Below are 57,671 nucleotides of genomic sequence, written 5' to 3'. Positions count from 1 at the left end.
TCTTCCTACCAATAGTCCAATTTTTTTATGATTTAATTTAAAAATATAATTTAAAACTATTTCAACAGAATTTCTCATATCAAACTTGATATAATCTGTGATATTATCTGTGTCATATACATCTACGCAAATAATATTTTCATTTAAACTTTTAAAAAATTTCAATTTTTCCTTACTCGTTTCTCCAATGAAAATAACGGCATCTGTCAAAGAAAAATTTGATATTTCATTATATTTTATCAATTTTTCAATTTCTTCCAGATCAAAAAATTTCACTTTTGAAACTTTTTTCTTTAGTATATTTTCCAAATTTATTTTCAAAGAGACAAAATAAGGATCTTCGTTTTCAATTTTTTCATCAAAACACTTTATTACTGAAATATTTGACTGTGATATTCTATTTTTATTTTTCTTTCTTTCATAATTTAATTGTTTTATAACTTTTAAAACTTTTTCTTTTGTAATTTTACTCACATTAAAACTGTCGTCATTGTTTAATATTCTGGAAACTGTTGTTATTGAAACTCCTGCTTTTTTTGCAACTTCTCTGATTGTAGCCATTTTATCCTCCTTTCTATTAATTTAAAAATTTTTATAATATTTTATTTTTTTATTTTATCAAGATTTTTTGAATAAAAATACACCAAAAGTAAGAACTTTTTAAAAATTATAATAGAAATAAACTTATAATGAATATATTGTATAATAAAAAAAGCAAAAAAGCATTTATTCAATCAAAAATTTTTACTGCAAATGGGGATAACCCAAACTATCCCCAGTTTTTTTATTCAACTTCTTTTGTTTCCGCTACCTTTTTATACCAATAAGCACTTTTCTTCGGATAACGTTTTTGTGTTTCAAAGTCAACATAGAATAATCCATATCTCTTTTCATATCCATTTGACCAAGAAAATACATCCATTAACGACCATAAGAAATATCCTTTTACGTTAGCTCCATCTCTTATAGCGTCTGAAATTACTTCCAGATGTTGTCTTATGTAGTCAATTCTAGCATCATCATAAACTGTATTATCTTCAAAAACATCTTTATATCCTAAACCATTTTCAGTGATATAGATTTTTTTATAGTTTGGATAATCTCTTTTAACTCTTGAAATTTGATCATAAAGTCCTTTTGGATAAATTATCCAGTCCCAGTCAGTTCTTGGGATGCTTTCATTGGCTTTTCTTTGTCCCACGCCTTTTATCTGATATTTGGAACTTCCTTTATTTCCTGTTGCGTTGTGAATAATTTCAGTTTCACCATCATATTCAGCCATCCAGTCGCTCATATAATAATTTATTCCAAGAAAATCATTCAAATCTTTTGCAGCTTTCAATTCTTCAAAGTCTTCTTCTCTTAAATCTAATTTTCCGCCATTAACTTGCAAAATATGATTTACACCTTCCATTGTATTCTTTGAATATTCACCTTTAAAAGTTGCATCTAAAATAAATTTATTATGGATAATATCGTCCAGTTCAGCGGCTCTAACATCTTTTGGATTATTTGGATCATAGGGATATTTTGTCGGCAAAGCACAAACCATTCCTATTTCTCCGTGATAGCCATTTTTCTTAAATAAATTAACTGCTTTTGCGTGTGCTAAAACCATATTATGATGTGACTGAAACAATTTTTCAAAATCATATTTTATTCCTGGAGGAAATTTTCCAACAAGATATTGACCATCTCCAATTGGTCCTATTTCATTAAATGTTGTCCAATAGTTTACTTCACTAAATTCTTCAAAACAGAATTTCGCATAATTTACAAAGTGCTCTATATTTTCACGATTTAAAAAGTCTCCATTTGAATGTAAAACTTCTGGTGTATCAAAATGGTGAAGAGTTACAAAAGGTTCTACTTTTCTTTTTTTACATTCTGCAAATAATTTATGATAAAATTCTACTCCTTTTGGATTTACTTCTCCATAGCCATTTGGAAAAATTCTTGACCATGCTATTGAAATTCTTATTCCATTTATACTGAATTCTTCGCAAAGTTTCAAATCTACTGGATATTGATGATAAAAATCACTCGCAGGTTCTGCCGTATACCAATAGTTTTCTTCTAAAAATTTATCCCATGCAACTGGTCCCTTCCCATCAATTTTGATTGCGCCTTCAGCCTGATATGCCGCTGTTGCTCCTCCAAAAATAAAATCTTCTGGTAATTTTTTCATTTTTTTCTCCTATTTTAATTTTTAACAAGAGGAATTTTTCTCCCCTTGTCATTAATAATATTTAATTTTCAAATTGTTTTTTTACAAACTCTAAACTTCCTTTTGGATCTCTTGTTAATTTAATATATTCTGCACCTTGTGTTTTTACTAATTTTATTCCTAATTTATCAGTATCTTTTTTTATATCTTCATAATTTGAAGCAACTTGAGGTGCTAAAACTATTAAATCATAATCTTTCATCATATCATAATGTGCTCCGTAAGCTCCAGCAGCTGCATCAATTGGCTCATTGTACTCTTTTGCCGCTTTTTTCAAGGCATTAGCAAGAAGTCCGCTTGTTCCACCGCCAGCACATAATACAAGTACATTTTTTTGTTCTTTTATTTTTGGTCCACCTGCTGATTCTTCAGTTTTAGTTTCTTTTTCTGGTGTTTTTAAAGCAACTTTAATTTCTTCTCTAGTTTCTACTTTATCATTTGTCATAAACTCTTTTTTACTATTTTCATTTTCTTCAGTAGCAGCTAATTTTTCTTTATCTAATATTTCTTCATCATAGACTTTAAAGAAAGGATAATAAATAGCTGTATCGACTACAATTAATAGTAACGCTAAAATTATAGCTAAAAAACTAAATCCTGTACCTAGAACTATTCCGATTGGTCCTGGTGTAGTCCACGGCAAGAAGTATGAAAAACTGTTCATATTAAGAATATCAACGAATATTTTAAATAGCCATACGTTTACAATTGGTGCTAGAATAAATGGAATAAAGAATACTGGATTCAAAACTATTGGTGCTCCAAATAAAATTGGTTCATTTACTCCAAACGCAGTAGGAATACAAGAAGCTCGACCTATTGCTTTATTTTGCTTTGATTTTGCAAGCCACATAAACATAAATGGCACTACAAGTGTTGCTCCAGTTCCTCCCATTGTTGCAACAAACATTTGTGTCCCTGGTGTTATTATGTGATTTGCATGCTGTCCAGCTTGAAATAATTTTAAATTAGCATCTAAATTTATAAATGCAACTGCTGAAATTGCTGGTTCTACAATTGATGGTCCATGTATTCCGACAAACCAGAACATTGCAATAACTCCATAAATAATTGTTATTCCAACATATCCATTTGCTGCTGAGAATAATGGTTTAAAGATTTCTATTACATTTTGTGCAAATCCATGTCCTGATACTCTTCTAACGATAATGTCGATAATATATAGAAATATAATTACCGCACTAAACGGTATTACATCTTTGAATGTTTGTGATAAGTTAGGTGGAACTTCGCTTGGCATTTTTATTGTAATATTTCTTTTTATACAAAAATTATAAATTCCAACTGTTATAAATGCTGCAAAGAATCCTGTAATTAATCCTGTTGACCCTAAATATCCCTTAGCGAATCCATCTTTTAACGGATCAGCTGCTAGAACTAAAAATCCTACTATTGATGCAAGCATTGTTGAGACATTATTTATTTGATTTGTGCTTTCTAAATTTCTATTAAATGAATCAGTCAACGCTTTTGCAGTTGTTCCTGCAACTAAAAGTCCTAAAATTCCCATCGAATAATTATATGGTTTTATAATTGCATCTTCTATTTCTTTAGGCCATTTAAATCCAAAAATATTAGGAACAAATGCAACTAATACAAATAAACTTGAAAATAAAACTACTGGCATCGCTGCAATAAATCCATCCCTTACAGCTCTTAAGTATATATTTCTTGATACTTTTTCAAAAAAAGGTTTCATTTTTTCAATTTGTTTTATTACTCCAGTCATAATATTTTACCCCTTTCTTTGGTAAAGTTCTATAAAATCTTCTATTATATCCTTTAACAAAATTGTTGTCATAAGATGGTCCTGTGCATGAACGGCAATAAATCCTATTTCAATATTTTCTCCACCTGCTTCCTGCTGTATCATTTTTGTTTGTGAATTATGTGCTTCAACAAGACATTCTTCAGCCTGTTTTACCAAAGTTCTTGCCATTTCAAATTCGTTATTTCTTGCTTTTTTTAATGCTTCCAACAATTTTGAACGTGCATCTCCTGCAAAAGCTACAATTTCAAATCCTACCATCGTTACATCGTCTTTATTCATAGAGAATCCCTTCTTTCCATATTTATTATTTTTAGTTTTTATTTTTATTTTTCTTTCCAAGATGTTGCTGTTCTTTCAACTACTTCATTTAATTCTTCAATATTTTTTCTTCCAACTGTATTTAACCAGTTTACTGTAGCTTCTTCTCCGTCTTTTGCGAATACTTCTACTCCATTTGCCCAAGTTGCTCTTCCACATAATACTCCATTAAATTTAGCTCCTGAATCACAAGCAAATTTCAATGTATCTTGGAATAATCTTGCACTAACTCCAGCGCTTAAATAAATATATGGCAAGTTTGTTGCTTTGTCTTGTTGTTTGAAATAATTTGCTGCTTCTTCTTTAGTATAAACAACTTCTCCATCAGCAAATCCTTCAACATATTTCATATTTACAGGAACTTCTACTTTCAACACATCTACATTATATCTTGGGTTCGAAAATTCCTTCATTGCTTCAATAACTTTTCTTGGTTTTAGTTTTGCAAATTCTGCTGTGCTGTTGTCAGCATCTTTGTAGTTATAGCTTAAAATTTCTAAGAAGAACGGAATATCTTCAGCTACACATTCAGCTCCGACTCTTTCCATGTATGCTTTCTTTTGATTATTAATTTCATCACTTTCATCTACATCATAGTATAACAAGAATTTTACAGCATCTGCTCCTTCTTCTTTTAATCTTTTTGCAGACCAGTCAACAAGACAATCTGGCAATCTTCCAACTGCATTTGCATCATAACCTGTTTTTTCATAAGCTAATAATAATCCCGCATTTTTATCTCTAGCTTTTGCTGCATCCAATCCATATTCAGGATCTAACAAGATTGAAGAAGAATATTTTGTTAAATGTTTTGAAACTAATACTTTAAATTCTTTTATCTGTTCAGCTGTTGCTTCAGATTCTTGATGTTTATTTAACATTTTTTTCAATGCTCCTCTTTGGTCAATCGCTAGTGCCGATATAAATCCATTTTTATCACTTAAATTTTCCAAATATTTTCTTTTTTGTGCTGATAATTTCATTATTTTTTTCCTCCATTTTTTTATACTTTTTCACAAAGAGATTTTTCTTCCTTGCTCTATAAATATTTTTGTTAATTGCTTTTTATTTTTGAAATTATATTTCCAAAATTTCTACTTCATTAAATAATTTGTCATAATTTTCCAAATTTACAAATCCTGTTAATTTTTCCATTGCATTCAACATTCCAAGAACATTCGCTTTTCTCAATAAATCTTCGTCACTCGCATTTTCATGAATTGCTGATGTTATTCCTGCAACAGTAGAATCTCCAGAACCTACAGGATTTACAACTTTTATGTTAGGAACATTCACTTTATAAAATTTATCATTGTGTTTCGCAAAAGCTCCATCTGCTCCAAGCGAAACAATTATCCATTCAATTTTTTCAAATAATTTATCTTTTAAAACTTTTTTTAATTCATCTGGATTTTTAGATACGTCTTTTCCAATTAATTGTGATAACTCTTCTGTATTAGGTTTTATTACTTTTGGTTTATATTCATTTTTTAAAACTTCTAACAATGCTTTTCCAGAACAGTCCAATACAACTGATTTTTTATACTTTTCACAGATTCCAATCATTTTTGAATAATAGTTGATTTCCAATCCATCTGGCAAGCTTCCTGAAATAGCGATAATTTTAATTTCTTTACTCTTCACTAATTTCTCAAAATGCTCCAAAAAATTATCACTTTCAGATTTTGTTATAGTCGGTCCTTTTTCTAAAATTTCAGTTTGATTTCCTTCATGCAAAATCGCAATACAATTTCTAGTTTCCCCTGAAATTTCAAAAAAATCATTTTTTATTCCTTTTTTTAATAATTTCTTTTGAATATCTGTTCCTAAAGCACCACCTATAAATCCCGTTGCAACAACTTCATCATTTAACTGTTTTAGCACTCTTGTAACATTTAACCCTTTTCCACCAGGTGTTTTGCTAACTTTAACTACTCTATTCACAGTATCTAAATTAAATTTCTCCAAGGGATATGAAATATCCACAGACGGATTCATCGTTACCGTCAAAATCATTTAACTAGCTCCTTTCTTAAAATCGAACTTAAGAAGAAAAAATATTATAAATTAACAGGGTATTTTTTAAGTCCGATTTTAAACTTCATTATACAATCAAAAAATTTTGAAAATAAACTTTAAATTTTTTTAGTCTTTATATTCCCCTCTGTCCCATTTTTCCAAAAATTCATCAAAAAAGTCATCATTTTCTTGATTAGGATTCACAGTTTCTATTGCTTTAATTTTTTCAATTAATTTTTCACTTTCTTCAGTCTTTTTATATTCTGCTTTTATAAAGGCTTCCACAATATCAAATAACAACAATTTCCCAGTTATTGCACCACCAAATCCAATTACATTTGCATTCAAATGTTCTTTTGCATAAAGTGCTGAAGTCATATCTCTTACTAGAGCTGAACGGATTCCTGAAACTTTATTTACACTATTATTAATTCCAACTCCTGTTCCACAAATACAAACACCTAAGTCAGCTTTTCCACTTACTACAGCTTCTCCAACTCTTCTACCATAAATTGGATAATGTGTTCTTGTAAAATCATAAGTTCCACAATCTAAAACTTCATAACCTTTTGATTTCAAAAAATCCGATAATGCCATTTTCACATCGGTTACTATGTGATCACATCCAATTGCAATTTTCATATTTTTTCCCATCCTTCATCATTTTTTTATTATTTTTAAACTAAATAAACTAACACATTTTATTTAACATATCCACTCTAATTTGATGTCTTCCACCGTCATAAGGAGCACTTAAAAAATCTTTTACGATATTTTTAGCAAGTCCTTTTCCAACAATTTCAGAACCTATTGTAATAATTCTAGAGTTGTTATGTCTTCTAGTCATGTATGCTGATCTTTCATCAGAAACTTCTGCTGCTATCATTCCTTTTATTTTTGTAGCAACCATAAAACTTCCTGCACCATATGCATCAAACACAATTCCTAAATTATCATCATCTGATAAAACTTCTTTCGCTACTGCACAAGTTGTATCTACAAAATCTTTATCTTCAGATTTATCAATTACATCATACCCATTTTCCAAAAGATAATTTTTGATATAATCTTTTAAATTTTTGCCGTCCGTATCAGCACCTAATATTACTTTCATCACGGTCATCTCCTTTATTTTAATATTCTTTTTACTTTTTCTGTTAAGAGTATACCTCAAAAAAACAAAAAACAATAGTTTTTGTTCGTATTTCAAACATAAAATTGTTTATTTGTTTAGTAAACAAATTTTTTTATATAATATTTTCTATATAATTTAAGTGGCTTATTTTAAAGTAAACAAAGTTTTAACTGCTATTTTAGATAATAAAATAATGTTTTTAACAAAAAGATAGCAAGAAGTCGTAGGCTTTCTACAAGTGGGAGATGAATTGCTTTTTTTGTAAAAAAATTAAAAAAAGGATACATCCATGATACAATTTTTGTATAAAATATCGAAGAGAAATCTTAATGATAAATTTCTAAAGAAATAATTAAAAATAATATTCAAAATCAAAAGGAGGTGTAATTTTATGAAATATAATTTAGCATTCAGATACAGGATTTATCCAAATAAAGAGCAGGAATTATTGATAAACAAGACTTTTGGATGTGTTCGTTTTATTTACAATACAATTTTGTACACTGCGAATAAAATTTATGAAGAGACTGGAAAAAATAAAATAATTACACCTGCCAGTTTGAAGAATGAAAATCAATTTTTGAAAGAAGTAGATAGTCTGGCACTTTCAAATGCTCAATTGAATGTAAAACAATCGTTTACGAATTTTTTTCAGAAGAGAGCGAAATTTCCGAGGTTCAAATCTAAAAAGAATAGTGTTAAAAGTTATACGACAAATTGTGTGAATAATTCGATACGAATTGAGGAGAATAAATATTTGGTCTTGCCAAAATTGAAAAGAATAAAATTAAAATATCATAGAGAAATACCAGAAGATTACAAGATAAAGTCGGTAACACTAACAAACAGTAATGGAAATTACTATGTTTCTGTTTTGACGGAATTTGAAAAAGAAATTCAAAAAATACCAAGTAATGATAAAGTAATTGGACTTGATTTTTCAATGTCTGAATTATTTGTTAGTTCTGAAAACCAAAGGGCTGATTATCCAAGATATTTTAGGATGTTGGAGAAAAAATTGAAAAAATTACAGAAATCATTGTCAAGAAAAGTGAAATTTTCTAAAAATTGGTATAAACAAAAAATGAAAATATCAAAATTACATGAGTATATCAAGAATTGTCGAAGAGATTTTTTGCATAAATTATCGAAAAAATTATCTGAAGATTATAATGCTGTGGTTGTTGAAAATTTGAATATGAAAGGGATGAGTCAGGCATTAAATTTTGGGAAAAGTGTAGGAGATAATGGATGGGGAATGTTTTTGAGGATGGTTGAGTATAAACTGATGTTTTTAGGAAAGCAATTTTTGAAGATAGATAAGTGGTTTCCATCGTCGAAAACTTGTAGTAAATGTGGAAACGTTAAAGAGGAGCTGAAATTATCAGAAAGAAGTTATAAATGTGAGTGCTGTGGAATTGAGATTGATAGAGATTATAATGCGGCACTGAATATAAGAGATGTTGGAAAAGAAATGTTGAAATATTAGGAAATAAAGAAACAGGGCAGGGACTGCCTGAAGAGCTTGGTAAATATATTTGGCTAGCAAAAGCAGATACTTCCCAAGAAGCTCCCGCTTCTAAAAGCGGGAGTAGTTCACCTTATTGATTTGAATTTAAGATTTGATATAAAAAAAGTACCTCCAAACTTTTAAGTTTTTTGGTACAGTTATATTTTTTTAATTTTTATTAAATAACTAAATTTACATATTTCTGAATTTTATTTAATATTTCTTTTTCAGTATTATTTATTACAATTCCCGTCAATTTATCCAATGTGTAAAAGTTGATAAAATCTATTTTTTCAATTTTTGAATCATCCGCAAGTAAATATTTTTCTTCTGAATTATTCAAAACTATTTCTTGTGTGTAACTTTCTTCAAATGTAGAAGTCATAATATCGTTTTCTTTTATTGCATTGCAACTAAAAAACATTTTATTAAAATTCATATTTTTTAGTGTCATATTTGCTATTTCTCCCACAAACGACTTCGTTATTTTTCTAAACTCTCCTCCAACAAGAAACACATTGAAAGTCTCACTTTTTTTTTCAGACAAAATTTCAAAGATAGGTAAACAATTTGTCAAAACTCTAAGCGATTTAAGACTGATTTCTTTTGCCATTAATTCAACCGTTGTTCCTGGACCTAAAAAAATTGTATCTCCTTCTTCTAGCAATTTTACAGCCTTTAGAGCTATTTCTCTCTTTTTCTCTATATTTAAGACATATTTATCCTCATGCGACAACTCCTTATACTGAAATGTATTTTTACTCTTAGCTCCCCCATGTGTCCTTTTTAATATTCCCAATTCCTCCAATTCAGTAAAATCACGCCTCACAGTCATATCGGAAACATTTAAGCTCGTAACTATCTCTGAAACTCTTACTGTTCCCTTTTTCTCAACTATTTTTGTTATCGCTTCCAATCGTTTATTTTTGCTTAGCATTTAAAAACACCCTCTTTTTTAATTTAATTATCACAAAAATTATCATTATTAAACATAAAGCTACATATTAATATTTTACCAAACTTCTTTTATTTTTCAAAGTATAAAATTTTCAAAAAATAAAAATAATAATTTTTAGTACAAATAAATCTACAAAAATGTTATAATAAACAAAGTTATAAACTAAGAAAGGATATAAAAAAACTTTAAATGAGTATATTATCAGATATTGCAGTACCTGTTGCAAAATTAGTAAATGTGAAAAAATATAAAGAAAAAGATTTCTTAAATCCAAAAAGAAATACTGATTTTTTAAATAAAAAATTTTTTGATAAAACTCTGAATATAAAAGAACAATTTATTGACGGGTTTCAAGTACTGACAATTTTTAAAAATAATACTAAAAATAAACACATTATATTTTTACACGGCGGAGCATATGTAATGAAAGCTGTCAAAGGGCACAAAATTATAATTGAAAAAATGGCAAAAAAGTATAATTTAAAAGTCACGTTTATTGACTATCCCTTGGCACCTGAAAATGACATTCAAAAAGCACATAAAATTTTGTCAAAAACATACAAAAAAATTACTTCAAAATATAAAAATGATGAGTTTTTCTTATTTGGAGATTCTTCTGGTGGAGGGCTGGCACTATCTTTTTTACAGCAACTAAAAAATAGAAATGATGTCCCTTTTCCCAACAAAACAGTATTGATGTCCCCTTGGGTTGACGTTTCTATGACAAATAATGAAATTAAAAATTTTGAAGAGAAAGATCCGCTTCTTCCATTAAATGGTTTAATAACTACGGGAAAACAATTTGCAGGAAATTTGGATACTCAAGACCCGTTAATTTCGCCGATATATGGAAATATGGACAATTTAAAAGATATTTTTTTAATTTTTGGTACAAACGAAATTTTTTATCCAGATTGTCTAAAACTAAATAATAAGCTAAAAACTTCAACTGGAACAACTGTCAAAGTGAAGGTCGGAAAAAATATGTGTCACGACTGGATTTTAGCACCATTAAAAGAAACTAATGAAACTATTGATGAAATATGTAACTTTTATCTAAATTCATAAATTTTAGGAGGAATTTTGAAACAAACTACTGAAAATAATTTTGAAAAATCAATAAATAAAGAAAAAAATGAAAAAATTTTAAAAATTTATAAAACTATCAAACCTGAAATAAAAAAAGCAATCAAAGGTTATAAAGAGGCATGGAATAAATCAGAAAAAGAAATTTTTGCAGAAATAGCATTTTGTATCTTAACTCCCCAATCCAAGGCAAAAAACGCCTGGAGTGCAATCACCACTCTTGTTGAAAATAATCTTTTATACACAGGAAACGCCGCAGAGATAGTAGATTACTTAAATATTGTAAGATTCAAAAACAACAAATCTAAGTATTTAATAGAATTAAGAAATTTAATGACAAGACACGAAAAACTTCAGCCAAAAAAAATATTATCTGAAATAAATGATACTTTTGAAAAAAGAAAATGGATTTTAAAAAACATAAAGGGAATGGGATTAAAAGAAGCAAGCCACGTTCTAAGAAATCTTGGATTTGGAGAAAACATAGCTATTTTAGACAGACATATATTAAGAAATTTAAATGAATTAAATATTATTGACAGTATTCCAAAAACGATAACTGAAAAAAAATATTACGAAATAGAAGAAAAAATGAGAAATTATTCAAAATTTTGTAAAATAAATATGAATGAACTAGATTTGGTTCTATGGTATAAGGAAGCTGGAGAAGTTTTCAAATAAAAAAAGACTAATTTACCAATTCTGAGGAGCCAAGAGCTGGCATTCTTTTTATTTGAACAAAAAAATGGCGTCCCCGGCTGGGCTCGAACCAGCGGCCCTCTGATTAACAGTCAGATGCTCTAACCAGCTGAGCTACGGAGACGCAGAAAAAGAAAAGTTTGGCGACTGCCCATTTTCCTGGCGCATGCCAAGTATCGTAGGCGCAAGCAGACTTAACTGCCGGGTTCGGGATGTCACCGGGTGTATCCCTGCCGCAATGGTCACCAAACAAGAATGGATGTAAAGGGCAATGGGAAATAAATAGCAGGCGAGCAAAAGATTAAAAAAGCCCAAGTAATATTAGTACTGGTCAACTGAACGCATTGCTGCGCTTACATCCCCAGCCTATCGACCACATGTTCTCTGTGGATACTGCGAGCACTCATCTCAAAGCCGGCTTCTCGCTTAGATGCTTTCAGCGATTATCCTTACCAGACGTGACTACTCAGCCGTGCCACTGGCGTGACAGCTGATACATCAGAGGTCTGTCCAACCCGGTCCTCTCGTACTAAGGTCAGATCTTTTCAGTGCTCAAGCGCCTGCAGTGGATAGGGACCGAACTGTCTCACGACGTTCTGAACCCAGCTCGCGTGCCTCTTTAATGGGCGAACAGCCCAACCCTTGGGACCTTCTCCAGCCCCAGGATGAGACGAGCCGACATCGAGGTGCCAAACACTTCCGTCGATATGGACTCTTGGGAAGTATCAGCCTGTTATCCCCGGGGTAGCTTTTATCCGTTGAGCGACGGCCCTTCCATGAGGGACCGCCGGATCACTAACTCCTACTTTCGTACCTGCTCGACCCGTCGGTCTTGCAGTCAAGCTCCCTTATGCGTTTGCACTCGAAGGCTGATTTCCATCCAGCCCGAGGGAACCTTTGAACGCCTCCGTTACTCTTTTGGAGGCGACCGCCCCAGTCAAACTGCCCGCCTAGCACTGTCTCCGCGAGCGGATTAGAATTCCGGCAGCATATGGTTGGTATTCCAACAGCGACTCGGAAGAGGCTGGCGCCTCAACTTCGCAGTCTCCCAACTATCCTATACACACGTTGCCAGAACCCAATGCCAGGCTGCAGTGAAGCTCCACGGGGTCTTTCCGTCCTACTGCAGGTAGCCGGTATCTTCACCGGCATTACAACTTCACCAGGTCTCCAGCCAAGACAGCTCTCAAATCATTTCACCATTCGTGCAGGTCGGAACTTACCCGACAAGGAATTTCGCTACCTTAGGACCGTTATAGTTACGTGCCGTTCACCGGGGCTTCAAATCGGAGCTCTCACTCCTCCTCTTAACCTTCCGGCACTGGGCAGGTGTCAGCCCATATACGTCGCCTTCCAGCTTAGCATAGACCTGTGTTTTTGGTAAACAGTTGCTTGAGACTCTTCACTGCGTTTCCCCTTGAGGCGCTTCTCCCCTCAGGTATGTCAGGCACCCCTTCTCCCGAAGTTACGGGGCTATTTTGCAGAGTTCCTTAGCTAGAGTTATCCTGTCACTTTAAGTTTCTCACTCTGTCCACCTGTGTCGGTTTAGGGTACGGGCGCTGTCCAGTCTCGCTAGAAGTTTTTCTTGGCAGTGTAGGATCTGTGACTTGTGCAGGAGCACTTGCCCATAGGGTCTCACCTTTAGGCACGCGGATTTGCCTGCGTGCCCAGGCTACGCCTTTAGAAAGGCTATTCCGTCAGCCTTCTCACATACCTTGCTGCGTCACTCCGTCACTCAGGCGACTGACAGCGGTACAGGAATATTAACCTGTTTCCCATTCGCAATCACATCTCTGCTTACGCTTAGGTCCCGACTTCCCGGGGCGGACAAACCTTCCCCGGAAACCTTGGACTTCCGGAGGGATTCTCGCCCTCCTTCTCGCTACTCATTCCTGCATTCTCGCTTCTGATGTCTCCAGCAGGCCTTCCACCAGCCTTCGCAGACCTACAGAACGCTCTCCTACCAAGCGGCATGCTTCCACAGCTTCGGTTTATGTCTTGAGCCCCGTTACATCTTCGGCGCAGATACTCTCGACCAGTGAGCTATTACGCACTCTTTCAAGGCATGGCTGCTTCTAAGCCAACCTCCTATTGTCTGTGAATATCCACCTCCTTTCCCACTTAGACATAATTTGGGACCTTAGCTGGTGGTCTGGGCTGTTCCCCTCTCGTCCGCGGACCTTGTCATCCACGGACTCACTCCGAATCAGTAATAAATGGTATTCGCAGTTTGCTTGATTTCGGTAAGCAGTACGCCCCTAGATCATACAGTGCTCTACCCCCAGTTATCTAAGATTCAGGCTGCACCTAAATGCATTTCGGAGAGAACGGGCTATTTCCTAGTTCGATTGGCTTTTCACCCCTAGACCTATCTCATCTCCCAACTTTTCAACGGCGGTGAGTTCTACCTCCACTGAGTCTTACCTCAGCTTCAGCCTGGACAAGATCACTAGGTTTCGCGTCTATGACCAGCGACTTAGCCGCCCTGTTAAGACTCGGTTTCCCTTCGGCTTCATTAATTAGCCTTGCCACTGATCATAACTCGCAGGATGATTAACCAAAATCCACGCAGTCACCCCGAAGGGCTCCTACCGTTTGTAAGCACACGGTTTCAAATTCTATTTCACTCCCTTGCACAGGGTTCTTTTCACCTTTCCCTCACGGTACTCTTCACTATCGGTCAATAACAGTATTTAGCCTTGCGTGATATGGTCCACGCTGATTCACGCCAAGTTCCTCGTGCTTGACGCTACTCGGGAGTTTCAAGTCATGGCTCAGCATTTACGTGTACAGGACTGTCACCTTCTACGGTTCAGCTTTCCAGCTGATTCTACTTGCTGCCACCACTTAGACATTATGGCGTCAGTCGTATGAAATCCCACAACCCCGCGCCGGCAACGCTGCCAGCTTGGCACCGGCACGGTTTAGGCTTCTCCCCGTTCGCTCGCCGCTACTCAGGGAATCGTTTTTACTTTCTTTTCCTCCTGCTACTTAGATGTTTCAGTTCGCAGGCTTACCACTCTCGTGCATGCTCTTCAAGCATGCGGGTTGCCCCATTCGGAGATTCAGGCGTCATTGATTATGTGCATCTCACCTGACTTATCGCAGCTTATCGCGTCCTTCTTCGGCTGTTATTGCCTAAGCATCCTCCGTGTGCTCTTAATTAGCTTTTTTATCAAACAGAATAATCTATTTTGTTGTAATCTTTTACCTACTATTCATTTCCCATTGTCCTTAAAAGGAAAAACTTCAAAGAAGAAGCGCAGGAAAACATGCTCCTTAGAAAGGAGGTGATCCATCCGCACCTTCCGGTACGGATACCTTGTTACGACTTCACCCCAATCACTGTCCACACCTTAGATGCCTTCTTCCGAAAGGTTAGACCGGCAGCTTCAGGTGCAGACAACTCTCGTGGTGTGACGGGCGGTGTGTACAAGACCCGAGAACGTATTCACCGCGGCATTGCTGATCCGCGATTACTAGCGATTCCAACTTCATGAAGCCGAGTTGCAGGCTTCAATCCGAACTTGGACTGGCTTTAGAGGTTGGCTTGGCATTGCTGCGTCGCATCTCTCTGTACCAGCCATTGTAGCACGTGTGTAGCCCAGATCATAAGGGGCATGATGACTTGACGTCATCCCCACCTTCCTCCTGCTCTTCGCAGGCAGTCTCGCTAGAGTCCCCAACCTGATGATGGCAACTAGCGATAGGGGTTGCGCTCGTTGCGGGACTTAACCCAACATCTCACGACACGAGCTGTCGACAGCCATGCACCACCTGTCACTCGGCTCCCGAGGGCACAGCGGCGTCTCCGCCGCCTTCCGAGGATGTCAAGATCTGGTAAGGTTCCTCGCGTTGCGTCGAATTAAACCACATGCTCCACCGCTTGTGCGGGTCCCCGTCAATTCCTTTGAGTTTCAGCCTTGCGTACTCCAGCGGATTACTTATCGCATTAGCTTCGGCACGGACACTCTTCATGCCCACACCCAGTAATCATCGTTTACAGCTAGGACTACCAGGGTATCTAATCCTGTTCGCTCCCCTAGCTTTCGCACTTCAGCGTCAGTTGCCGTCCAGTGAACTATCTTCATCATCGGCATTCCTGCACATATCTACGAATTTCACCTCTACTCGTGCAGTTCCGTCCACCTCTCCAGCACTCAAGCCGGGTAGTTTCCAAGGCAGGCTGCTGGTTGAGCCAGCAGTTTTCACCCCGGACTTACCTTACCGCCTAGATGCCCTTTATGCCCAATAATTCCGGATAACGCTCGCGACATACGTATTACCGCGGCTGCTGGCACGTATTTAGCCGTCGCTTCTTCTGCAGGTACAGTCACTTCCTTCCTCCCTGCTGAAAGCACTTTACGATCCGAAAACCTTCTTCGTGCACACAGAATTGCTGGATCAGGGTTGCCCCCATTGTCCAATATTCCCCACTGCTGCCTCCCGTAGGAGTAAGGTATCTCAGTCCCCTTGTGTCCACCCTCTCAGGCTACCTATCATCGCCTTGGTAAGCCGTCACCTTACCAACCAGCTAATAGGACGCAAAGCTCTCGGACGGCATCCTTTTCATGGCCAGCCATGCGGTAAGCCCACAGTATCCGGTCTTGCCAGCCGTTTCCAGCTGTTATCCCGGTCCATCCGGCAAGTTCTTTACGCGTTACTCACCCGTCCGCCATGGTTGCCACGGCGCAAGCGCCGCTTCCCCATCGACTTGCATGTGTTAAGCATTCTGTCAGCGTTCATCCTGAGCCAGGATCAAACTCTTCATTCAACATTATATTTCACCTTATTGTTCCTTGACGATATATTTCTAAGCCTTGACTTCTATTTTCTTATCTATCACTCTGCTTTTTCTTCTTCTCTTTCCATTGTCCTTCCGCCGACCTTTTCCCAATCGACGGAATATATTATATCAAAAAAAATTTCCGTTGTCAACTCTTTTTTTGAAAAAATTTTATTTTTTTCAATAAATATATTTTTTTCGTTCTTGAGGCAATAAATAAAAATTTTTTTATGTTAATTTTCTAAAAAAAAAGAACTATTTTTATAAAATAATCCTTTTTCTTTTTTATAATCCTGCCCCAAATTCTACACCCTTTCCAGAATAATTGAATTGAATATTTTTTTCTGGGAATGGTGTTATTCCAAATTTTAATGAAACAACTGGATAATAACCTAATTTTTTGTTATCTGGCTTATCCCACTTCATTCCTGCACCTATTTCCCATTCAACATTTTCAAAACTATGGCTCAACGTTGCCATTCCAAGCGTAATTTTGTTTACTTTCTTGGCATACCAAGAACTTTCGTATATTTCTGGATCTGAAGCTTTTGGCGCTCCATTTTGAACATACTGTAGTTTTCCACCTATCCACCATGGTTTGTCTGGATCTTTTGAGAACATGTATTTTGATTCAAATTCATGTCTTCTAAAGTCAAAAGTGCTGTTTCTTGAAGGATCTTTTCTGTAAATTCTGTCAGGTCTTTCCATCACAAATGCGTATCTAACAAAAAATTTGTCTAAATATCCAGTTTCAACTTTAAAACTTAAATCGTTTATTTTGTCAAGTCCTTTCATTCCGCTTGGATTTGCTGCGTCAGAACCATCTATTTGCATATCCATACCTATTTGAAAATATTTTTTTTGACTTCTTAAACTTTGTAATTTTTTATTAAAATCGTTTAAGCTGAATTTATTTTGACGATAATTTTCTTCTTCAACATAACTTTTATATGCCTCTTCTTCTTCGCTGCTTAAAAATAACCTGTTATCATCTTTTACTACAATTTTATCAACTATATTTTTGCTTGTGTCTTCAATAGAAAAATTTTGTGTATTTGAATTTTTTACAGTATTTGAATTTTGGATTTCAGTTTCTAATTCTTTTGTGTCAAGACTTCCCAAATCTATTTTTTTAGCTTCTTCTTTTTCAGCTTCCACATCCGCTAAATATCTTGGTTTTGCATCATTTTCATATCTATATAAAAAACCAATTGTCGTATAATCATTTCCACGAATATATTTATCATCAGAAACATTTATAGGTGTATTTTTTAAATCTCTATAAATTTTTTTCCCAAATCCGAAATTTACTCTAAAATAATGATCCGATTCAAATTTCTTATCTTTCATTTTTTTTGTATCATATACAAATCCCAATCTGTGGTAATTTGTTTTTAATTTTAGTGCAGGAAAGCCAAATGTCGCTGTATTTCCAAAAATATCATTTGCTTTTGATACTAAGTTTGAATATTCAAATCCCCATTCGTTAAAATTTATTCCAAAAGTTCTGTCTTTTAACGATTCCTTATATATTTTCTGATTCCATCCAAGACTCGTATTTAATGGAAACAACTTTTTATTCTTTTCTGAAAATTTATATAAGAAATTATCTCCATTGTTTGACAAAAATCCATATTGAAATTCTCTGTTAAAATCTCTTTGAGATCTAAAATGTTTAAATTCATATTCATCGTTACTTTGTAAATCAAAACTTATAAATCTCTCTCCAGCTATATCCGCTTTAAAATAATTTCTTACATATCTATTTTTTAACCAGTTATCCCGAAAATGTCTATCATTTCTTAAATTTAAATTGTAATTGAATGTGACATTTCCAATCTGATAAATAAAACTATTACCAAATCCTGTAGCATTTGTTGGAATTTCTACAATGTCGTATTCCCCATACATTGCACTGTCGGCATCTGTTCTTTGAACAGTAAATGTTGCATCATTTGTCACTTTTACATCGTATTTGTTGTTTTTTTTGTATGTGTTGTCAAAAAGTGTCGTAAATAATCTTGTGTCCATTGTAAAAATATTCATTGAAGGTTTTTGCCTTATCGTATTTCCACTTGCATCAGTTGCAACTTCGTATCCAGTTGTGGAGTTTAAATCTTCCACTTTTCTCCCATTTTTAAACTTGGGAACTGCTACACTGTTGTAATCACGATTTTCAAATCCCATATTAAATCCAACAAATGAATCTTTTATTGGCAAGTCAATTCTATCATTTCCAACATTAAATTTTTGACTTCTATATTTTTCATAAATAATTTTTTGGGCTCTTCTAATTGTTTCGTTATCTTCGTAAACTTTATAAATTCTACTTTCGTCACTTGTTGAACTATTTAAAAATAGACTGTTATAATTTTCATTATCCCTTGTATAATCGTATTCATATTCTTTTTTTTGCACATCAACTTGTTTAACTTGCGCACCAAAATATAAATTATTTGAAAAATTTTGATAACTAGTTCTTGGCTCGTATCCAAAAAATTCATATTTTTTAAAAGGATAATAATTTCCAAAAGTCAATCCCCATTCTTCTCTTTTATCATAAGCCTTCTTTTGAACCCAGTGAATAGTCTTATCGTCCCCACGGTCTCTCATTCCAAGTAATTCGCCATATTCATCGTTATCTGAATTAAGATAATCTAACTTTATTTTAGGTCCTTTTAAATTAATCCCATAGTTTCTTTTTTTTCTGTAGGAATTTAAATCTCCAACATAACCTGGATTTATGTCTCTAAAGTCCTCATTGTCAACTGTAATTTCCACATCTTTATTTCCATTTGTATATTTTATGCTTTTATACAAATCGACATCTGTTCTTCTTGGATCAAGACTGTTGTCTTTCATAATTTTATCATTTATGTCAGTTAGAGCTTTTAGCGCCTTTTTATCCTGAGTCCAGTAATATTTTATATTTAATTCCCCATTCTGCCCCAATTCTTGATTTATATTCGCATCCCAGAATCCAATATGCTTATACTTGTCAACAAACGCTGTGTAATCATCTTTTAACTTTGAACCGTCAACCGCATACATCAAATTTGGCGTAATATTTTGATAGTTGATGTTCCAGATTCCATATCCTGTATCATAGAATTTCCTATCTTCTTTTGCCTTTTTAGGAGCATTTCTAACTCTGTGATTTACACGAAAATCCCACTCTTTTTTATGATTTCCAATTGGAACAACAAATCTGTTTATAAAAATATTTCCTGAGTTATTTCCCCAAAATGAATAGTCATTGGAAAATTTTAGCGCCAATTTTTGCTTTGTACTTAACTCAAAATCAACAAATCCCTGTGCAAGCGGTCCTAAATCGTAGTCAAAACCCATTATTCCAAAAAATCCCCTGTCACTATCCATTCCAACATATGGAAAAAGCGTCGCTCTCTGGCTTGCTGGTTTCAGTGAAGTTACATAATATGGTAATTTTAACCAAGTTTTTCCACCAGCAACAACTTTTATATCCCTTGCAATAGCTTTCCTATTTGGATAAATTTCAAGCTCATTAGCTTCAATTTTATAATTTGGCTTTTCATAAGGACTCGTCGTAAACCATCCGTTTTTCACTGTTATTTTTTTATTTCCCTCACTCAAAGTTTCCTCGCCACCATATCTAAGTTTCATATTGGTGTCATAACTTTCAGAATTATAAATTTTAGCTAACTTTGTATCCATATCAAAAATGAGATTATCTACTTTGACTTTTTGTGAACCTTGATTAAATTCCACATCCCCCGAACCTGTGATTATATTTTTATTCGGAAGTTTTTTTATGTTATCCGCTTTTATTTTTATATCTTTATATTTAACAGTAACATTTCCTTGTGTATTTATTTCTTCGGTGTCTAAATTTATTCTCGAGCTCTCTGTTTCTAATTCTATCATTTCTGCACGTAAATTTTCAAAAAATATAATATAAAATAGAAAAACAAACAGCACTTTATATTTTAGTCTTCTCATAATTTTTTCAACCTTTTTAAAGTTTTTATTTTTTATAAATTTTCTGTATTTTTTAAGTTATTATATCACATTTTTTTAAATAATCCAAAAGTCAAATTCTTCGGAAACTTTATCATATTTTTTATCTTTTCCCAAAATTTCCACAAACTCTTTAAAAGATTTTTTTGTTCGCTCCAAATAAGTTTTATCTCCTACTAGTTCTTCAATTTTTTCAGTAATTCCACGCCAAGCTTCATAAATTTCATCAATTTCATTTAACCCTTTTTCAGTTATTTTTGTAAAAGAGTTTTTCCCCATCTTTTCTCTCACAACATATCCTTTTGATACTAATTTATCCACAAATCTTGTAACTGTTGATGGAGCTATTGCAAGAGAAGATGAAATCTGGTTTACCGAAAGTCCATTTTTCTCTTCTTTTAATAGCATCATTAAAAAAGCGTGAGTTGGACAAATGTCTATTTTTTCAAACGCTTCTTCTGCAATCCTATTTATCATTCTAAACATCTTTGAAATTGTAAAATATAAACACTCACTTATTTCTTTTTCAGTTTTATTGCAGCTCATCTTATCACTCCTTTTCATTCTTTAAAATTATAACTTGTACTTCCATCTTTCGCATCTTTAATTTCTATTCCAAGATTTTTCAAACTGTCTCTAATTTTATCAGATAATTTAAAATTTTTCTCAATTCTTGCGTCTTTTCTCACTTCCAAAAGTAAATCAATCAATTTATCAGTTAATTCACTGCTTTTCTCGAATTTTTTTTCGCTTTCCAATTTTATTCCAAGCACATTTTCGATTTTATTTTTTAGCGATTCATATGAACTTTTTATTTCACAAATAACATCTTTTCTATCTTCAAATTTAGTAAGAAGTTTATTTGTATATTTAATTTGTTCAAAAATTGTAGCCAATGCCTGTGGCGTATTCATATCTTCATCCATCGCCAAAACAAATTTTTCATCGAACTCTTTGATTTTTTCAAATGAATTTTTATTTCCAAATAAATTTTCTTTTGTCAAATTTATTGCGTCTTCAAATTTTTTCATTGCATTTATCACATTTTCCAAAGTTTTTCTTGTATCTTTTAGTGCTTCAAAAGAAAAATTAATCGGTTTTCTGTAATGCGTGCTTACCATAAAAAATCTTATTACATTTCCAGAAAATTTTTCCAAAATTTCACGGAGTAAAAAAAAGTTTCCTGTTGATTTTGACATTTTATCGCCATCAATTTGAACAAAGCCGTTATGCAGCCAGTAATTTGCAAAATTTCCGTGATAGGCACATTTACTTTGAGCAATTTCATTTTCATGATGGGGGAAAATCAAATCTTGTCCACCACCGTGAATATCAAATGTATCTCCCAAATATTTTTGTGACATTGTACTACACTCTATGTGCCAACCAGGTCTACCTTTTCCCCAAGGCGATTCATAAGATGGCTCATTTTCTTTTTTACTTTTCCAAAGGACAAAGTCCAGCGGATTTCTTTTAATTTTTGAAATATCAATTCTAGCTCCCGCTTCTAGCTCGTCAACTTTTTGATTGGACAATTTCCCATACTCTGAATATTTTTTCACTTCAAAATAGACATCTCCATCTTTTTCATAAGCAAAGCCATTATCTATTAATTTTTTTATAGTTTCTATTATTTCGTAAATATTTTCCGTAACTTTCGGTCTTTTCACATCACTTAAAATATTTAATTTTTTCACATCTTCAAAAAAACCGTCTATATATTTTTTAGTGATTTCTTCACAAGATAATTTTTCTTCATTAGCTCTATTTATAATTTTATCATCAATGTCAGTAAAATTTTGCACAAACTCAACTTCATAATTTTTATATTTAAAATATCTGGCAAGTATGTCAAAAACAATAATCGGACGAGCATTTCCTAAATGTATGTAATTATAGACTGTAGGTCCGCAGACATACATTTTTACTTTGTTTTTTTCAAGTGGCAAAAATTTTTCCAATTTATTTGACAATGTGTTGTAAAATTCCATTTTTTATTTTCCTTCCTAAAATTAGTTTTTTGAATTATTTTGATTTTTTTTTATATAATTTTCCCAATAGAATATCCAGGTCAATTTAATCACGATATAAATTGGGATTCCAATAAACGCTCCTCCAATTCCAAAAAGCGCTCCTCCAATCAAAACAACAAGTAGTGTCGTAATCGGATGCATTTCCACCGATTTTCCTGTAAGCCAAGGTTTTACGATATTTGCTTCAATAGTTTGCACAATTGTAACCAGTGCGACAATAATGATTACTAAATTAAAAGATTTCGTTGCAGCATAGAAAATCACAGGAATAAGACCAATAAAAGGTCCTAAAAACGGTATCACATTTCCAAAGCCAATGATTAGTGAAAATAAAATACTGTAGTCTAATCTTAAAAAATAAAAAATTATGAAAGATGCCACTCCGACAATCATACTGTCAAGTACCGTAACCAAAATATATTTTCCAATGGTTTGATCTATTTTTTTTGCCAGATTGACAAATTTTCTATCTTCATCTATATCCGTCAAAAAATTTTCAACCCAAATTTCAATGTTGTCATAGCTAAAAATTAACATAATCGTAAAAATTGGTGTCATAAAAAGCAAAGTAAAAGTGCTGGTTACAATGGAGTAACTAGAAGTCAGCACCCTTACCGTCATATTTATAATTACATCTTTAGAATTAATAAGCGTATTTTTTAAATCAATGTTATTTTGCTCCATAAAACTAAATGCCTTACTTTGAAAATTTCCTTGATTCTTCAAGAAAAATTCAATTAAACTTGAACCTTGTTTCGCAATTAGCGGAATAAAAGCAAGTACAATATATATAAAAATCGCAAAAAAGAGCGACAGTACGATTAAAATCGCTAAATTTCTATTTTTTATAAGTTTTTTAGGCGGATTCTCTTCATTTTTTTTATTGCTTATCATATCAATAATTGGCATAAGCGAATACACGATTATAAACGACAAAATAAATGGAAAAATCGTACTTATAGCAAGATTAATCGGCTTTTTAAAATAATCGTAAACTTTGAAAAAAAGTAAAATCGATAAAAATAAAAGTGACACTACCATTAACACATTTTTCGCTTTTAAAATTTTTTCTTCATCATAAAATTTCATTTATCTCCCTTTCGTAAAAAACTTTTATCCAAAAATTTTGTCACCTTTTTTATTAAAAACTATGTCAATAGGACATCCTTCAAATCCAAAATATTCACGAAGTTTATTTTCAATATATCTCTTATAAGAAAAATGAATTAACTCCGGATTGTTTGCGAAAAATACAAATTTTGGTGGAGCTTGACTAATTTGTGTCCCATAATTAAGTTTAACTGCTCTTCCTTTTCGAGTTGGCACAGGATTTTGTGCAACGATTTCTGCCAAAATCTGATTTAATATTCCAGTCGTAACTTTTTTATGATATTCTTCATTGATAAATTTCGCCTGTTCCAAAATATTAAGCGTTCTTTTTCCAGTTAGTGCCGAAATTGTCACAATCGGAGCATAGTCCAAAAATGACAAATCCGCCTTGACAAGCTCTTTAAACTCTTTCACGCTGTTGTCATTTTTTTCAATCAAATCCCACTTATTAATTGCAATTATAATTGGCTTTCTCTCGTCATAAATCATTCCTGCAATTCTTTTATCCTGATCCGTCAGAAGTTCTGTCGCATCTAACATCAAAACACAGACATCCGCTCTTTTAATGGCTTTCATCGCACGAAGCACGCTGTAATACTCGATGTCATCTTCCACTTTGGATTTTCTCCGAATTCCTGCGGTATCAATAAGAGTATACATCTCCCCGTCATATTTTAACGCCGAATCAATTGTATCTCTTGTTGTTCCAGCAATATCACTCACAATCGAACGCTCTTTATTCAATAATTTGTTTAAAAGCGAGGATTTCCCAGCATTTGGTCGTCCAAGAATCGCAATGCTAAGCCCTTCTGAAATTTCTTTTGTACTTTTATTATCAAATTTTTCAACTACAGCATCCAGCAAATCTCCCAAATTTGTCTTGTGTTCTCCAGAAATTCCAATAACTTCTTCAAATCCTAACCCATAAAATTCAAAAATATTTTCCTGCTCCTTCATATAATTATCAATTTTATTGACAGCTACAATAACTTTTTTATCCTGCTTACGAAGAATTGTTGCTACATCTTCATCAAGCCCTGTAATTCCAGCTTTTCCATCCACTAAAAATATAATTACATCCGCTTCATCAATTGCAACTTGTGCCTGTTTTTTTATTTTACTCATCATAAAATCTTGAGTTCTAGGCTCAAGTCCACCTGTGTCAACAAGCAAGAATTTATTTCCCAGCCATTCCATTTCACGATAAAGTCTATCACGAGTAACTCCCGGCTCATCTTTTACTATAGATAATCTGTCCCCCACCAATTTATTAAACAATGTCGATTTTCCCACATTTGGTCTACCAACAATCGCTACAGTTTGTTTCATTCTACCTCCATTTTCATTTTTTATAATATTATTTTTAAATTTTTTATTTGTATATTCAATTTATACTCTTTATATTCTAACATATTTTTCGCTTTTTTATTAGTATTTTTTTGAGAAAGTAAAATAATTTTTTGCTTTGCCTATTTCAAAAAAAATTTTACATATTGAGACAAAAGTGATAAAATAGTATTTAAGAATAGAAATAAAAAAATATTGGAGGTAAATTTGATGGCAGGTAAAACTGAATTTATGAAATACGCATATTTCAATAAAGAAATAGTGGAATTTGAAAAGGCGACAGTAAGTATTGCGACTCACAGTTTACAATATGGAACAACTTGTTTCGGTGGAGTTAGAGGATACTACAGAAATGGGAAAGTTGCAATTTTTAGATTGGAAGACCATTATAAAAGACTTATGACAGCTTCAAAAATGTTAGGTTTTGAATTTTTCATGGGATGGGATGAATTTAAAAATATCGTAACTGAATTAGTTAAAAAGAACGATATTAAAGAAGATTTTTACATGAGACCATTCATTTTCTGTAAAGAACCAAGATTATCACCAAAAAAAGCAGGACTTGATTTTGATTTAGCAATTTATATGTTACCTCTTGCAGATTATGTAAGCACAAAAGGTGGATTAAAATTAATGAGTTCAACTTATAGAAAATACAATGATTCGTCTATTCCAACTAAAGCAAAAGCAGGTGGTTCTTACATTAATTCATTCCTAGCAACAAGTGATGCACAAAGAAATGGTTATGATGATGCGTTAATGTTTGATGACACAGGAAATGTAGTAGAAGTTTCTGTTGCAAATATTGTATTAATTTACAGAGACCAAGTAATTATCCCTGATACAGGAAATGCAGCTCTTGAAGGAATCACAGTAAGATCAGCATTAGAATTATTGGAATACAATGGATATAAAGTTAATCGTGGAAAAATTGACCGTTCAATGGTATTCACAGCAGATGAGTTGTTGGTAACAGGAACAGCAATGAAAATCACTTATGCTGAATCATTAGACCAAAGACCAATCGGACAATTGGACTTCCATGCTGAACCAAAACCTGGTAAATTCTATGAATTGTTAAAAGGTGAATATGAAAAAGTTATTAATGGAGATCACGAATTATCTAAAGAATGGTTATTTGTTGTAGAATAAATTAATAAATTAATAAATTTTTTTAAATTTTTAGCTAAAACAAAAACAAATATTTTAAAACAAGGGATTTATCCATTTTTCAAAATAAAAATGGAATAGAATGGAATAAAAATACACTGAAAGTGTTAGAAAAAGCATTAAAGGTGTATTTTTTTATTTGTTAAATTACTATAAACCATCTTAATTATCTTGTAAAAATAAATTAGGCAAAAATAAGATTTGAGAAAAATAACCATAATTTTTGAAGATTGTTTTTAAAGAAATCTTTATTATAAACTTATTTTTTTTATTTCAAAAAAAACTTGTAATTGAGAGAAATTAGGAGTACAATACAATTGAAGTAGGGAGAAAATAATAGTTTAAACAAATCTGAGTGATAATTGGAGATGGATAAAGAGAATATAATAATTATTGGGAAATTAAATAGTAATGTAAAATTTGGGAAGAGAGATGGTTGATTATAATCATCTCTCTTTTGAAATTATGAAGATTTTTTAAATTTAAAAAATTTTTAACAAAAAGATAGCAAGAAGTCGTAGGCTTTCTACAAGTGGGAGATGAATTGTTTTTTTTGTAAAAAAATTAAAAAAAGGATACATCCATGATACAATTTTTGTATAAAATATCGAAGAGAAATCTTAATGATAAATTTCTAAAGAAATAATTAAAAATAATATTCAAAATCAAAAGGAGGTGTAATTTTATGAAATATAATTTAGCATTCAGATACAGGATTTATCCAAATAAAGAGCAGGAATTATTGATAAACAAGACTTTTGGATGTGTTCGTTTTATTTACAATACAATTTTGTACACTGCGAATAAAATTTATGAAGAGACTGGAAAAAATAAAATAATTACACCTGCCAGTTTGAAGAATGAAAATCAATTTTTGAAAGAAGTAGATAGTCTGGCACTTTCAAATGCTCAATTGAATGTAAAACAATCGTTTACGAATTTTTTTCAGAAGAGAGCGAAATTTCCGAGGTTCAAATCTAAAAAGAATAGTGTTAAAAGTTATACGACAAATTGTGTGAATAATTCGATACGAATTGAGGAGAATAAATATTTGGTCTTGCCAAAATTGAAAAGAATAAAATTAAAATATCATAGAGAAATACCAGAAGATTACAAGATAAAGTCGGTAACACTAACAAACAGTAATGGAAATTACTATGTTTCTGTTTTGACGGAATTTGAAAAAGAAATTCAAAAAATACCAAGTAATGATAAAGTAATTGGACTTGATTTTTCAATGTCTGAATTATTTGTTAGTTCTGAAAACCAAAGGGCTGATTATCCAAGATATTTTAGGATGTTGGAGAAAAAATTGAAAAAATTACAGAAATCATTGTCAAGAAAAGTGAAATTTTCTAAAAATTGGTATAAACAAAAAATGAAAATATCAAAATTACATGAGTATATCAAGAATTGTCGAAGAGATTTTTTGCATAAATTATCGAAAAAATTATCTGAAGATTATAATGCTGTGGTTGTTGAAAATTTGAATATGAAAGGGATGAGTCAGGCATTAAATTTTGGGAAAAGTGTAGGAGATAATGGATGGGGAATGTTTTTGAGGATGGTTGAGTATAAACTGATGTTTTTAGGAAAGCAATTTTTGAAGATAGATAAGTGGTTTCCATCGTCGAAAACTTGTAGTAAATGTGGAAACGTTAAAGAGGAGCTGAAATTATCAGAAAGAAGTTATAAATGTGAGTGCTGTGGAATTGAGATTGATAGAGATTATAATGCGGCACTGAATATAAGAGATGTTGGAAAAGAAATGTTGAAATATTAGGAAATAAAGAAACAGGGCAGGGACTGCCTGAAGAGCTTGGTAAATATATTTGGCTAGCAAAAGCAGATACTTCCCAAGAAGCTCCCGCTTCTAAAGGCGGGAGTAGTTCACTGTTAGAATTTGACATTGATGAAATTAAGAAAGCTGGATATGTATTGACAACGCCTATAATTGTTACTAATACTGATGAATATTTAGACGTACTTGAAATGAAAAAGGAAAATGTTGAATTTGGAGATGAATTAATTACAATTGTTAAGTAATTAGGTAGTTTTAAAAGTAAAATTACTAAAAAAATGAGTAATAAAATTCAAAAAATTTTGATATTTTATTAAAAATGATTTAAAATAAAAAAGAATAAAAAAGGTTAGAATTAAAATAAATGATTAGGAGGAGAAAAATGGCTAATAAAAGATTTCCAGAAGGATTTTTATGGGGAGGAGCTACTGCTGCAAATCAGCTTGAAGGAGCGTATAACGAAGGCGGAAAAGGATTATCGGTACAAGATGTAACTCCAAAAGGTGGAGCAAATGTTGATGGAGAAGTGCTGATTACGAAGGAGCCTACAGAAGATAACTTGAAATTAAAAGGGATTGATTTTTATCACAGATATAAAGAAGATATAGCTTTGTTTGCAGAAATGGGATTTAAAGTGTTTAGAATTTCGATTGCCTGGAGCAGAATTTTTCCAAAAGGGGATGAATTGGAGCCAAATGAAGAAGGGCTAAAATTTTATGATAACTTATTTGATGAAATGGCAAAATATGGGATTGAGCCACTTGTAACATTGTCACATTATGAAACACCGCTTCATTTAGCAAGAGAATATAATGGATGGACAAATAGAAAATTAATTGAATTTTTTGAAAGATATGCTCGTACAGTGTTTGAAAGATATAAAGATAAGGTAAAATACTGGTTGACATTTAATGAGATAAATTCTGTTTTACACGCTCCATTTATGAGTGGAGGAATTTCAACTGATGGAGAAGTGAAACCTACTAAACAGGAATTGTATCAAGCAGTTCACAATGAATTAGTAGCTTCTGCATTAGTCACAAAAGTTGGACATGAAATTAATCCAGATTTTAAAATAGGATGTATGATTTTATCAATGCCAGCTTATCCAATGACATCACATCCGCTTGATACATTAGCTGCAAGAGAATTTGAAAGAGAAAATTATTTATTTGCTGATGTGCATGTGAGAGGAAAATATCCAGCATACGCAAGAAGATATTTTAAAGAAAATAATATAAATATTGAATTTGCTGAAGATGATGAAAAATTATTAGCTGAAAATCCAGTTGATTTTGTATCGTTCTCATATTATGTGAGTGTTGCTGCGGCACATAATCCACAAGATTATCAAAGTGGAAAAGGTAATTTATTAGGTGGATTGAAAAATCCATATTTGGAAGCAAGTGAATGGGGATGGCAAGTTGATCCAGTTGGACTTAGAATTGTGTTGAATGATTTTTATGACAGATACCAAATTCCGTTATTTATTGTGGAAAATGGACTTGGAGCAAAAGATGTGTTAGTTGACGGGCCTAATGGACCAACTGTTGAGGATGATTATAGAATTGATTATTTGAGAAGACATTTGGAACAAGTGAGAGAAGCGATTAAAGATGGAGTGGAAGTGATGGGATATACTTCTTGGGGCTGTATTGACTTGGTTTCAGCTTCAACGGCTCAAATGAGTAAAAGATACGGATATATTTATGTTGACAGAAATGATGATGGAACTGGTTCATTAAAACGTTATAAAAAGAAATCATTTGACTGGTATAAAAAGGTAATTGCAAGTAATGGAGAAAATTTAGGTTAAGAGAAAGTGTCCGTAATTTTATGTAAACTCAAAATTATGGGCACTCTCAAAAATTCAGGAGTTTTAATAACTCCTGTTTTTTTATAAAATATTTATTGCTGTATGGCTAATTCCAGCAGTATCCTTTGTTATAATGATTTGCTTGTCAATTTCTTCTTTCAGTTCATTCACATGTGAAATTATTCCAATGAGCTTTTTGTCTGTTGAAAGACTTTTAAGCGCAGACATTGCCTGTTCCAATGTCGCTTCATCAAGCGTTCCAAATCCTTCATCAATAAATAAAGTTTCAAGCTGAATTCCGCCTGACATTTCCTGAACAACATCAGAAAATCCAAGAGCTAGTGACAATGATGCCAAAAATGATTCTCCACCCGAAAGCGTTGCAGCTCCTCTGACAGTTCCGTTGCGGTAGTCAAAAATATCCAAATTTAGTCCAACTTTAGAATTTCCAAAAGAACTTTTGCTTCTTTTTAATTCATATTTTCCATCTGACATCGCAAAAAATCTTTTATTTGCCTTAAAAAGTATTTTTTCAAAGTATTTTATATGAACGTAGGTTTCTAATCTTATTTTATCTTTTCCCGAAATTTTTCCTTGAATTGTGTCTAAAAGAGCTTTTAATAAAGTATTTTTTCTTTGAGCTTCTTTTAATTGACCAAGTTTTTCTTCATATTCACTTAAAATTTTTTGATTTATCGAAAGTTTAGAATTATTTTGTTGAAAAACTTCTGTTTGTGATTTCAATTTATTTTTTAGTGTTTCAAATTCTTGCAAAAGAAAGTCTATGTTAAAATCTTTATTTTTTTCAATTTCTTTTTTTAAATCAAAAATTTCTTTTTCCTGCAAAGCCAATTTTTTATCTAATTCATCAAATTGAGCTTTTTCATCTTTTATTTTTTTTCTAATTTTAAAAATTTCGTTTTCAAATTCTAAAATTTTATCTTTTGCAAACTCTTCATTTTCAAATTCAAGATTATTTTTTATTTTTTCAATATCTTTTTTGCAATTTTTCAAATCAGTTTCCAGCGAAGTCATTTCTTTTTCCAATTCAATCACATTACTTTTTTTATTTTCAATTTCTTTTTCTTTTTTTGGAATCTCTTCTTTCAAATTTTTTAGCTCTAAATTATTTTGTTCTTCAATTTTAATAAAATTTTGCAGTTCTTCTTTTTCTTTTAACAAAACTTTTTCTCTTTTTAAAAGTTCAATTTTTTCAGTTTCAAATTCAAAATTTTTCTTCGTTCGCTTTTCAATTTCAAGAACAACATTTTTAAAATTAGTATCTGCTTCCACTTTGAAAGAATTTGCCTTTGTCTTTTTTTCTAAATTTAATTTTTGAGAAGAATTTAGTTTTTCCAATTCTTCTTTTAATAATTTAATTTCTTTTTTACAATTTTCTTTTTCTTTTTCCCTATCTTTTTCTTTTTCAATCAAATCATCTATTTTTTTCATTTCATATTTCAAAGAAGAAAATTTATTAACTATCCATTCTCCAATTTTTTCTTTTTCAATATTTTCAATTTCAAAAAAATCTCTCAAATTTTTTTGTAAATTTTTTTTCTTGACTTCAATTTCTTTTAAAATTTCTCCACAATTTGCACTTAATTCATTCATTTTTAAAAATATTTCTTTGGATTTTTTTTCTTCTTCTTCCACTTCTTCCAAATTTATATTTTCAATTTCTAAAGTAAAAGCTGGTTTTGGATGAACTTTTGAGCCACAGACTGGGCAAGGTTTATTTTCAATTAAAGTTTTGGCAAGAAATCCAGCTTGATTGCTATTATAAATTTTTCTTAAATTTCGAGAAATTTTATTTTGACCTTCATAACTTTCTTGACTTTCTTTAAACTCTTTTAATTTCAAATTATATTCAATCGAAGTTTTGTCAATTTCAGAATTTAAAGTTTTTAGATTTTCCAAATTTTTTAAATCATTTGAAATTTTATTTTTTTTCAAAGAAAAATCTGCAAAATTTTTTTCAATCGTTTCAAATTTTGTAAATTCTTCTTCTTTATTTTTTAAAAGATTATTATTTTTTTTAATTTCATCTAAAATTTTATTTTCTATTTTTTCCAAATTTTGAACTTCAGCTTCGTAATTTTTTTTATTTTCTTTTTTCTCGCAATAATCTTCAAAAAGTTTTTTTAACTCTTCCAATTTTTCAATTTGATTTTTTAACTCTTTCAACTGACTTTCAAGTTTAAAAATATTTCTAGAAGATTTTTCCAAACTCTCCTTTTTCTCTTTTAAAATTTCCAATTTCTTTGATTCAAGTTCAATTTGATTTTTTAAATCATCTTTTTTATTTTCTTTTTCAAAAACCAATTTTTCCAAATCACTTTTTTCATCTTCTAAATTTTTTAATTCTGAATATTTCTCCAAATCATTTTTTATAATTTCTTTTCTCGTATTTAATTCATAAATTTTATTTTCTTCATTCGCATGTTTTTTCAAGTTTTTTTTATAATTTTCAAAATTAATTTCTTCTTCTGATTTTTCTTTTTTTAATTCTTCTAATTTTTCTTTTTTTATTTCAATTTCTTTCGCAATGTCCAAATTTTTTTCTACAATTTTTTTATTGGTTTCAATATCTTCAATTCCGCTTTTCAACTTTTTATTTTTTTCTTCTTGAAACAAAATTAATTCATTCAAAAATTCAGAAAAATCTATATTTTTTTTATTTTCTTCAAAAAAATCTGACTCAAAATCTTTGCTACATTCCACTCTTTCTTTAAAACTTTTTATCTGTTCCGTCAGAAGTTTATCTTCGTCTTCAACTTTTTTATATTTTTCCTTCATTTTTTTTTCTAAAGTTTCATAATTTGCCGTTTTAAAAATTTCTCTAAAAATACTTTCTTTCTCGGGAGTTTTAGCAAACAAAAATTTTGCAAAAGCTCCTTGCGCAATCATGCAAATTTGTCTAAATTGAATCTCATTAACTCCCAGAATATCTTTTATTTTTTCATTCACTTCATTTTTTTTAGTTAAAATTTTTCCATTTGGCAGATGAAATTCAACTTTTGAAGCTTCAGTTACAGTTTCAAATTTTCCCCTTTTTGACTTTCTTTCATAAGACGGATTTCTTTTAATATAATAAATTTTATTTTTGTAGGAAAATGTGAGTTCTACAAATGTTGGTATATCTTCTTGCGCATATTTGGATCTTAAAGTTGAAACTTCGTCAATTTTACCGCTCGGACTCCCAAAAAGTGCAAAACTGATTGCATCAAAAATAGTAGTTTTCCCAGCACCAGTTTTTCCCGTGATTAAATAAATTCCATCATTTCCCAGTTTTTCAAAATCAATTTCTTCTTTCCCGCCATAAGATTTAAAAGCAGAAATTTTAAGTTTCAAAGGTCTCATAATTCTACCTCCCAAATTTCACCAATTAAATTTTTCATTATTTCTTCTTGTTCCGCAGTCATCTTCTGATTATTTTGCAGTTCATAAAATTCTGAAAAAACTTCAAATGGATCTCTTTTTTTAATTTTTTCAAAATCAATTTTATTATATTTCTGAGTTCTTTTGTTGTCGTAGTCTAATTTTAAAATATTTTCATAAATATCTCGTAGTTTTTGCAGCGCATTTGGAACTTCATTTTCATCAGTCAAAGTCATGGAAATATAATTTTTTGTATTTATATCGCAATAAAAAGAATTTTTTGTAATTTCCTCGAAAGTCCCTTTTATGACTTGCATATCACGCAGCGGCACAAGCGAAACAATTTCTGTCTTAAAGTCATCTTTTGAATTTATTTCCACAATTGTGACTGATTTTTCTACATTTACTTCAGAAAGCGAATATTTCAATGGAGAACCACAATATCTGATTCTTTTCTTTTCCCCAATACTATAAGCTTTGTGAATATGTCCCAAGGCAACATAGTCAAAATCACAAAAAATCTCAGCACTTATGTTGTCAAGTCCACCGACATTTTTTTCTTCAAGTTCACTTTGAGAAGTTTCAGTCACAAATTGATGTGCAATTAAAATATTTCTTTGGGAAACATCAATATTCATATTTTTTACAATTAATCTTGCCGCATCGTCATAAGAATTTATTTCTTCATCCAAAAAAAATTTTTTCACATTCATAGGTTTTAAAAACGGCATCAGATAAAAGTTAATTTTGCCATTTTCATCAGACAATGTATATTTTGAAATTTTTCCATCAAAGACAGGTGAAATATAAATTTTTCCAAATTTCATAACTTTTGCTCCAAACGAAAGTCTTTCCGCCGAATCGTGATTTCCACTAATTATAAATGTACTAATTTCTCTTTTAGAAATTTCAAAAATAAAATCATCCAAAAGTTCGATAGCTTCTATCGTTGGCACAGTTTTGTCATAGACATCTCCCGCAATTATAACGGCGTGAGGTTTCACATCGTCCATAATTTCCAAAATTTTCTTCAAAATAAATTTCTGATCTTCAATCATCGAAAACTCATTAATTTTTTTCCCAATATGCAAATCAGCCAAATGTAATATTTTCATTAAATTTCCCCCATTTTCATTTTTTATAATTATACAATAAAATTAGCAATTTAAAAATAATTTTTTATAATTTAAATATAAAATAAAAAGAACTAATTTTTAAAAAATACAAAAAATTAGCTCTTAAATTATCAAAATATGAATATTTTTTATTTTACTTTTTTAAATTACACTCCATAAATTTTTAACAGTTCTTCCATTTCTTTTTTTTCTTCCATTTGATGAACTCTTCTGATTGACAGTGCAATTGATTTTTTCTTGTCGTTTATATCAGTAATTATCGCAGTAACTTTATCTCCCACATTAAAACTTTCAGAAATATTTTTTAAGAAATGCTCTGATAATTCTCTTTTTGGAATAATTCCATTAAATCTGTCAGTCAATTTAACTAATATAAAATTTTCAGTTATTTCTTCAATTTGAGTATTTACAATATTTCCAACTTTATATTGCTCTGTCACTTCAGCCCAAGGAGATTTTGTAAGCTGTTTTATGCTTCCAGCCAATTTTTTCTCAATTTTATCCATTACAATTATTTTAAATTCAACTTCATCGCCAACTTTGTAGGATTTTTTCTCGCTCTTATTCCAAGAAAATTCATTTTTATGGATAAATGCTTCAATTCCTTCTTCAATTTCCACAAAAATTCCATAATCCTGAACATTCACGACTTTTCCTTTTAAAGCCTGAGTCAAATCATAATTATTTTCAAGATTTTCCCATTTTTCATCAAAAATCGCTTTAACGCTCAAGGAAATTCTATTTTTTTCATCGTTAAATCCAATAATTTTAGATTTAATAATATCGCCAACTTTATATTTTGACGCCAAATTTGAAACTTTTTTGTAAGCCAAATCCGTGATGTGAAGTAGCCCATCCACATCCTTTTCAACTTCGATAAGAAGCCCAAAATCAAATATTTCAGAAATTGGTCTCTCCAAAACATCACCAATTTTATATTTTTCTTTCACTTTTTCCCAAGGATTTTCAACTAATTGTTTTACACTCAATTTTACATTTCTTTTAGCGCTCTCAATTTCAATAATTTTTGCTTCAAATTCGTCACCAACTTTATAGTTTTTCAATTCTTTTGCACCTTTATTCCAAGCAAGTTCACTAAAGTGCACAAATCCTGAAATATCATTTCCCAAAATATTTCCAACAATTCCAAAATCAAGAATTTCTGTCACTTTAACTTTTACAGTATCTCCAATTTTATGTTTTTCTTCAAAAGTTTCCCAAGGATTTTGCGAAAGCTGTTTTATGCTCAATTTTAATTTATTTTTTTCCGTATCTTTTTCAATAACTTTTGCACTAATTTCGTCATTTATTCCAAATTTTTCAACCAAGTCGTCAACTGGATTCCAAGAAATTTCTGAAATATGAACAAATCCATTTACAGCTCCCAAATCCACAACAAGTCCAAAATCCAACACCTCTTTAATTTTACCAGTCACAATATCACCGACATTTATTTTTTCAAAATATTTTTCTTCTTCAATTTTAATTAAATCGCTTCGAGAAATCATGATTTTATTCTTATCTTTTTCTTTTATCAAAAATTTAAATTTTTGTCCAGTATAATCCTTATCTTTTTCAAGTCTAGCAAGTGAAAATGGCAAGAATGCTTCATTTTTTCCAATTTTTACGATATAGCCACCTTTGATTTTTTTAGAAATTTCCCCCGTAACAATGTCATTTACATTATACGAAGCAAATTCTTTAGCTTTGTCCAATAAAAATTTTGAAACAATGATACTGTTTTCATCTTCTCTTATAAACTTAACTTCAATTTTATCTCCAATATTAAAATCTTCAATTTCACGAACCAAAATTCTTCCTTCCTTTTTAGAATTTAAGTCTAAATATCCAAATTCAATTTCCTTTCTTGAAATCATGCCCTCGATTATATCGCCTTTTTTTCTTTCTTCCGGCAAATAATCAGGAAGCATTTCTTCAAATAAATTTTTTTCGCTCATAATCTTCCTCTCTTTTTTACAATTTTTATGTACTTATTATATCATACTTACGAACTGTCGACAATTACTAAATTTTTTCAAAAAAAAAGTGGCAAAATGCCACTTTTATAAATACTATACTAATTCAATAATTGCTAATTCAGCTGAATCTCCTCTTCTAACTGCTGTCTTAATAATTCTAGTGTATCCACCGTTTCTATCAGCATATTTTGGAGCGATTTCATTAAAGATTTTTCCAACTGCTTCTTCATTTCTTAAAAAAGCGAAGGCTTGTCTTCTCAAATGCACTCTTCTTGCAGCATCAGTTGAGTTATTATATTTTTTTCCTAAAGTTATAGATTTTTCAACAAATTTTCTCAATTCTTTAGCTCTTGTAACAGTAGTTTCAATTTGTTCAGCTTTTACTAGAGAAATTGTCATATTTTTAAGCATAGCTAATCTATGGTCAGTTCTTCTCCCTAACTTTCTATATGATTTATTATGATTCATTTTCCCTCCTCGTCAAAAGTTTTAGTTAAATTTTTTAATTTTCTTCGTTAGTCGAAACATGTTCGCTTAGGTCATAACCAAGCTCTTTCATTTTATCAATAATTTCATTCAAAGACTTTTTACCTAAATTTTTTATTTTTAACAGTTCATTATAGCTCATTGAAGTCAAGTCAGAAATTGTATTGACTCCAGCTTTTTTCAAGCAATTATAAGAACGAACAGTAAAGTCTAATTCTTCAATTTTCATATCTTCGACACTAGATTCAGATTCGTTGCTCGCTACAACTGTTTCCACTTCCTCTTCACGATATTTACTCATACTGTTTCCAATATTTGCAAATGGTTCTATGTGCCAAGTTAATAATTCTACTGCATAAGACAGCGCATCTTTTATTTCAATACTTCCGTCAGTTGCAACTTCTAAAATTAATTTATCGTAATTTGTAACCCTTCCGACCATTGTGTCTTCCACAGTATAATTTACTCTTTTAATAGGCGTATAGATTGCATCTACTGCCAAATATCCAATTGGCCATCCATCTGTATTGATTTCATCTGAAATTACAAATCCTTCTCCAGAATCTACAAGAAATTCCATATTGATTTCTTTATCAACTGTAACAGTCATTATAATTTGATCTGGATTTATAATTTTTAAGCCAGGTTCCATCTTTATATCGGCGGCTGTTATTACAGCAGGTCCCTTTACAGATAAACTCATTTTTTTCTCACCTGGCTCATCAGCTTCTACAACGATTTCTTTTATATTTAAAATAATGTCTGTAACTGCTTCCTTTACACCTTCTATTGTAGAAAACTCATTTAAAACCCCATCAATTTTAATTCCTTTTATTGCTGTTCCCGGTATTGAAGATAATAATATTCTTCTAAGTGCATTTCCAATAGTATTTCCATAACCTCTGTATAAAGGCTCTAATGTATATTTTGCTGTGTAATTATCTGTTTTTTCTTCTGTTAATTTAACATTTTTAGCTATTTTTTCAATTTTTAACAAAGCTAATTCATCTCCTTCGAACAAAATATTATTATCTAGAGTAATACTCGATAATCATTGCTTCATCAATTTCGAAGTCAACAGCATCTCTTCCTGGATTCTCCATTACTCTTGCAGTTAATGAACCTTCTTCAAGTGATAACCATCCTGGAACTGTTTTTTGTCCAACAGATTCTTTGATAATAGCTAATTCTTTTGAATCTTCTTTTACAGTAATAACATCACCTTGTTTTACTCTGTAAGAAGCGATGTCTACTCTTTTCCCGTTAATTAAAATATGTCCGTGACTTACGATTTGTCTTGCTTGTCTTCTTGTCCCACCAAATCCTAGTCTGTAAATTACATTATCTAATCTTCTTTCTAAATATTGAAGTAATAATTCCCCTGTTACTCCTTCTTTTCTTGTTGCTTCTTCATATAATTTATAAAATTGTTTTTCTTGAACTCCATAAACAAATCTTGCTCTTTGTTTTTCTCTTAATTGTATTCCATATTCAGTTAATTTTCTATTTGCGTTTGGTCTAATATTTCTATTTGACTTTTTATTTACTCCTAGAACGCTTGGATCTAAGCCAAGATTTCTACATTTTTTCAAAACCGGCTGTCTATTTCTTGCCATTTATCTATTTCCTCCTTAGTTTTTAAAATTACGGTCTTCTCTTTTTAGGTGGTCTTGCACCATTATGAGGCACTGGAGTTATATCAACTATTCTTGTTACTTCTAATCCAGTTGCTTGAATTGATCTTATAGAAGCTTCTCTTCCAGATCCTGGTCCTTTTATTTTAATTTCGATTTGTTTCATTCCATTTTCAATTGCAACTTGTGCTGCTTGTTCAGCTGCTATTTGAGCTGCGAATGGAGTTCCCTTTTTAGTTCCTTTGAACCCTGAAGTCCCTCCTGATTTCCAGATTACTACTTTTCCTTCTGCATCTGTAATTGTTACAACAGTATTATTGAAAGTAGAGTGTATATATGCTATCCCATTAGGAATGTTTTTTAATTTTTTCTTTTTTGAAACTGCTGGTTTTTTAGCCACTTATGGTTTCCTCCTTAACTTAATAATTTATTATTTTTTCTTAGCGATTGCCATTTTTACTGGCCCTTTTCTTGTTCTTGCATTCGTTTTAGTTTTTTGTCCTCTTACAGGTAAACCGTTTCTATGTCTTAATCCTCTGTAACTTTTTATATCAAGTAATCTTTTTATATTAAGTCTGATTTCTTTTCTCAATTCACCTTCAACTTTATATTCTTCCACAAAGTTTCTGATTTTTGCTACTTGTTCTTCTGTTAAATCTTTAACTCTGGTGTCTTTGTCAACACCTGCTTTTTCTAAAATTTTGTTTGAAGTGCTTTTTCCAATTCCAAAAATGTAAGTTAATGAAATTTCTACTCTTTTATTTCTTGGAATATCTACTCCCGCTATTCTAGCCAAATTGTTTCCTCCTCGTTTTTGATATTTTTAATCTTCTTCAATATGCCCTCACAAATGCTATAAGGAATAAGCTCTACAGCTAAACATACTTTTACAATTTTTATTTTAAATATCTTTAAAAGTCTTATAATAAAAATTTTTAATCAGTTTGTTTTTAACTTTTTTCGCCCTAAATATTTTAAAAAATATTAATTATCCTTGTATTTGTTTGTGTTTAGGGTTTTCGCATATTACTCTTACTTTTCCGTGACGCTTAATAACTTTACATTTGTCACACATAGGTTTTACTGAAGCTTTTACTTTCACTAAAAACCCTCCTTCCAGATTTTATTTTTTTCTATATACAATTCTACCCCTCGATAAATCATACGGAGAAACTTCAACCGTAACTTTATCCCCTGGTAAAATTTTTATATAGTTCATTCTCATTTTTCCTGAGATATGTCCTAAAACTTCGTGTCCATTTTCAAGCCTTACTTGAAACATCGCATTTGGCAACGCCTCGATTATTTCACCTTCTAGCTCAAGAACATCCTGTTTTGCCATTGAAAATCACCTCGGATCCTTTTTATTGTATCAAATTTTAAAAAAATTGTCCAGTAAATTTTTTTGTACTCCAAATCTACTTATACTAATTCTTAGTTTATCATATATTGATATTTTTTTCAACAAAAAAATTTTAGAGAAACAAGTTGAGATATAATTTAACTAACAAAATAATTTTGAAATAAAAAAAGTAAGTTAAAATTTTAACAAAGTTTTTGTATAACAATTTTATTTGTAAAAATAAGAGATTTCTTGCCAAATTTTATTAAATTGATTTGACTATATTTCTAAAAAATTGTATAATTTTTTTAAAATGATGGTAAAGAAATGGGTGAAAAATTATGATGACTTTAAAGGAAGTTCAATATTTAATTAAACATATTGAACAGGGGACTCTGGAAGAAAAAGAAGACTTGCGAAATGAAAGAGAAAAGAAGGACAATATTCAGAGAATTGTCTTAAAATTGATTGAAGAATTTGGGGAACTTGCTGAAAATATTAGAAAAAACACGAGATTTAATGGAAAAAATATCAAAGGAACTATCGAAGAGGAAGTTTTTGATGTGTTTTATTACACAATTGCCATCGCTAATGAATACGGGATTGAATTGGAAAAGGTGTTTGAGATTAAAGATAAAATTAATCAGGAAAAATATGAAAGAGAATTTAGTTTGGAAGAAGGAAGAGAAAATTATAAAAAAAAGATTTACAAGAAAAGTGAATATTAAAATAATCGGAATGAGCGATGTTCACGGAAGAGTTTTGCCTTGGAACTACGCCGCTGACGAAGAAGACAATTCGGGTTCTTATGCGCAAATTTCCACTTATGTTAAAAAATTGAGAAAAAATAATAAAAATGTTCTTCTCATGGAAGTTGGAGATGCCATTCAAGACAACTGGATTGAATATTTTGCAAATGACAAAAGACATCCGATTCCGCAAATATTAAATTATATGAAATGTGACATCTTTGTGCCAGGAAATCACGAGTTTAACTTTGGAATGCCAATTTTGACAAATATTTTAAAAGATATGAAAGCAAAAAAATTACTTGCAAATTTATTTTATAACGACAAAAACAAAAATAACTTCAATTTATCCAAAGATAAAAAAAGATATTTGGACGCTACGACAATTATTGAAGAAGATGGCGTAAAAATAGGAATTATTGGACTTTCAACGCCTATGTCACAAAAATTTGAAGAAGATACGGGGTTTTTGAAGGATTTTCACTTTGTGCCTGCAATTTCCGAAACGAAAGAACAAATTAAAAATTTGAAAAAACGAGGTGCAAATGCGATAGTTGTCGTTGCTCATATGGGAATTGACAACGAAAACAGCATAGCCGAAACTGGCGTGAGAGACCTTGCAAATGCTGTGCCTGAAATAGATGTCATCTTAGCTGGGCATATGCACCAAAATGTATCTAAAAATATTATAAACGGCGTTCTTATCACAGAACCGCACAGATATGGAACAGTTGTTTCTGAAATTGATTTGAAATTTAATATAAATGGAAAAAAAGTGGAACTTTTGGATAAAGACTCAAAAACGGTTTCTGTTGCAAAAGAAGAAGCCGACAAAGTAGTAGAAAAAATCTATAAACCCTATCACGACAGACTTCGTAAGATTGCTGACGAAAAAATCGGAGTTGTGCTAAATGATATGGTGCCACAAGGAAAAATTTGTGGAGTCTCAATTTCATTTCTAAAAGATACTGGTATGTCGTCGTTTATTACCGATGTGGAAAAATATTACAGTAAAGCCGAAGTTGTTTCATTTTCTTACGACTATGAAAATCTAAAACTTAATAAAGGCGAAATAAAGAGAAAAGACATTGTTTATAACTACAGATATACTGGAGGAGATGTAACTGTCTTTGAAATGACTGGAGCACAATTAAAAAAATATATGGAATGGTCAGCCGACTACTTTGACACAATAAAAAAAGGCGATAAAAACTATCGTTACAACGAAGAAAGAGCAAATTTAAAATATGTTACTTTCGACATTTTTGGCGGAGTAAAATACAAAATTGACTTAAGAAATCCGAAAGGTCAAAAAATTACAAATTTGACGCTTGAAAATGGAAAAAAAATTACTCCCGAGATGAAAATAAAAGTTGGGATGAACTTTTACAGATTTGAGCAATTAATAAAAAAAGATGGCATATTTGAAGAAGAAGATATAAAAATGCTGTGGTCGTCTAAAGATGAGGTTGGATCAGAAAGCGGAACTATTCAAAATATGATGATAGATTATATTAAAAAAGTTAAAAATGGTGTAATTGATGGAAAAAGTCATGATAACTGGGAAATAATTGGACTTTAAAAATTTAAATAAAATATGAAATAACAAAAATGGTCAAAAATTTAACTTAATTGACCATTTTTTTATTATTTTACTTTTTAAAAATTTTATACAAGTTTTCCAAAATAAGCAATTAAGAAGAAAATTGCAAATCCTGAAAGGTAAATTAATCCTACAACAGAAAGCCAGTATAATGCTCCTGAAACTTTGTGCTTTCCCGTTTTAACAAGTTGCAAGTTCAACCATGCGAAAACTGGTGTTGAGATAAATGAAGCGATCATTGCAAAACGCATCATTTTAGCAACATTCCCTGAGAACAAAAGCACGATTAAAATACCGATTATTGAAGTTACTGTAAACCAGATATTAAGAGCTTTTTGCGAAGATTTTTCTTTTCCTAAAAGAATACGCAATGCTTCATCGTTTGCACGAGAATATCCATCAATAACTGTAATTGTTGTTCCGAAAAGACACATAAACGCAATAAATGCAATAAGCAATCTTGACCATGAACCAATTTCAGACATATACATTTTTATAAGTTGTGCGATATAAGCGGCACTTGCTGGTTTTACTTTTTCCGGTGAACCGTATTGGATTAATGCTCCAAGTGCTAAAAAGATAACTGCAAGAATAGCTGTCCCAATATACCCAACATTAAAATCAAATAATCCATCTTCATATGAAACTTCTGATGTACGTTTCTTTTCTTCCAGCCACATTGAATTTATTGCTGAAATTTCTATTGGTGCAGGCATCCAACCCATTAATGATATAATAAATGGAAGTGCTGCAAGATTCCATGGTGAAGGTGCTACAAAATTTGCTGGAATATGACGGCCACCTTTAATAGCGGCGATGATTACTGCGATTGTTGTTGCTAATGTTAAAGTAATCATAACAAATTTTGAAATTCCATCTAGAACGCTATATCCTCCAAGGATTATCATTGCCCAAATTAAAATTATTAATATTATTGTGATTTGCCCAACTGAAATTCCCCAACTTTTTGGAATGATATTCATCATAATTGCTCCTGTAAGAATACCTACAGCTGCTGTATTTACCATTGCTGAAAATACATTTAGTATGAAAAATATCCAAAGATAAGCTTTTCCTCTGTTGCTATATCCTTCAACCAAGCTTTTTTCTGTATTCAGTGTATATTGAACACCAAATCTAAAGAATGGATACTTAAACAAGTTTACTAAAATAACGACAAGAAGTAATTGCCATCCGTAAATTGCTCCCGCTTGTGCCGATGATACGATGTGTGAACCTCCTACAGCTGCTGATGCCATAAGGATACCACATCGCTTTCAATTTTGTTTTCCAAGTTGAATTTGTTTCTAAATTTGTTTCTGTAATTTCTGTACTCATTTTTACATCTCCTAACTTAGTTTTTAATTATAGTAAATATAATATACCAAATTCAACTAAATGTCAATTTTTTAAATTAAATTTTTAGGTAATCTTAAAGTTGTATTAATTTAATTTGTTCAATTCTAAATTTCAATTCTTCAAAATCTATAATTCTTGCTTGTCTATGAATTTCTTTTTTTTCATAAAAAAGGAGAACAGCGGGAACAGAAAAAAGCGATAGTTGACCTACAGCCTTTTTTACTTTTGTCGCATCAATTTTATAACTTTTTATATTTTCTCTTTCTGCAATTTCTTTAATTTTTGGAAAGTCCGCTTTGCAAACACTGCAACTTGGACTTGAAATATAAAGCAAGAATAATTTTTTATCAGCAATAATTTCTCTTAATTTTTCATAATTTAGTATTTCTTCCATTTTTAACTTTAACCTCAAAATTATAAACTGTGTTCTACTAAATATTCTTCTGCATCAAGAGCAGCAATTGCTCCATTTCCCGAAGCAACTATCGCCTGTTGGTATCTAGCGTCACACACATCTCCCGCGGCAAAGATTCCAGGAATATTTGTCTTGGAAGATTTCCCTTTTGTCAAAATATATCCACTTTTATCCAATTCAACAGCATTTCCTAAAAATTTTGTATTCGGATTTCGTCCAATTGCCACAAAGATTCCGTCTGTTTTTAAAACTTCTGTCTTACCAGTTTTATTATTTATCAATTCAATTCCTGTAACTTTTCCATCAGACAAAACTTTTTTAGGAGTGTAATTCAATTTCCATGCGATTTTTTCATTGTCTTTAGCTCTTTTTTGCATAATTGCTGATGCTCTTAATTCATCTCTTCTGTGAACAATTGTCACTTTTGTCGCAAATCTTGTAAGAAAAGTTGCTTCTTCCATCGCAGTGTCTCCTCCGCCAATTACAACGACTTCTTTTCCACGGTAAAAAAATCCGTCACAAGTCGCACAAGCGCTTACTCCTCTTCCAATATTTTCCTTTTCATTTTCAATTCCCAAATATCTTGCACTCGCACCAGTTGATACGATTATAGTTTTCGCTTCAATAATATTTTTGTTGTCCAAGTGAATTTTAAAAGGTCTTTCGTTATACTCGATCTCTTTTACTTGTGCTTGTAAAAATTCCGCTCCAAATTTTTTTGCTTGAGATTTTATATTTTCTATCAATTGTGAGCCGTCAATTCCTTCAGGAAATCCTGGAAAATTTTCCACTTCAGTCGTAGTCGTAAGCTGCCCTCCTGGCTCCATTCCATTTATAATAATACTTTTTAATCCTGCCCGTCCCAAATAGATTGCAGCTGTAAGTCCAGCTGGTCCAGAACCTATAATTACTGAATCGTATAACATTTTTCTCTCCTTTTCTAAAAAAAGAAAAATTACAAATAAAGATAATTTCTCAAATTCATAATTTTTCTTCCAATTTTTTTGATTTTTTTTAAACTTAAATTTTGATTTTAATTTTTATTTTGATTTTTTCTATAACGCTCCATTTATTTTTTCATACAAAGTTTCTTTCGATTGAAGTCCCACCATAACTTCCAATGGTTTTCCATCTTTAAATAAAATCAATGTAGGAATACTTTGGATTCCAAATTGTTGTGCTAACTCCAATTGTTCGTCAACATTTACTTTTCCAACTTTTGCCTTTTCTCCCAATTCATTTGACAACTCTTCAACTATAGGAAGCTGCATTTTACAAGGTCCGCACCAGCTTGCCCAAAAATCTACCAAAGCTACTCCGTTTGAAATTGTTGCTTCAAAATTATCTTTATTTAAAGTTATTGCCATAAAACATCGCCTCTTTCTTTTATTATTATTTTATTTTCTTAAATTTTATAGTTTATTTTTTCCAAAAATTATGATATACTGATTTTAGAAATTCAACTATTCAATTAACTAATTGAATAATATCATATTTAAAAAACTTTGTCAACAATTTTATTTAAAAATAAAAATATATTTAATAAAAAATTTTATAAAAAAGAGGTTGATTATGGATAAATTATGTGAAAAATACAAAAACAGCCTTTACAGCGGACTGTCAAAAATTGGGAAATGTCTGTCAAGTGACAAGCGGATTGAAATTTTGGATTTGCTCTCGCAAGGGAAAAAAACTGTGGAAAAAATTGCTCGTGAAACTGGGATGACAATTGCAAACACTTCTCGCCACTTGCAAATATTGAAAGATGGAAATTTGGTTTCTTGTGAAAAAAAGAAAAATTTTGTCGTCTATAAAATTGCCAATGAAAAAATTATCGATTTGGTTTATCTTCTGATAAATGTCGGTGAAACACAGCTTTCCGATGTACAAAAAATTCACGACGAATTTTACGAAAAATGTTGCAAAACAAAAATTTTAACCGTTGAAAAAGCGCAAAAAATGGTTGAAGAAGAAAATGTTGTAATAATTGACTTGCGACCAGAAGATGAATTTAATTCACAGCATATTGAAAATGCAATAAATATCCCAATGAAAATTTTAGAAGAAAACTTGGAAGATTTGCCAAAAGATAAAAAAATAATCGTCTACTGCCGTGGAAGAAACTGCGCCTATGCCAATATTGCTGCAAAAATATTGAATAACAACGGTTTTTGCGCATATAGCTTAAATCAAAGCTACTATGAATGGAATAAAGCCAAAATATAAAAAAAAATTTTTATAAAAACCCAAAATTTTTCGTGATTTTTTTATAAAATTATACTATAATTTAAATATAAAAAAATATTGGAGGAATTTTCTATGAAAAAATTGTTTTTATTAGCGCTAACAATCACAATATTTGCAGCTGCACAAAACGTCGCAACAGCAAAAGCGACTAAAAATAAAAAAAGCACTAGCTCAAATTTTGAGTTAAATGTTGCCCACATCAACGACCATCACTCGCATCTGGAAGAAGAAAAAATGCCATTAAAATTAGGAGACCAAACTGTTACAGTAAATATCGGCGGAATGGCCAGAATGGCTCAAGCGATTGATGAATTCAGAAAAGAAAACAAAAATACTCTTGTTCTACATGCAGGAGATGCACAAACAGGAACTCTTTATTTCACATTATTCGAAGGAAAAGCGGACGCAAATATAATGAACGAAATCAAATTTGACGCATTCACATTGGGAAATCACGAATTTGATGATGGAAATAAAGGATTAAAAGGATTTTTAGATGTTCTAAAAGTTCCAGTTGTTTCAGCAAATGTCGTACCTGATAAAGGAAGCATCTTAGAAAATAAATGGAAACCTTACATCATTAAAAATATAAATGGCGAAAAAGTTGCAATTATTGGAATCGAAGTTGTGAAAAAAACTAAAGAATCTTCAAGCCCTGGAGATGACATAAAATTTTACGACGAAGTGGAAACAGCAAGAAAATATGTAAAAGAAGTTCAAAATAAAGGAATTAACAAAATAATCCTTCTTTCCCATGCAGGATACGAAAGAAATCTTGAAATTGCAAAAAAAGTTGAAGGAATTGATTTAATCGTATCAGGAGACACACACTATTTATTGGGTTCTCAATTTGAACAATTTGGACTAAAAGTGGCAGATCCTGATTATCCAAAAAAAATTGACCACGCTAACGGTGAACCAACTTATGTAGTAGAAGCTTGGTGTTATGCTTATTTACTTGGTCAATTAAAATTAGACTTTAATCAAAAAGGAGTTGTTACAAATGTTGTAGCAAATCCACAACTCTTAATCGGAGATAACTTTTTCGAAGTAAAAGATAAAGACAATAAAAATGTTCAATTGACTGGAGCAGAAAAAGATAAAGTTGTTAAATTTGTAAATGAAAATAAAAATATTAAATTCGTAAAAAATGAACCTCAAGCTGAAAAATTATTAGAAGGTTACAAAAAAGAAAAAAATGAAATGGGTAAAAAATCAGTTGGAAAAATTTTAGATAAAATTCCAGGTGGTTCTGAAAACCGTATTCCAGACGCAAAAAATCCAGAAGGTTCTCTTGCAACAACTCTTGTCATGGAATCAGTTTTAGATAAATTAAAAACTATTGGAACTAGAAATATCGACTTTGTCATTGGAAATGCCGGAAATATAAGAATTACTCTGGAACCAGGAGAATTTAACTATGACCTTGCGTATACTTTGCTTCCTTTTGCCACAAATACAATTTATACGCTTGAAATCAAAGGTTCAGAAGTAAAACAGGTGCTTGAAGATGCGATAGATTATTCACTTACAGGTGGTTCAACTGGATCATTCCCTTATGGTGCAGGAATCAGATATGAAGCTACAAAAGCGGGAAAACTTGGAACAAGAGTCAAAAAAATCGAAGTACTTGACAGAAAATCAAATGAATGGGTTCCAATTGACGCAAATAAAACTTATGTAATGGGAACAAATTCATACATTGCAAGTGGAAAAGACGGTTACAAAACTCTTGGTGAAATCATAAAAACTCGTGGTGGAACAAATACATATTTAAGCGACGTCCCTATTTTTATTGACTATGTAAAAGCTAAAAAAGAAATTTCAAGACCAAAAAGCTCAAATGTAATTTTTAAATACTAAAAAAATTAGGAGTACAAAATTGTACTCCTTTTTTCAACTAATTATTTAACTATTTTTAACACATCTAAAAATTCTATATCCAGCTTCAATCACAAGCGTGGTACAATTTCCAAAAAGTTCTTCCAATTTTTTTTTCGTACTTTTAGCTCCGTGTTTAGTTTGAATCACGCAGTAAAATTTCCCATTTTTGTTCAAATGAAAAAAACTTTTTTCATAAATTTCAAAAATCACTTGCTTTCCTGCTCTAATCGGGGGATTGGACAGAATCACATCGAAATTTTCAGAAATATTGTCAAACACAAAAGATTTTCTAACTTCAAAATCATCTGTCCTATTATTTTTTTGTATATTTTTTTTTGTCAATTCCAGCGCTCTCTCATTGACATCCGTCGATAAAATTTTTGCTTTTTCAAAAAATCTTTTTACAACAACGGAAACAACGCCATATCCGCAACCAATATCCAAAATTTGAATATTTCCCAATTTTTTATTTTCATTCAAAAAAGTCCGCAACATCACATCAGTCCCAAAATCAACTTTTGTCTTTGAAAAAACTCCATTGTCAGTCAAAAACTCAAACTTTTCATTTTTAATTTCATAATTTATTATTTTTTTTACTGATTTCACATCTTGCACTTCAGAAAAATAATGGCTCATTTTGTCTATTTTTCCTCCTTATTTCACAAATAAATTACTCATCTCTTTGTAAATAACTATTCTTTTTACCGCTTCTCCAAAAATCTTAGCAGTTGATAAAACAGTAAGTTTTTCAAAATATTCATCTTCTCTTAACTCAATTGTGTCTGTTACGACAACTTCTTTAATTACAGATTCCTTTAGTCTTTTTACCGCATAATCTGAAAATACCGCATGAGTCGCACAGCAATACACTTCTGTTGCACCGTTTTTAATTAACGCATCTGCTGCATTACAAACTGTTTTTCCTGTATTAATCATATCGTCAATCAAAATGACCTTTTTACCATATACATCTCCAATTAAATTTTCAACTTCAAATTCTCCATCTCCATTTTTTCTCTTTTCCACAATCGCAAGTGGCACTTCAAGCCATTTGGCAAAACCTCTTGCCCTTTTTAGTGAACCTATGTCAGGTGCCACAACAACGACATCTTCACTTTGAGAAAATCCTTTTTTTTCAAAATATTTTGCCAAAATCGGAAGCGGTTCCATATGATCCACTGGAATGTCAAAAAATCCCTGTACTTGTCTTGTATGTAGTTCCATCGTCACAATTCTTGTTGCTCCAGCGGCAACCAACAAATTTGAAATTAATTTTGCAGTGATTGGATCATGTGGATTTATCGTCCTATCTTGTCTCGCATATCCAAAATACGGAATAATCGCTATAATTTCTTTAGCAGATGCCCTTTTTAGCACATCTATAAAAATCAAAAGTTCCATCAAATTTTCATTCACTTTCCCTGCAGTCGACTGCACAACAAAAACTTTACTCCCTCTCACACTCTCAAGCGATTTTGTAAATATTTCCCCATCTGAAAATTTTTGAATCTTATTTTTTGAAAGCGGCAGTCCCACATAATCCGCTATTTTTTGCGCCAATTTTTTTGCCGAAGAACCAGCAAATATTTTTACATCATTTTCCTTAAATTTTTTAGCTTCCATCATCAAAACTCCTTTTATTTATCTTTTTTATAGACTCTCACATAATCAACTTTCATCTCTGTCGGAAAATCCACATCTCCATCGCTTCCAGTCTGATTTTCAAGCGCTACATTTATCATAATAAAATATGGCTGATTATAAGGATTTCTTCCTGCTTTTTTCTCCATTTCCTTCATAGTTCTCTTTTTATAAACTCTTCCATTAAATAGCCACTTTATCTCTTTAGAATCCCATTCGACAGCATAAGTGTTAAATTGCGTCAAATCTTCATTTTTTTTAATTTTTTCATCATTTTTATCAAACATTTCGTATCTATTTTCTGTTGTCTTTAAAACATGCGCTGTTCCAGTTACCCTCGACAAATCAGAACCATAAATCTCAAAAATATCAATTTCTCCATCTGCCAATTTATTTGTTCCTTGACTATACCATTCATACACATCCAAAAAGCATAAAGTCCCCACACCTTTAGGCATTGCTGCTCTCATTTCGATTTTTCCCTCTTGTACGGAAAATTTACCTTTAGTGTGAACCGCTCCAGAACTATATAATATTTTTCTCTGTTTTCCATCAATATTCACAGTTTTATTATTTTCTTTTTTCACTTCAATGATTAAATTTCCATCTTGCACTTTAACATTGTCCTTCAAATAATAATGTTTAACTTTAAATCCAGACTGATCCACCAAATTACCGTTTTCATCCAAATAATTTCCTGCATTCCAAGGAATGTTGTTATCTCCCCAGTAACTCCATTTAGATGTGTCCAAGCTATTTGAGTCGAATTCATCATTCCAAACTAGTTTCCAATTTTCATTTTTATCACTTTTTTTTCTATTCACTATTTTGCTCCAAAGTGATTTTTTTCCAGATTTTTCGTTTGATGATGTATTTTCATTCTCTTTTTTTCTTCTTTTTCCCAAAAGATTTTGCTCTTCTTTTCTATTTTCTTCGGTACTGCTAGAATTATTTTCACTAGTCAACTCTGATTTTTCTTGTGTCATTTCAATCAAATAATTTTTTTCTTCAAAAGTCTGCTGGGGCTTTGCACTTCCAATGACACTTAAACTTAAAAATCCTAACAAAATTAACATATTTGCTTTTTTCATTTATTTTTCTCCGTTCTAAATTATTTATTTAATTATAAACTATTTTTTTGAATTTTTGAATAGTTTTTTTAAATTTCGATAAAATAAAAATTCTAGTTTTACTCTTTAAAAAATTTCAATAAAAAAAGCTGAAAAACTCAGCTTAATATAAATTTTTACAACTCCCCATTTTCTTTCATCTCTTCCAAAAATCTGTCAATCCCCGACTGCCAACTTGGGATTTTTTCATCTAACAATTTTTCTACTTTACTAGAATCCAATTTTGAATAAGCCGGTCGTTTTGCAGGAAGATTGAAATCAGCCGTCTTAGCTCTCACTAACGTTCCATTCCAACCAATTTTTTTCAAAACATACTTTGCTTGATCGTATTTACTTGTGATTCCATCATTTGTAATGTGATATAAACCAAATTTTTCAGTTTGAATTAGTTTCCAGGAGAACTTAGCCAAATCCACCGAATACGTAGGAGCTGACACTTGATCATCCACAATATTCAATTCATTTCTTGATTTACTCCAATTTATAACTTGCTTATTAAAATTGTTATTTGCTATTCCAAATACCCATGAAGTTCGTATTACAAAAGATTTATCATATATTTTAAAAACTTCTTTTTCACCTTTAGCCTTTGATTTTCCATACTCTGATAATCCATTCGTTTCTTCTTCTTCCAAATACGGAGAACTTTTGTTTCCATCAAACACAAAATCCGTCGAATAAGTTACAAAGATTGCTCCTATTTCTTTAGAAATTTCAGCTAACTTTTTAGGAGCTTTAGCATTTAATAGCCAAACTTTCTCATTATTTTCTGCCTTATCCACATCATTATACGCCGCACAATTTATTACATGAGTAACTTCTCCATTTTCTTGAAAAAATATCTTTAATTTCTCATCATTTGTGATGTCCAATTCTTTAGAATCAGTTGCGATGTATTCAATATTTTTTCTATCAAATAATTTTTTGAAATCGTGTCCCAGTTGGCCGTTTGAGCCTGTTAGTAGTATTTTCATTATTAACCTCTCGATTTATAATTCTTCATAAATTTTTTCCAGTTTTCTTGCGGATTCCTTCCACTGAAATTTTTTAGACTGTTCTATCCCTTCTTCTATCATTTTTTTCCGGAATTCTTCATTTGATAAAATTTTATTGTATGCGTCTGTCATTTCCTCTTCTTTTAATGGATTTACTAATATTGCTGCTTTTCCAGCTACTTCTGGAAGTGAAGACACATTTGAAGTAACCACTGGTACACCGCAGGCCATAGCCTCCAATACAGGCATTCCAAAACCTTCATAAAGTGAAGGAAATACAAAAATTTCAGCCATTTTATATAATGGTATTTTATCTTCTTCTTCAATATATCCTGTCAAAATAATATTTTGTTTATTTTGATCTACTGATTTCATAATTTTTTCATATTTCCAACCTTTTCCACCAGCAATGACTAATTTTATATCCGATTTTGTTAAATTTCTATACTCTAAAAAAGAGTTTATTATTCTAACAATATTTTTTCTAGGCTCAATCGTTCCTAAATACAAAATATACTTTTTAGGTAACTTATATTTTCCTCTAATTTTTCGTAATTTATTTTCTTCAGTCTCTCGAGAATATTTTTCAAAATCAATCCCTGGATAAATTATTTTAATTTTCTCTTTTGGTACTTTCAAATGATCAACAATATCCTTTCTAGCACTTTCGGAAATTGTAATTATCAAATCTGACTTTTGAGCTCCATATTTATACTCTTTAAGTGTTTTTCTATCTCCCATTGTTTCAGGTGCAGAAATAAAGACAGTATCATAAATTGTATTTATCACTTTTCCTTTTATATTTTTTGGAATTGTAAAATTAAAAAAATGATAAATATCTGATTTCGTTCCAAAAATTAAATTATGACTAATATTTAATTTTTTAGTCAAAAAATTATATATTTTATATGGCATCAATTTATTTTCTTTAATTTCTATATCACAGTTAATTTCTTTTCTTGCATCATATTTATTCAAAAAATTGACAAATTCTGCTACATATTCATTTTTTCTTGATTTGTTTAATTCTCTTACAATATTATAAATATACCAACCTACTCCTGTCTTTTTTCCAATTGCCCATTGTAACTCTAATGATATTTTTTTCATTTTTTATCTCAACTTTCTTTTTTACTCTTTTCAATTAAGATTTTATTCAATTTTTTCATTCCAAAATATTCTTTTAAAAAAATAGGAATTCCTGAAAATACATTAATTTTTCTATTATTCTTTAATAAATTATTTTCAAATTCCAAAACTTTAATGCGTTCTATTTCTTCAATTTTTAAATCTAGTAATTTTTTTGAATTTTCAATATAAAATTTTATAATTTCTAAATACTTTGAATTAATATAAGCATTTCCTCTGTTTCTAGTTTCTTTTTTTATTTTTGATTTAAAATTAGAAAAATTTTTCAATAATTCTTCAAAATTTTCTTTTCTGTATTTAAAATTTACTCCTACCGGTTTACTATATGCTTCAATCATTGGAAAACTCAAATACAATTTCCCTTCTTCAGTTTCATTTGCAAAGAATTTACTTATTTCTTCAATTTCTTTTATTTTTTCACTTATTTTTTCAAGATCATCATACTCACTATCTAATTCCGAATGAATATCATAGTCAAAAAATAAATATATTCTTGATATTTGAGAACTTAAAAAATCTTCACTTATTTTACTCTTATATCTTGTTTTTATATAACTAGCCATCTCAATATATGGAGTTTTTTCATATTCTTTTTTCAGCAATTTATAAAATGCATAAACAGTTCCAACTTTTGTCCAAATAATTTCTCCACCAATATCAAACTTTTCATTTATATTTTGAATAACTGACTTATCAGGCGATTTTCCTTCAGTCAATATCAATATTTTTGAATTATTCATAATCAAATACCTCTGCACGATACATTTTTTCAATATTATGGTATTCTTCCAATTTTTGATTACTAATTTCTGATAATTGTTTTACATTTCCTTTATTATTTAAAATAAAATAACAGTCTGGTCTTAAAATTTCATTATCTATTAAGGCTGTTGAATGCGATGAAAGTCCCAGTTGTTTAATTTTATCACTTTTCAATAAATTTTCTAATATTGCTCTTGATAGTTTATAATGAAAATACGCATCAAATTCATCTATAAATAAAAAACTAACATTTTTTATTGTAACCTCCATCCAAAGAAATAATAATGCTAAAATTTTAGTTCCACTTGATGCAATCTCATAAAATCTCACTTTTTTTCCATTTTCAAATTCAACAAAAATTTCTTCATCATTTTGAACTAACTTTTGATTTATTTCAAATTTTTTTAAAAATTTTTCAAAATCCTTTACTTTATCCGCTTCTATTATGCTTTTCATTATATTTTGGCTACCATTTCTGTAACCCATATATGAATTTCCTTCTTGTAAAGAACGAATCCATAGCATATTATCCACAAAATTAAAAAACTTTTCCAAAATTCCATTTTTTATAAGTAAAGTATTTCCTTTTACATACTTTAATAACGAAATATTTTCAAAATCTTCTACAGAAAATTCGGTATTGAAGTTCTCAAAATTATTGACATACCTTTCTATTTTTAACTGAATAATATTTTTCTCTTTATTATACTCTAAACATAACTCGTTATTTATAAATAACTTTTCTTCGATTACAACTTCACTTTCAATTTTTTTATACTCATACTTAACCTCATCATCATTAAATTTAAAAGTATAACAAAACTCTGCACTTTTTAAATTTTTCAAATTGTAATTCAGATAGTTATTATAATCTTTCAATTTTTTATTTTTATCTGTTAAATGAATCACTATATCAAAAATTGCTAATCCAATATTAGATTTTCCACTAGCATTCTGACCTAACACTAATGACCGTGAAATAATTCCATTTTTTATTATTTCTTCATTGAAATTATATTCTCCAACATTTCCAAAATCCAATACTACATGTTCAAAATTTTTAAAATTTTGAACTTCCAATTTTTTTAGCATTTTATTATTTCCCCTTTCCTAAAAAAATTTATCATATAGCTTTTTATATTTTTCTAATATTTTATCATAAGAAAAGTTTTCTTCATAGTATTTTTTAAAATTATAAGTTGGAATTTCCCCATAATACTTTTTTATTTTATTTTCTAAATCTTCAACATTATTTTTCACTAAAAAATTTTTATTTATTATAATTTCTGGTATAGCACAAATATCCGAAGCAAAAACTGGCTTATCATAAAGATAACCTTCAATTATCGGCAACCCAAATCCTTCTCCATATTTTGCCAAAACTGTTATTAAATTAGCTGTTTCATAAAAGTTCCTAACTTTTTCATCTGAAACATAACCTAACAATTCAATGTTTTTTAAATGCTTTTGCTTTATTTCTTCTCTATATTTTTTTAACAAAGGTCCTTTTCCAGCTACTTTAATATCATAATTTGGATTCCTTTTTGCCAATTCTATTAATAACTCGATATTCGCTCTCTCTTCAATGCTACGAACAGTAAAAATTTTAAGTTTATCATCTTCCCAATTCATTTTTTCATCAACTTTTTTCACTTTTTCAAAAGGGGTAGTTATATAAATTATTTTATAATTACTCCCGTAATATAAAGATTTTTCCTTTGAAAATTTAGAAATAAAATGAATTAATTTGGATTTTTTATACACTTTTTTTTCAATAATTCTAAATAAATTTTTTAATTTATGATTTAATTCATTCGCCTGATAATAAAGTCCGTCATTTACCGTAAAAATATCCGTTTTTCTAAATAAGAAAAAGCTCATAAGATAATTATGAGAATGTATAATATATTTTTTATTATTAAATTTTTTCCTAATTAATGCGTTTAAATAAAAAAATCTAAATTTATTTTTTTTAATTCCAATACAATTTATTCCATGCCAATCAAATTTAATACTTTCATCATCAAAAAAAATATAGTATTTTTCTACATTTTCTTTTAGAGACTGAGCTTGAAATAAAATTTCATTTTCAACACCTCTTTTAAATTTCAAAGGATTATTAAACCCAAAATATATTACACATTTTTCTTTTTTCATACTTTAAACCTTTCAAAACTATTTTATACTTTTTCCCATTCTCCAGTATTTTTATTGTAAACTTTTATTACTTTTGCAGGATTTCCAGCAACAATACTATTTTTAGGAACATTTTTTGTTACAACAGAATTTGCACCTAAAATAGCATTTTCTCCTATTTCTACCCCAGATAAAATTGATACATTTTCTCCAATCCAGACATTATTTTCTATTTTCACTGGCTTAGTATAAATCTTTCTTCCCTTCACTATTTCTTGTGGATTAGACTGATCTTTGCCAGAATAGTTTCCATGATTCAAATCAGTTATATAAACTTTACTCGCAATAAGTACATTATCTCCTATTATTAAAGATTCTGCACACGAAAAATGTACATAATCATTTATCTGAACATTATCTCCTATTTCTAAATTAGGTACTTTTCCATCAAATTTATATGCTTCTATTCTGCATCCTGTCCCAGTCGTAAAATTTTTCCCGTATTTTATATACTTTTTCCCCCTTATATCAAAAGGAAACCGTATCAATCTAGCCTTTGGAAAAAATATTTTCGTTTTAATAACATTCATTCCAAGTTTCCAAATCTCATAAAATGACTTTTCCATATCATCTCCGTATTATTTTTTTAATATTATCTCAAAAAGTTCTTTCCAGTTATTACAATAAGGCTCTTCAATATTTTTCTCACTATTTCCATCAAATTTAATATTTTCTCCTTTAATGACTAACTCCATTTTCTCTGCCAACTCTCTAGATGAATTCGGATCAAAGAAAAACACATTTTCATAATCTCCTAAAGTTTCATGCGCATAAGGTAAATTAGCTAAAATTATTTTTTTTCTTAATTCCTTTGCTTCTGTAATTGGCAATCCCCAAGTCTCAATTTTAGAAGGAAATACTACCGTTTCCACTTTATTATAATATCTCCTGAACCTCCCACTTCTTGCGTCGCAGGGTTCTTGGGTAGTAGTTGCTTTTTTTAGCCAACTAAATTTACCAAGCTATCCCCATAGTTCCTACGGTTCATATATTCTTATTTAAGCACTTATTTCTAATATCCTTAGTCCTTCTTTTAATATGTTTTTTGCTGCATTTATATCCCTATTATGTACAGCTCCACAGAATGTACAAGTCCATTCTCTTACGCTTAAATTCTTTACTTTTTCGTTCTTATATCCACAACAGTTACATATTTGACTACTTGCAAAAAACTTATCTACTCTTACTATTGTTCTTCCATACCACTTCGCTTTATATTCCAGTATTCTACTAAATTCACTCCATGATACATCTAGTATATTTCTTGCTAATTTATGGTTTCTTACCATATTTTTTACTTGTAAATCTTCCATACAAATAATATCATATTTTCTTATTAGCTCTGTCGATAATTTCTGCAAAAAGTCTTTTCTTTGATTTGTTACTTTTTCATAGCATTTTGCCACTTTTATCCTAACCTTATTTCTATTTGAACTGCCCTTTGGTTTTCGTGACAGTTCTCTTTGTAATATTGCTAGTTTATTCAAAGATTTCTGTAAATATTTTGGATTTTCTATTAAGGTTTCATCACTGGTAATCGCAAAGTCCTTTATACCTAAATCTATTCCAACATTCTTATTTGTGCTCTCTAGTTTTTTTACTTCTACATCTTTACAACATAGAGACACATAATATTTTCCACTAGGTGCTTGTGTTATTGTTGCATTTATTATTCTTCCTTGTGGCTTCATCTTATCTCTTATTTTTAGTTTTCCTAACTTAGGTACTTTTATCCATTTACCTAAAAACTCTATATTATTATTAGTATAACTAGTTCTGT

General features: G+C 30.7%; 48 protein-coding genes, 1 tRNA gene, 3 rRNA genes and 1 pseudogene (2 of these 53 cut by a window edge). 10 read left to right on the top strand and 43 right to left on the bottom strand.

The features are described from left to right. From AB8B22_RS00515 to lacA, 8 genes are all read right to left on the bottom strand, one after another. Window positions 1-561: the 5' portion of a LacI family DNA-binding transcriptional regulator gene (locus AB8B22_RS00515; RefSeq protein WP_369711162.1), read on the bottom strand. Its footprint begins 447 nt before the window's first position; 561 of the gene's 1,008 nt are visible here — the first part of the coding sequence; its start codon is at window positions 559-561; its stop codon lies beyond the left edge, outside the window. A 223-nt stretch (window positions 562-784) separates the two neighbouring features. Next, window positions 785-2,188 carry a 6-phospho-beta-galactosidase gene (lacG, locus tag AB8B22_RS00510; RefSeq protein ID WP_369711161.1) on the bottom strand — a complete coding sequence of 468 codons (1,404 nt, stop codon included), beginning with the start codon at window positions 2,186-2,188 and terminating at the stop codon, window positions 785-787. Window positions 2,189-2,249: 61 nt separating this feature from the next. Then, on the bottom strand, window positions 2,250-3,977 hold the full coding sequence (locus AB8B22_RS00505) for a lactose-specific PTS transporter subunit EIIC (RefSeq protein WP_369711160.1): 1,728 nt from the start codon (window positions 3,975-3,977) through the stop codon (window positions 2,250-2,252). Window positions 3,978-3,983: 6 nt separating this feature from the next. Then, window positions 3,984-4,298 (bottom strand): PTS lactose/cellobiose transporter subunit IIA, encoded by a 315-nt coding sequence (locus AB8B22_RS00500; protein ID WP_369711159.1) that lies wholly within the window; start codon window positions 4,296-4,298, stop codon window positions 3,984-3,986. A 44-nt stretch (window positions 4,299-4,342) separates the two neighbouring features. Then, on the bottom strand, window positions 4,343-5,320 hold the full coding sequence (gene lacD / locus AB8B22_RS00495; protein ID WP_369711158.1) for a tagatose-bisphosphate aldolase: 978 nt from the start codon (window positions 5,318-5,320) through the stop codon (window positions 4,343-4,345). A 94-nt stretch (window positions 5,321-5,414) separates the two neighbouring features. Next, window positions 5,415-6,353: a tagatose-6-phosphate kinase gene (locus AB8B22_RS00490; protein ID WP_369711157.1), complete on the bottom strand. Its 939-nt coding sequence runs from the start codon at window positions 6,351-6,353 to the stop codon at window positions 5,415-5,417. A 129-nt stretch (window positions 6,354-6,482) separates the two neighbouring features. Then, window positions 6,483-6,998, bottom strand: a complete 516-nt coding sequence (lacB, locus tag AB8B22_RS00485; RefSeq protein ID WP_369711156.1) for a galactose-6-phosphate isomerase subunit LacB — start codon at window positions 6,996-6,998, stop codon at window positions 6,483-6,485. Window positions 6,999-7,047: 49 nt separating this feature from the next. Further along, on the bottom strand, window positions 7,048-7,470 hold the full coding sequence (gene lacA, locus AB8B22_RS00480) for a galactose-6-phosphate isomerase subunit LacA (protein WP_060918038.1): 423 nt from the start codon (window positions 7,468-7,470) through the stop codon (window positions 7,048-7,050). Between the two features lie 412 nt (window positions 7,471-7,882). On the opposite strand from lacA, the gene AB8B22_RS00475 reads away from it, so the two are divergent. After that, window positions 7,883-8,980, top strand: coding sequence for an RNA-guided endonuclease TnpB family protein (locus AB8B22_RS00475; RefSeq protein WP_369711149.1), 1,098 nt, complete (start codon window positions 7,883-7,885; stop codon window positions 8,978-8,980). 199 nt (window positions 8,981-9,179) lie between these two features. Here the strand turns inward: AB8B22_RS00475 and AB8B22_RS00470 are convergent, their stop codons facing one another. After that, entirely contained in the window at window positions 9,180-9,938 is a 759-nt protein-coding gene (locus AB8B22_RS00470; protein ID WP_369711155.1) for a DeoR/GlpR family DNA-binding transcription regulator, read from the bottom strand. A 210-nt stretch (window positions 9,939-10,148) separates the two neighbouring features. Here AB8B22_RS00470 and AB8B22_RS00465 point away from each other — a divergent pair, with 210 nt between their 5' ends. Both AB8B22_RS00465 and AB8B22_RS00460 read left to right on the top strand, forming a co-directional pair. Continuing rightward, complete coding sequence (locus AB8B22_RS00465) at window positions 10,149-11,027, top strand: alpha/beta hydrolase fold domain-containing protein (RefSeq protein WP_369711154.1); 879 nt, start codon at window positions 10,149-10,151, stop codon at window positions 11,025-11,027. 15 nt (window positions 11,028-11,042) lie between these two features. Beyond that, entirely contained in the window at window positions 11,043-11,726 is a 684-nt protein-coding gene (locus AB8B22_RS00460; protein ID WP_369711153.1) for an N-glycosylase/DNA lyase, read from the top strand. 65 nt (window positions 11,727-11,791) lie between these two features. Here the strand turns inward: AB8B22_RS00460 and AB8B22_RS00455 are convergent. From AB8B22_RS00455 to der, 9 genes are all read right to left on the bottom strand, one after another. Then, window positions 11,792-11,868, bottom strand: a tRNA-Asn gene (locus AB8B22_RS00455). Window positions 11,869-11,882: 14 nt separating this feature from the next. Beyond that, a 5S ribosomal RNA gene (gene rrf / locus AB8B22_RS00450) occupies window positions 11,883-11,994 on the bottom strand. A 51-nt stretch (window positions 11,995-12,045) separates the two neighbouring features. Continuing rightward, window positions 12,046-14,918 (bottom strand): 23S ribosomal RNA (locus tag AB8B22_RS00445). Between the two features lie 109 nt (window positions 14,919-15,027). After that, a 16S ribosomal RNA gene (locus tag AB8B22_RS00440) occupies window positions 15,028-16,518 on the bottom strand. The 16S, 23S and 5S rRNA genes sit together here with 1 tRNA gene alongside, the layout of an rRNA operon. Window positions 16,519-16,815: 297 nt before the next feature. After that, a complete protein-coding gene (locus AB8B22_RS00435; protein WP_369711152.1) occupies window positions 16,816-20,508 on the bottom strand; it encodes an LPS-assembly protein LptD in 3,693 nt (1,230 codons plus the stop codon). Between the two features lie 75 nt (window positions 20,509-20,583). Continuing rightward, complete coding sequence (locus tag AB8B22_RS00430) at window positions 20,584-21,072, bottom strand: MarR family winged helix-turn-helix transcriptional regulator (protein ID WP_314082678.1); 489 nt, start codon at window positions 21,070-21,072, stop codon at window positions 20,584-20,586. A gap of 14 nt (window positions 21,073-21,086) precedes the next feature. Beyond that, window positions 21,087-22,517: a cysteine--tRNA ligase gene (gene cysS, locus AB8B22_RS00425; protein ID WP_369711151.1), complete on the bottom strand. Its 1,431-nt coding sequence runs from the start codon at window positions 22,515-22,517 to the stop codon at window positions 21,087-21,089. Window positions 22,518-22,538: 21 nt separating this feature from the next. Further along, window positions 22,539-23,648, bottom strand: coding sequence for an AI-2E family transporter (locus AB8B22_RS00420; RefSeq protein ID WP_369711150.1), 1,110 nt, complete (start codon window positions 23,646-23,648; stop codon window positions 22,539-22,541). 24 nt (window positions 23,649-23,672) lie between these two features. After that, window positions 23,673-24,998: a ribosome biogenesis GTPase Der gene (gene der, locus AB8B22_RS00415; RefSeq protein ID WP_094079589.1), complete on the bottom strand. Its 1,326-nt coding sequence runs from the start codon at window positions 24,996-24,998 to the stop codon at window positions 23,673-23,675. A 228-nt stretch (window positions 24,999-25,226) separates the two neighbouring features. Between der and AB8B22_RS00410 the strand changes: the two genes are divergently transcribed. The 3 genes from AB8B22_RS00410 (at window position 25,227) to AB8B22_RS00400 (ending at window position 29,803) form a co-directional block, all read left to right on the top strand. Further along, the gene (locus AB8B22_RS00410) at window positions 25,227-26,168 is read left to right on the top strand and encodes an aminotransferase class IV (protein WP_018499402.1); all 942 of its coding nucleotides are present in this window, start codon (window positions 25,227-25,229) and stop codon (window positions 26,166-26,168) included. Between the two features lie 703 nt (window positions 26,169-26,871). After that, window positions 26,872-27,969, top strand: coding sequence for an RNA-guided endonuclease TnpB family protein (locus AB8B22_RS00405; protein WP_369711149.1), 1,098 nt, complete (start codon window positions 26,872-26,874; stop codon window positions 27,967-27,969). Window positions 27,970-28,369: 400 nt separating this feature from the next. Beyond that, on the top strand, window positions 28,370-29,803 hold the full coding sequence (locus AB8B22_RS00400) for a glycoside hydrolase family 1 protein (protein WP_369711148.1): 1,434 nt from the start codon (window positions 28,370-28,372) through the stop codon (window positions 29,801-29,803). An 81-nt stretch (window positions 29,804-29,884) separates the two neighbouring features. Here AB8B22_RS00400 and AB8B22_RS00395 read toward each other — a convergent pair whose 3' ends face one another. From AB8B22_RS00395 to infA, 10 genes are all read right to left on the bottom strand, one after another. After that, the gene (locus tag AB8B22_RS00395; protein WP_369711147.1) at window positions 29,885-33,166 is read right to left on the bottom strand and encodes an AAA family ATPase; all 3,282 of its coding nucleotides are present in this window, start codon (window positions 33,164-33,166) and stop codon (window positions 29,885-29,887) included. Beyond that, a complete protein-coding gene (locus tag AB8B22_RS00390) occupies window positions 33,163-34,299 on the bottom strand; it encodes an exonuclease SbcCD subunit D (protein WP_369711146.1) in 1,137 nt (378 codons plus the stop codon). The genes AB8B22_RS00395 and AB8B22_RS00390 overlap by 4 nt, the downstream gene beginning before the upstream one ends. Before the next feature lie 167 nt (window positions 34,300-34,466). Then, entirely contained in the window at window positions 34,467-36,278 is a 1,812-nt protein-coding gene (locus AB8B22_RS00385; protein ID WP_369711145.1) for a S1 RNA-binding domain-containing protein, read from the bottom strand. 114 nt (window positions 36,279-36,392) lie between these two features. Further along, entirely contained in the window at window positions 36,393-36,767 is a 375-nt protein-coding gene (rplQ, locus tag AB8B22_RS00380; protein WP_094079584.1) for a 50S ribosomal protein L17, read from the bottom strand. A 34-nt stretch (window positions 36,768-36,801) separates the two neighbouring features. Next, window positions 36,802-37,782 (bottom strand): DNA-directed RNA polymerase subunit alpha, encoded by a 981-nt coding sequence (locus tag AB8B22_RS00375; RefSeq protein WP_094079583.1) that lies wholly within the window; start codon window positions 37,780-37,782, stop codon window positions 36,802-36,804. Window positions 37,783-37,813: 31 nt separating this feature from the next. Then, window positions 37,814-38,401 (bottom strand): 30S ribosomal protein S4, encoded by a 588-nt coding sequence (gene rpsD / locus AB8B22_RS00370; protein ID WP_094079582.1) that lies wholly within the window; start codon window positions 38,399-38,401, stop codon window positions 37,814-37,816. Window positions 38,402-38,429: 28 nt separating this feature from the next. After that, window positions 38,430-38,819, bottom strand: a complete 390-nt coding sequence (gene rpsK / locus AB8B22_RS00365; RefSeq protein ID WP_068155985.1) for a 30S ribosomal protein S11 — start codon at window positions 38,817-38,819, stop codon at window positions 38,430-38,432. Window positions 38,820-38,849: 30 nt separating this feature from the next. Further along, the gene (gene rpsM, locus AB8B22_RS00360; protein ID WP_094079581.1) at window positions 38,850-39,215 is read right to left on the bottom strand and encodes a 30S ribosomal protein S13; all 366 of its coding nucleotides are present in this window, start codon (window positions 39,213-39,215) and stop codon (window positions 38,850-38,852) included. Between the two features lie 192 nt (window positions 39,216-39,407). Continuing rightward, window positions 39,408-39,521: a 50S ribosomal protein L36 gene (rpmJ, locus tag AB8B22_RS00355; protein WP_068155982.1), complete on the bottom strand. Its 114-nt coding sequence runs from the start codon at window positions 39,519-39,521 to the stop codon at window positions 39,408-39,410. A 21-nt stretch (window positions 39,522-39,542) separates the two neighbouring features. Then, window positions 39,543-39,761: a translation initiation factor IF-1 gene (gene infA, locus AB8B22_RS00350; protein ID WP_006805851.1), complete on the bottom strand. Its 219-nt coding sequence runs from the start codon at window positions 39,759-39,761 to the stop codon at window positions 39,543-39,545. Window positions 39,762-40,102: 341 nt separating this feature from the next. Here infA and AB8B22_RS00345 point away from each other — a divergent pair, with 341 nt between their 5' ends. Continuing rightward, the gene (locus AB8B22_RS00345; RefSeq protein WP_237048696.1) at window positions 40,103-40,489 is read left to right on the top strand and encodes a MazG nucleotide pyrophosphohydrolase domain-containing protein; all 387 of its coding nucleotides are present in this window, start codon (window positions 40,103-40,105) and stop codon (window positions 40,487-40,489) included. Further along, window positions 40,416-42,092 (top strand): bifunctional metallophosphatase/5'-nucleotidase, encoded by a 1,677-nt coding sequence (locus AB8B22_RS00340; RefSeq protein WP_369711144.1) that lies wholly within the window; start codon window positions 40,416-40,418, stop codon window positions 42,090-42,092. The genes AB8B22_RS00345 and AB8B22_RS00340 overlap by 74 nt, the downstream gene beginning before the upstream one ends. Window positions 42,093-42,178: 86 nt before the next feature. Here AB8B22_RS00340 and AB8B22_RS00335 read toward each other — a convergent pair whose 3' ends face one another. The 4 genes from AB8B22_RS00335 to trxA form a co-directional block, all read right to left on the bottom strand. Next, a complete protein-coding gene (locus AB8B22_RS00335; protein ID WP_369711143.1) occupies window positions 42,179-43,372 on the bottom strand; it encodes an NRAMP family divalent metal transporter in 1,194 nt (397 codons plus the stop codon). Between the two features lie 173 nt (window positions 43,373-43,545). After that, window positions 43,546-43,866 (bottom strand): thioredoxin family protein, encoded by a 321-nt coding sequence (locus tag AB8B22_RS00330; protein ID WP_369711142.1) that lies wholly within the window; start codon window positions 43,864-43,866, stop codon window positions 43,546-43,548. 20 nt (window positions 43,867-43,886) lie between these two features. Then, window positions 43,887-44,813: a thioredoxin-disulfide reductase gene (gene trxB, locus AB8B22_RS00325; protein ID WP_369711141.1), complete on the bottom strand. Its 927-nt coding sequence runs from the start codon at window positions 44,811-44,813 to the stop codon at window positions 43,887-43,889. 129 nt (window positions 44,814-44,942) lie between these two features. Then, window positions 44,943-45,254, bottom strand: coding sequence for a thioredoxin (gene trxA, locus AB8B22_RS00320; protein ID WP_369711140.1), 312 nt, complete (start codon window positions 45,252-45,254; stop codon window positions 44,943-44,945). 205 nt (window positions 45,255-45,459) lie between these two features. Here trxA and AB8B22_RS00315 point away from each other — a divergent pair, with 205 nt between their 5' ends. Next, window positions 45,460-46,113: a metalloregulator ArsR/SmtB family transcription factor gene (locus AB8B22_RS00315; RefSeq protein ID WP_369711139.1), complete on the top strand. Its 654-nt coding sequence runs from the start codon at window positions 45,460-45,462 to the stop codon at window positions 46,111-46,113. A gap of 93 nt (window positions 46,114-46,206) precedes the next feature. After that, window positions 46,207-47,997, top strand: coding sequence for an NAD nucleotidase (nadN, locus tag AB8B22_RS00310; RefSeq protein WP_369711138.1), 1,791 nt, complete (start codon window positions 46,207-46,209; stop codon window positions 47,995-47,997). 45 nt (window positions 47,998-48,042) lie between these two features. On the opposite strand, the gene AB8B22_RS00305 is transcribed toward nadN, so the two are convergent. The 11 genes and pseudogenes from AB8B22_RS00305 to tnpB form a co-directional block, all read right to left on the bottom strand. Continuing rightward, window positions 48,043-48,654, bottom strand: coding sequence for a class I SAM-dependent methyltransferase (locus AB8B22_RS00305; RefSeq protein WP_369711137.1), 612 nt, complete (start codon window positions 48,652-48,654; stop codon window positions 48,043-48,045). An 18-nt stretch (window positions 48,655-48,672) separates the two neighbouring features. Next, on the bottom strand, window positions 48,673-49,644 hold the full coding sequence (locus tag AB8B22_RS00300; protein ID WP_314081725.1) for a ribose-phosphate diphosphokinase: 972 nt from the start codon (window positions 49,642-49,644) through the stop codon (window positions 48,673-48,675). Between the two features lie 11 nt (window positions 49,645-49,655). Next, window positions 49,656-50,750, bottom strand: coding sequence for a glycoside hydrolase family 16 protein (locus AB8B22_RS00295; RefSeq protein ID WP_369711136.1), 1,095 nt, complete (start codon window positions 50,748-50,750; stop codon window positions 49,656-49,658). A gap of 155 nt (window positions 50,751-50,905) precedes the next feature. Continuing rightward, the gene (rfbD, locus tag AB8B22_RS00290; RefSeq protein ID WP_369711135.1) at window positions 50,906-51,763 is read right to left on the bottom strand and encodes a dTDP-4-dehydrorhamnose reductase; all 858 of its coding nucleotides are present in this window, start codon (window positions 51,761-51,763) and stop codon (window positions 50,906-50,908) included. A 15-nt stretch (window positions 51,764-51,778) separates the two neighbouring features. Continuing rightward, complete coding sequence (locus tag AB8B22_RS00285; RefSeq protein WP_369711134.1) at window positions 51,779-52,894, bottom strand: glycosyltransferase family 4 protein; 1,116 nt, start codon at window positions 52,892-52,894, stop codon at window positions 51,779-51,781. Between the two features lie 8 nt (window positions 52,895-52,902). Then, window positions 52,903-53,673, bottom strand: coding sequence for a hypothetical protein (locus AB8B22_RS00280; protein ID WP_369711133.1), 771 nt, complete (start codon window positions 53,671-53,673; stop codon window positions 52,903-52,905). Continuing rightward, window positions 53,666-54,787: an ATP-binding protein gene (locus AB8B22_RS00275; RefSeq protein ID WP_369711132.1), complete on the bottom strand. Its 1,122-nt coding sequence runs from the start codon at window positions 54,785-54,787 to the stop codon at window positions 53,666-53,668. Before AB8B22_RS00275 ends, AB8B22_RS00280 begins: the two co-directional genes overlap by 8 nt. Before the next feature lie 18 nt (window positions 54,788-54,805). Next, a complete protein-coding gene (locus AB8B22_RS00270; RefSeq protein ID WP_369711131.1) occupies window positions 54,806-55,852 on the bottom strand; it encodes a glycosyltransferase family 4 protein in 1,047 nt (348 codons plus the stop codon). A gap of 23 nt (window positions 55,853-55,875) precedes the next feature. Further along, a complete protein-coding gene (locus AB8B22_RS00265) occupies window positions 55,876-56,457 on the bottom strand; it encodes a DapH/DapD/GlmU-related protein (protein WP_369711130.1) in 582 nt (193 codons plus the stop codon). Window positions 56,458-56,469: 12 nt separating this feature from the next. Further along, window positions 56,470-56,769: pseudogene (locus AB8B22_RS00260) on the bottom strand (glycosyltransferase); the annotation flags it as partial. Between the two features lie 120 nt (window positions 56,770-56,889). Next, on the bottom strand, window positions 56,890-57,671 hold the 3' portion of the coding sequence (gene tnpB, locus AB8B22_RS00255) for an IS200/IS605 family element RNA-guided endonuclease TnpB (protein WP_369711128.1). The gene runs 322 nt beyond the window's last position; only the last 782 of its 1,104 coding nucleotides appear in the window; the start codon falls outside the window, past its right edge — the gene reads right to left on this strand; it ends in the stop codon at window positions 56,890-56,892.

The organism is Leptotrichia rugosa (genome assembly GCF_041200005.1).
Taxonomy (GTDB): domain Bacteria; phylum Fusobacteriota; class Fusobacteriia; order Fusobacteriales; family Leptotrichiaceae; genus Leptotrichia; species Leptotrichia rugosa.
The sequence above is the reverse complement of the archived record's forward strand: the minus strand, read 5'-3'. Positions and strand labels throughout refer to the sequence as shown.

Excerpts from the sequence above, each read along its gene's own strand:
- AB8B22_RS00385 (WP_369711145.1), bottom strand. The coding sequence starts at position 36,278 with ATGAGCGAAAAAAATTTATTTGAAGAAATGCTTCCTGATTATTTGCCG.
- AB8B22_RS00305 (WP_369711137.1), bottom strand. The coding sequence starts at position 48,654 with ATGAGCCATTATTTTTCTGAAGTGCAAGATGTGAAATCAGTAAAAAAA.
- AB8B22_RS00410 (WP_018499402.1), top strand. The coding sequence starts at position 25,227 with ATGGCAGGTAAAACTGAATTTATGAAATACGCATATTTCAATAAAGAA.
- der (WP_094079589.1), bottom strand. The coding sequence starts at position 24,998 with ATGAAACAAACTGTAGCGATTGTTGGTAGACCAAATGTGGGAAAATCG.
- cysS (WP_369711151.1), bottom strand. The coding sequence starts at position 22,517 with ATGGAATTTTACAACACATTGTCAAATAAATTGGAAAAATTTTTGCCA.
- rplQ (WP_094079584.1), bottom strand. The coding sequence starts at position 36,767 with ATGAATCATAATAAATCATATAGAAAGTTAGGGAGAAGAACTGACCAT.
- AB8B22_RS00430 (WP_314082678.1), bottom strand. The coding sequence starts at position 21,072 with ATGAGCTGCAATAAAACTGAAAAAGAAATAAGTGAGTGTTTATATTTT.
- AB8B22_RS00465 (WP_369711154.1), top strand. The coding sequence starts at position 10,149 with ATGAGTATATTATCAGATATTGCAGTACCTGTTGCAAAATTAGTAAAT.
- AB8B22_RS00345 (WP_237048696.1), top strand. The coding sequence starts at position 40,103 with ATGATGACTTTAAAGGAAGTTCAATATTTAATTAAACATATTGAACAG.
- AB8B22_RS00285 (WP_369711134.1), bottom strand. The coding sequence starts at position 52,894 with ATGAAAAAAATATCATTAGAGTTACAATGGGCAATTGGAAAAAAGACA.
- nadN (WP_369711138.1), top strand. The coding sequence starts at position 46,207 with ATGAAAAAATTGTTTTTATTAGCGCTAACAATCACAATATTTGCAGCT.
- AB8B22_RS00330 (WP_369711142.1), bottom strand. The coding sequence starts at position 43,866 with ATGGAAGAAATACTAAATTATGAAAAATTAAGAGAAATTATTGCTGAT.
- AB8B22_RS00340 (WP_369711144.1), top strand. The coding sequence starts at position 40,416 with ATGAAAGAGAATTTAGTTTGGAAGAAGGAAGAGAAAATTATAAAAAAA.
- AB8B22_RS00490 (WP_369711157.1), bottom strand. The coding sequence starts at position 6,353 with ATGATTTTGACGGTAACGATGAATCCGTCTGTGGATATTTCATATCCC.
- AB8B22_RS00275 (WP_369711132.1), bottom strand. The coding sequence starts at position 54,787 with ATGCTAAAAAAATTGGAAGTTCAAAATTTTAAAAATTTTGAACATGTA.
- rpsD (WP_094079582.1), bottom strand. The coding sequence starts at position 38,401 with ATGGCAAGAAATAGACAGCCGGTTTTGAAAAAATGTAGAAATCTTGGC.
- AB8B22_RS00400 (WP_369711148.1), top strand. The coding sequence starts at position 28,370 with ATGGCTAATAAAAGATTTCCAGAAGGATTTTTATGGGGAGGAGCTACT.
- AB8B22_RS00295 (WP_369711136.1), bottom strand. The coding sequence starts at position 50,750 with ATGAAAAAAGCAAATATGTTAATTTTGTTAGGATTTTTAAGTTTAAGT.
- AB8B22_RS00280 (WP_369711133.1), bottom strand. The coding sequence starts at position 53,673 with ATGAATAATTCAAAAATATTGATATTGACTGAAGGAAAATCGCCTGAT.
- AB8B22_RS00270 (WP_369711131.1), bottom strand. The coding sequence starts at position 55,852 with ATGAAAAAAGAAAAATGTGTAATATATTTTGGGTTTAATAATCCTTTG.
- lacG (WP_369711161.1), bottom strand. The coding sequence starts at position 2,188 with ATGAAAAAATTACCAGAAGATTTTATTTTTGGAGGAGCAACAGCGGCA.
- trxA (WP_369711140.1), bottom strand. The coding sequence starts at position 45,254 with ATGGCAATAACTTTAAATAAAGATAATTTTGAAGCAACAATTTCAAAC.
- AB8B22_RS00390 (WP_369711146.1), bottom strand. The coding sequence starts at position 34,299 with ATGAAAATATTACATTTGGCTGATTTGCATATTGGGAAAAAAATTAAT.
- rfbD (WP_369711135.1), bottom strand. The coding sequence starts at position 51,763 with ATGAAAATACTACTAACAGGCTCAAACGGCCAACTGGGACACGATTTC.
- AB8B22_RS00505 (WP_369711160.1), bottom strand. The coding sequence starts at position 3,977 with ATGACTGGAGTAATAAAACAAATTGAAAAAATGAAACCTTTTTTTGAA.
- AB8B22_RS00395 (WP_369711147.1), bottom strand. The coding sequence starts at position 33,166 with ATGAGACCTTTGAAACTTAAAATTTCTGCTTTTAAATCTTATGGCGGG.
- AB8B22_RS00335 (WP_369711143.1), bottom strand. The coding sequence starts at position 43,372 with ATGGCATCAGCAGCTGTAGGAGGTTCACACATCGTATCATCGGCACAA.
- AB8B22_RS00420 (WP_369711150.1), bottom strand. The coding sequence starts at position 23,648 with ATGAAATTTTATGATGAAGAAAAAATTTTAAAAGCGAAAAATGTGTTA.
- AB8B22_RS00435 (WP_369711152.1), bottom strand. The coding sequence starts at position 20,508 with ATGAGAAGACTAAAATATAAAGTGCTGTTTGTTTTTCTATTTTATATT.
- AB8B22_RS00300 (WP_314081725.1), bottom strand. The coding sequence starts at position 49,644 with ATGATGGAAGCTAAAAAATTTAAGGAAAATGATGTAAAAATATTTGCT.
- AB8B22_RS00500 (WP_369711159.1), bottom strand. The coding sequence starts at position 4,298 with ATGAATAAAGACGATGTAACGATGGTAGGATTTGAAATTGTAGCTTTT.
- AB8B22_RS00470 (WP_369711155.1), bottom strand. The coding sequence starts at position 9,938 with ATGCTAAGCAAAAATAAACGATTGGAAGCGATAACAAAAATAGTTGAG.
- AB8B22_RS00315 (WP_369711139.1), top strand. The coding sequence starts at position 45,460 with ATGGATAAATTATGTGAAAAATACAAAAACAGCCTTTACAGCGGACTG.
- infA (WP_006805851.1), bottom strand. The coding sequence starts at position 39,761 with ATGGCAAAACAGGATGTTCTTGAGCTAGAAGGTGAAATAATCGAGGCG.
- AB8B22_RS00405 (WP_369711149.1), top strand. The coding sequence starts at position 26,872 with ATGAAATATAATTTAGCATTCAGATACAGGATTTATCCAAATAAAGAG.
- trxB (WP_369711141.1), bottom strand. The coding sequence starts at position 44,813 with ATGTTATACGATTCAGTAATTATAGGTTCTGGACCAGCTGGACTTACA.
- lacA (WP_060918038.1), bottom strand. The coding sequence starts at position 7,470 with ATGAAAGTAATATTAGGTGCTGATACGGACGGCAAAAATTTAAAAGAT.
- lacD (WP_369711158.1), bottom strand. The coding sequence starts at position 5,320 with ATGAAATTATCAGCACAAAAAAGAAAATATTTGGAAAATTTAAGTGAT.
- AB8B22_RS00265 (WP_369711130.1), bottom strand. The coding sequence starts at position 56,457 with ATGGAAAAGTCATTTTATGAGATTTGGAAACTTGGAATGAATGTTATT.
- lacB (WP_369711156.1), bottom strand. The coding sequence starts at position 6,998 with ATGAAAATTGCAATTGGATGTGATCACATAGTAACCGATGTGAAAATG.
- AB8B22_RS00475 (WP_369711149.1), top strand. The coding sequence starts at position 7,883 with ATGAAATATAATTTAGCATTCAGATACAGGATTTATCCAAATAAAGAG.